This is a genomic window from Luteitalea sp., assembly GCA_009377605.1.
Classification (GTDB): domain Bacteria; phylum Acidobacteriota; class Vicinamibacteria; order Vicinamibacterales; family Vicinamibacteraceae; genus WHTT01.
In genome coordinates, this window is sequence record WHTT01000031.1 from 1 (window position 1) to 57671 (window position 57671).

53 protein-coding genes and 1 tRNA gene (1 of these 54 running past the window's edge) are annotated in these 57671 nt (G+C 64.9%); 27 read left to right on the plus strand and 27 right to left on the minus strand.

Translation table 11 applies throughout. From position 1 onward, the window contains the following. Window positions 1-136 precede the first annotated feature (136 nt). The 5 genes from GEV06_12325 to GEV06_12345 form a co-directional block, all read right to left on the minus strand. Window positions 137-568 carry a hypothetical protein gene (locus tag GEV06_12325; protein ID MPZ18683.1) on the minus strand — a complete coding sequence of 144 codons (432 nt, stop codon included), beginning with the start codon at window positions 566-568 and terminating at the stop codon, window positions 137-139. Between the two features lie 12 nt (window positions 569-580). Continuing rightward, window positions 581-1807, minus strand: coding sequence for a DUF4147 domain-containing protein (locus GEV06_12330; protein ID MPZ18684.1), 1227 nt, complete (start codon window positions 1805-1807; stop codon window positions 581-583). A 560-nt stretch (window positions 1808-2367) separates the two neighbouring features. Next, entirely contained in the window at window positions 2368-4785 is a 2418-nt protein-coding gene (locus tag GEV06_12335; GenBank protein ID MPZ18685.1) for a DUF3108 domain-containing protein, read from the minus strand. Further along, window positions 4782-6269 carry an Asp-tRNA(Asn)/Glu-tRNA(Gln) amidotransferase subunit GatB gene (gatB, locus tag GEV06_12340; protein MPZ18686.1) on the minus strand — a complete coding sequence of 496 codons (1488 nt, stop codon included), beginning with the start codon at window positions 6267-6269 and terminating at the stop codon, window positions 4782-4784. Before gatB ends, GEV06_12335 begins: the two co-directional genes overlap by 4 nt. Window positions 6270-6406: 137 nt before the next feature. Next, a complete protein-coding gene (locus tag GEV06_12345; protein ID MPZ18687.1) occupies window positions 6407-8002 on the minus strand; it encodes a phosphoenolpyruvate carboxykinase in 1596 nt (531 codons plus the stop codon). Here GEV06_12345 and GEV06_12350 point away from each other — a divergent pair. Both GEV06_12350 and GEV06_12355 read left to right on the plus strand, forming a co-directional pair. After that, complete coding sequence (locus GEV06_12350; protein MPZ18688.1) at window positions 8001-9227, plus strand: SpoIID/LytB domain-containing protein; 1227 nt, start codon at window positions 8001-8003, stop codon at window positions 9225-9227. The two genes, GEV06_12345 and GEV06_12350, sit on opposite strands and share 2 nt — an antisense overlap. A gap of 113 nt (window positions 9228-9340) precedes the next feature. Further along, window positions 9341-11494, plus strand: coding sequence for a prolyl oligopeptidase family serine peptidase (locus tag GEV06_12355; GenBank protein MPZ18689.1), 2154 nt, complete (start codon window positions 9341-9343; stop codon window positions 11492-11494). A 193-nt stretch (window positions 11495-11687) separates the two neighbouring features. Here the strand turns inward: GEV06_12355 and GEV06_12360 are convergent, their stop codons facing one another. Next, the gene (locus GEV06_12360; protein ID MPZ18690.1) at window positions 11688-12395 is read right to left on the minus strand and encodes an HAD hydrolase-like protein; all 708 of its coding nucleotides are present in this window, start codon (window positions 12393-12395) and stop codon (window positions 11688-11690) included. 106 nt (window positions 12396-12501) lie between these two features. Here GEV06_12360 and GEV06_12365 point away from each other — a divergent pair, with 106 nt between their 5' ends. The 11 genes from GEV06_12365 to GEV06_12415 all read left to right on the plus strand — a co-directional run bounded on the left by GEV06_12365 (window position 12502) and on the right by GEV06_12415 (window position 25546). After that, window positions 12502-13245, plus strand: coding sequence for a sigma-70 family RNA polymerase sigma factor (locus GEV06_12365; protein MPZ18691.1), 744 nt, complete (start codon window positions 12502-12504; stop codon window positions 13243-13245). A gap of 60 nt (window positions 13246-13305) precedes the next feature. Next, window positions 13306-14001: a hypothetical protein gene (locus tag GEV06_12370; GenBank protein MPZ18692.1), complete on the plus strand. Its 696-nt coding sequence runs from the start codon at window positions 13306-13308 to the stop codon at window positions 13999-14001. 130 nt (window positions 14002-14131) lie between these two features. Continuing rightward, the gene (locus GEV06_12375; GenBank protein ID MPZ18693.1) at window positions 14132-15367 is read left to right on the plus strand and encodes a 4-hydroxy-3-methylbut-2-enyl diphosphate reductase; all 1236 of its coding nucleotides are present in this window, start codon (window positions 14132-14134) and stop codon (window positions 15365-15367) included. Window positions 15368-15442: 75 nt separating this feature from the next. Continuing rightward, a complete protein-coding gene (locus GEV06_12380; GenBank protein MPZ18694.1) occupies window positions 15443-15949 on the plus strand; it encodes a periplasmic heavy metal sensor in 507 nt (168 codons plus the stop codon). Then, entirely contained in the window at window positions 15946-17772 is a 1827-nt protein-coding gene (locus tag GEV06_12385) for a hypothetical protein (GenBank protein MPZ18695.1), read from the plus strand. The genes GEV06_12380 and GEV06_12385 overlap by 4 nt, the downstream gene beginning before the upstream one ends. Continuing rightward, window positions 17769-19034, plus strand: coding sequence for an efflux RND transporter periplasmic adaptor subunit (locus GEV06_12390; GenBank protein ID MPZ18696.1), 1266 nt, complete (start codon window positions 17769-17771; stop codon window positions 19032-19034). Before GEV06_12385 ends, GEV06_12390 begins: the two co-directional genes overlap by 4 nt. Window positions 19035-19078: 44 nt before the next feature. Then, window positions 19079-22264, plus strand: a complete 3186-nt coding sequence (locus GEV06_12395) for an MMPL family transporter (protein ID MPZ18697.1) — start codon at window positions 19079-19081, stop codon at window positions 22262-22264. A 264-nt stretch (window positions 22265-22528) separates the two neighbouring features. Further along, window positions 22529-23590: a hypothetical protein gene (locus tag GEV06_12400; GenBank protein ID MPZ18698.1), complete on the plus strand. Its 1062-nt coding sequence runs from the start codon at window positions 22529-22531 to the stop codon at window positions 23588-23590. Beyond that, on the plus strand, window positions 23587-24717 hold the full coding sequence (locus GEV06_12405; protein ID MPZ18699.1) for a hypothetical protein: 1131 nt from the start codon (window positions 23587-23589) through the stop codon (window positions 24715-24717). Before GEV06_12400 ends, GEV06_12405 begins: the two co-directional genes overlap by 4 nt. Window positions 24718-24887: 170 nt before the next feature. Then, window positions 24888-25166 (plus strand): hypothetical protein, encoded by a 279-nt coding sequence (locus tag GEV06_12410; protein MPZ18700.1) that lies wholly within the window; start codon window positions 24888-24890, stop codon window positions 25164-25166. After that, entirely contained in the window at window positions 25166-25546 is a 381-nt protein-coding gene (locus GEV06_12415) for a PIN domain-containing protein (GenBank protein ID MPZ18701.1), read from the plus strand. Before GEV06_12410 ends, GEV06_12415 begins: the two co-directional genes overlap by 1 nt. Window positions 25547-25604: 58 nt before the next feature. On the opposite strand, the gene folK is transcribed toward GEV06_12415, so the two are convergent. The 6 genes from folK to GEV06_12445 form a co-directional block, all read right to left on the minus strand. Beyond that, a complete protein-coding gene (gene folK, locus GEV06_12420) occupies window positions 25605-26141 on the minus strand; it encodes a 2-amino-4-hydroxy-6-hydroxymethyldihydropteridine diphosphokinase (protein ID MPZ18702.1) in 537 nt (178 codons plus the stop codon). Beyond that, window positions 26142-26633 (minus strand): hypothetical protein, encoded by a 492-nt coding sequence (locus tag GEV06_12425; protein ID MPZ18703.1) that lies wholly within the window; start codon window positions 26631-26633, stop codon window positions 26142-26144. After that, window positions 26630-26965, minus strand: coding sequence for a hypothetical protein (locus GEV06_12430; protein MPZ18704.1), 336 nt, complete (start codon window positions 26963-26965; stop codon window positions 26630-26632). The genes GEV06_12425 and GEV06_12430 overlap by 4 nt, the downstream gene beginning before the upstream one ends. Before the next feature lie 99 nt (window positions 26966-27064). Further along, window positions 27065-29671, minus strand: coding sequence for an FtsX-like permease family protein (locus tag GEV06_12435; GenBank protein MPZ18705.1), 2607 nt, complete (start codon window positions 29669-29671; stop codon window positions 27065-27067). 197 nt (window positions 29672-29868) lie between these two features. Continuing rightward, window positions 29869-30573 carry an ATP-binding cassette domain-containing protein gene (locus tag GEV06_12440; protein ID MPZ18706.1) on the minus strand — a complete coding sequence of 235 codons (705 nt, stop codon included), beginning with the start codon at window positions 30571-30573 and terminating at the stop codon, window positions 29869-29871. Beyond that, window positions 30570-31385 carry an arylesterase gene (locus GEV06_12445; GenBank protein ID MPZ18707.1) on the minus strand — a complete coding sequence of 272 codons (816 nt, stop codon included), beginning with the start codon at window positions 31383-31385 and terminating at the stop codon, window positions 30570-30572. Before GEV06_12445 ends, GEV06_12440 begins: the two co-directional genes overlap by 4 nt. Window positions 31386-31422: 37 nt before the next feature. Here GEV06_12445 and GEV06_12450 point away from each other — a divergent pair, with 37 nt between their 5' ends. Genes GEV06_12450 through GEV06_12460 form a run of 3 tightly spaced genes read left to right on the plus strand, consistent with a single transcriptional unit; the run spans window position 31423 to window position 35044 of the window. Further along, on the plus strand, window positions 31423-32184 hold the full coding sequence (locus tag GEV06_12450; GenBank protein MPZ18708.1) for a DUF1080 domain-containing protein: 762 nt from the start codon (window positions 31423-31425) through the stop codon (window positions 32182-32184). A gap of 42 nt (window positions 32185-32226) precedes the next feature. Then, the gene (locus GEV06_12455) at window positions 32227-33786 is read left to right on the plus strand and encodes a histidine ammonia-lyase (protein MPZ18709.1); all 1560 of its coding nucleotides are present in this window, start codon (window positions 32227-32229) and stop codon (window positions 33784-33786) included. Between the two features lie 22 nt (window positions 33787-33808). Next, entirely contained in the window at window positions 33809-35044 is a 1236-nt protein-coding gene (locus GEV06_12460; GenBank protein ID MPZ18710.1) for an imidazolonepropionase, read from the plus strand. A 36-nt stretch (window positions 35045-35080) separates the two neighbouring features. Here the strand turns inward: GEV06_12460 and GEV06_12465 are convergent, their stop codons facing one another. The 4 genes from GEV06_12465 to GEV06_12480 form a co-directional block, all read right to left on the minus strand. Next, a complete protein-coding gene (locus GEV06_12465; GenBank protein MPZ18711.1) occupies window positions 35081-35488 on the minus strand; it encodes a PIN domain-containing protein in 408 nt (135 codons plus the stop codon). After that, window positions 35481-35732 carry a PhdYeFM domain-containing protein gene (locus tag GEV06_12470; GenBank protein ID MPZ18712.1) on the minus strand — a complete coding sequence of 84 codons (252 nt, stop codon included), beginning with the start codon at window positions 35730-35732 and terminating at the stop codon, window positions 35481-35483. Before GEV06_12470 ends, GEV06_12465 begins: the two co-directional genes overlap by 8 nt. A gap of 73 nt (window positions 35733-35805) precedes the next feature. Beyond that, entirely contained in the window at window positions 35806-36978 is a 1173-nt protein-coding gene (locus tag GEV06_12475) for a kynureninase (protein ID MPZ18713.1), read from the minus strand. Between the two features lie 63 nt (window positions 36979-37041). Continuing rightward, window positions 37042-37857, minus strand: a complete 816-nt coding sequence (locus tag GEV06_12480; GenBank protein ID MPZ18714.1) for a tryptophan 2,3-dioxygenase — start codon at window positions 37855-37857, stop codon at window positions 37042-37044. Window positions 37858-38107: 250 nt separating this feature from the next. Here GEV06_12480 and GEV06_12485 point away from each other — a divergent pair, with 250 nt between their 5' ends. Continuing rightward, window positions 38108-40633: a sulfatase-like hydrolase/transferase gene (locus tag GEV06_12485; protein ID MPZ18715.1), complete on the plus strand. Its 2526-nt coding sequence runs from the start codon at window positions 38108-38110 to the stop codon at window positions 40631-40633. A gap of 46 nt (window positions 40634-40679) precedes the next feature. Here GEV06_12485 and GEV06_12490 read toward each other — a convergent pair whose 3' ends face one another. The 3 genes from GEV06_12490 to ftcD form a co-directional block, all read right to left on the minus strand. Beyond that, entirely contained in the window at window positions 40680-42092 is a 1413-nt protein-coding gene (locus GEV06_12490) for an FAD-binding protein (protein MPZ18716.1), read from the minus strand. Continuing rightward, entirely contained in the window at window positions 42089-42475 is a 387-nt protein-coding gene (locus GEV06_12495; protein MPZ18717.1) for a hypothetical protein, read from the minus strand. Before GEV06_12495 ends, GEV06_12490 begins: the two co-directional genes overlap by 4 nt. A 160-nt stretch (window positions 42476-42635) precedes the next feature. After that, a complete protein-coding gene (gene ftcD, locus GEV06_12500; GenBank protein MPZ18718.1) occupies window positions 42636-44309 on the minus strand; it encodes a glutamate formimidoyltransferase in 1674 nt (557 codons plus the stop codon). A gap of 29 nt (window positions 44310-44338) precedes the next feature. Between ftcD and hutU the strand changes: the two genes are divergently transcribed. Further along, a complete protein-coding gene (gene hutU / locus GEV06_12505) occupies window positions 44339-46042 on the plus strand; it encodes a urocanate hydratase (GenBank protein ID MPZ18719.1) in 1704 nt (567 codons plus the stop codon). A 318-nt stretch (window positions 46043-46360) separates the two neighbouring features. Here the strand turns inward: hutU and GEV06_12510 are convergent, their stop codons facing one another. Further along, entirely contained in the window at window positions 46361-46615 is a 255-nt protein-coding gene (locus tag GEV06_12510) for a hypothetical protein (GenBank protein ID MPZ18720.1), read from the minus strand. Between the two features lie 37 nt (window positions 46616-46652). Further along, entirely contained in the window at window positions 46653-48227 is a 1575-nt protein-coding gene (locus tag GEV06_12515) for a radical SAM protein (GenBank protein MPZ18721.1), read from the minus strand. 149 nt (window positions 48228-48376) lie between these two features. Here GEV06_12515 and GEV06_12520 point away from each other — a divergent pair, with 149 nt between their 5' ends. The 3 genes from GEV06_12520 (at window position 48377) to GEV06_12530 (ending at window position 50279) form a co-directional block, all read left to right on the plus strand. Continuing rightward, entirely contained in the window at window positions 48377-49345 is a 969-nt protein-coding gene (locus GEV06_12520) for a hypothetical protein (GenBank protein MPZ18722.1), read from the plus strand. 182 nt (window positions 49346-49527) lie between these two features. Beyond that, the gene (locus GEV06_12525; protein MPZ18723.1) at window positions 49528-49926 is read left to right on the plus strand and encodes a hypothetical protein; all 399 of its coding nucleotides are present in this window, start codon (window positions 49528-49530) and stop codon (window positions 49924-49926) included. After that, entirely contained in the window at window positions 49926-50279 is a 354-nt protein-coding gene (locus tag GEV06_12530; protein MPZ18724.1) for a hypothetical protein, read from the plus strand. The genes GEV06_12525 and GEV06_12530 overlap by 1 nt, the downstream gene beginning before the upstream one ends. Before the next feature lie 24 nt (window positions 50280-50303). On the opposite strand, the gene fdhD is transcribed toward GEV06_12530, so the two are convergent. Next, window positions 50304-51113 carry a formate dehydrogenase accessory sulfurtransferase FdhD gene (fdhD, locus tag GEV06_12535; GenBank protein MPZ18725.1) on the minus strand — a complete coding sequence of 270 codons (810 nt, stop codon included), beginning with the start codon at window positions 51111-51113 and terminating at the stop codon, window positions 50304-50306. Between the two features lie 136 nt (window positions 51114-51249). Between fdhD and GEV06_12540 the strand changes: the two genes are divergently transcribed. Then, on the plus strand, window positions 51250-51753 hold the full coding sequence (locus tag GEV06_12540) for a hypothetical protein (GenBank protein ID MPZ18726.1): 504 nt from the start codon (window positions 51250-51252) through the stop codon (window positions 51751-51753). A gap of 88 nt (window positions 51754-51841) precedes the next feature. Here the strand turns inward: GEV06_12540 and GEV06_12545 are convergent, their stop codons facing one another. Beyond that, window positions 51842-53401: a sulfatase-like hydrolase/transferase gene (locus GEV06_12545; GenBank protein MPZ18727.1), complete on the minus strand. Its 1560-nt coding sequence runs from the start codon at window positions 53399-53401 to the stop codon at window positions 51842-51844. A 155-nt stretch (window positions 53402-53556) separates the two neighbouring features. On the opposite strand from GEV06_12545, the gene GEV06_12550 reads away from it, so the two are divergent. The 3 genes from GEV06_12550 to GEV06_12560 all read left to right on the plus strand — a co-directional run bounded on the left by GEV06_12550 (window position 53557) and on the right by GEV06_12560 (window position 54972). After that, window positions 53557-53928, plus strand: coding sequence for a VOC family protein (locus tag GEV06_12550; protein ID MPZ18728.1), 372 nt, complete (start codon window positions 53557-53559; stop codon window positions 53926-53928). 6 nt (window positions 53929-53934) lie between these two features. Next, on the plus strand, window positions 53935-54348 hold the full coding sequence (locus GEV06_12555) for a hypothetical protein (GenBank protein MPZ18729.1): 414 nt from the start codon (window positions 53935-53937) through the stop codon (window positions 54346-54348). Window positions 54349-54642: 294 nt separating this feature from the next. Then, window positions 54643-54972, plus strand: a complete 330-nt coding sequence (locus GEV06_12560; protein MPZ18730.1) for a transcriptional regulator — start codon at window positions 54643-54645, stop codon at window positions 54970-54972. A gap of 216 nt (window positions 54973-55188) precedes the next feature. Here GEV06_12560 and GEV06_12565 read toward each other — a convergent pair whose 3' ends face one another. The 4 genes from GEV06_12565 to GEV06_12580 form a co-directional block, all read right to left on the minus strand. Further along, window positions 55189-55560, minus strand: coding sequence for an aspartyl protease (locus GEV06_12565; GenBank protein MPZ18731.1), 372 nt, complete (start codon window positions 55558-55560; stop codon window positions 55189-55191). Between the two features lie 312 nt (window positions 55561-55872). Further along, window positions 55873-56196 carry a hypothetical protein gene (locus GEV06_12570; protein ID MPZ18732.1) on the minus strand — a complete coding sequence of 108 codons (324 nt, stop codon included), beginning with the start codon at window positions 56194-56196 and terminating at the stop codon, window positions 55873-55875. A 119-nt stretch (window positions 56197-56315) separates the two neighbouring features. Then, a tRNA-Leu gene (locus GEV06_12575) sits at window positions 56316-56401 on the minus strand. A gap of 95 nt (window positions 56402-56496) precedes the next feature. Further along, the gene (locus GEV06_12580; protein ID MPZ18733.1) at window positions 56497-56766 is read right to left on the minus strand and encodes a hypothetical protein; all 270 of its coding nucleotides are present in this window, start codon (window positions 56764-56766) and stop codon (window positions 56497-56499) included. Window positions 56767-56885: 119 nt separating this feature from the next. On the opposite strand from GEV06_12580, the gene GEV06_12585 reads away from it, so the two are divergent. Together GEV06_12585 and GEV06_12590 are read left to right on the plus strand one after the other, a co-directional pair. Further along, the gene (locus GEV06_12585) at window positions 56886-57257 is read left to right on the plus strand and encodes a PadR family transcriptional regulator (protein MPZ18734.1); all 372 of its coding nucleotides are present in this window, start codon (window positions 56886-56888) and stop codon (window positions 57255-57257) included. Continuing rightward, window positions 57254-57671, plus strand: the 5' end (the start) of a protein-coding gene (locus GEV06_12590; GenBank protein ID MPZ18735.1) for an FtsX-like permease family protein. It continues 2252 nt past the right edge of the window; 418 of the gene's 2670 nt are visible here — the first part of the coding sequence; the start codon lies at window positions 57254-57256; the stop codon falls past the right edge of the window. Before GEV06_12585 ends, GEV06_12590 begins: the two co-directional genes overlap by 4 nt.

The following is a 57671-nucleotide window of genomic DNA, read 5'->3' on the forward strand; positions in this document are numbered from 1 at the left end:
GCCACGTCGCGAAGGCCTTCAGCCCTCGTCCGCTACGTACGGAGCGGTAGGGCGCGCTCGCCGACTCGTCCGCCGTAGCGCGGAGCGCGAAGGCGTGAGCGCGCCGTAGGGACGCCTCGGCGAGGCGTCCCTACCATCACGACGCCCCCTCGGGCGACGGCGTGGCCTGATACACCTTGCGAAGCCGCTCGACGGCCTGCTCGGCCTGACTGTTCGCGTCCTGATTGAACTCTCGCGTGAGCGCCTGCGCCTGCTCGATCAGCTTTGCTGCCTGATCGAGGTTGGGAATCTGATCACGCGAGCCGCGGCGCTGCAGCAGCGGACGCGCGCCAGCAATATAGTGCTTGGCCTGGTCGAGCTGCTGGCTCGCGTCCCCGAAATTCTTCGTGTAGACGCTGACCCGCGCATCGAGGACCAGCGCGGTCGCCTGAGAGAGATGTAGGCGCAGCAGCGCGCGATCGCGCTGTTGCTCGAACGTGGATGCTCCCCACCAACCGTAGAGATACCCAGCCAGGAGGGCGAGGACCAGCCCGCCCGTGATCCAGAGGGCCCATTTGAGTTTTGCCATGGCAGTGTCCAGTCATAGAACCAGAGCCACCTGCAAGTCGCCGACGTTGGTATCCGTCGGTCCCGTTCGCACGAGATCGTCGAGCCGTTCGAAGAAATGATACGCGTCGTTCGCCTCGAGCGCATGCGACGGCACGAAACCCAGGCGCGCGGCGCGCACGGCCGTGGTGGGATCGACAATGGCGCCCGCGGCATCCGTGGGTCCGTCGATGCCATCCGTGCCCACGCTCGCCAGCCACACCGGACGCGGCGCCGTGGCGACCGCCTCCGCGAGCGCGAGCGCCAGCTCTTGGTTTCGACCGCCCTTGCCCGAGCCGCGCACCTGAACCGTGGTCTCTCCGGACGAGATGATGCAGCATGGCCCGTCTCGCTCCGCACGATACGCCAGCGCCCGCGCCAGGAGATCAGGTGCGACCTCTCTAGCTTCGCCTGTCACCGCCGCCTCCGTCACGTGCACCTGGTAGCCACAGCGCTCAGCCTCACGCTGCGCTCCGTCCATTGCCGAGCGGCGGCTCCCAATGACGAGATAGCCACCGTTTGCCAGCCGCCGATCGCCCGGCTTGGGCGTCTCTTCCACCTCACCGCGCGCGCCTCGCTCGAGCAGCAGGCGCACGATCGGCGGCAGCGCGTCTCCCACACCGAGCTCCGCCACGGCCGCGAGCGCCTGGCGGAACGTGCTCGGGTCGGGCACCGTGGGGCCGGACCCGATGACGCTCGGATCATCCTCGACTGGCCCGACGACATCGGAGATCGCCAACGTGAAGGTCGGCGCCGCGCTCGCCGCCGCCAGACGTCCTCCCTTGATCGCCGACAGATGCTTGCGCACACAATTCAAATCATGGATGGCAGCACCGGCGCGCAGTAACGCGGTCGTCGCCGCCTGCTTGTCGTCGAGCGTGATCGACAGATGCGGCACCGCCAGCAGCGCCGACGCGCCACCCGAGAGCAACACGAGCAGTTGTGCGTCGACCGGGGTCAGGGCCGCGAGCTGCAACGCACGGTGACCACCGCGAACGCTGCCAGGCGTCGGCACCGGATGTCCCGCGTTGACCCAGGCGACCCGATCCGGCAACGGCGTGCGTCCGTGCGCGCTGACCACCACACCGCCCGTACAAGCCGCGCCCGCCCGGTCGAGGTATGACGAAGTCATCGCCGCTGCAGCCTTGCCGGCGGCAATCAACGTTGTCGAGCGCGCGAGGTCGAAGCCTGGAAGTCTCGCGGTCGCGATCGCGCTCTCCACGAGGGGGTGGGCACTCGCAGCCGCAATCGCCGCGTCTACGATAGCGGCGAGATCGCTCCGCGCACGTGGACTCGAGTTAGTCGTCAGTGCAGGTTCGCGTGAGAGGCAAAGGTGGAAAGGCGGGTCACGTGATCGAATTGATGTAGGATGCAGCTCACGACATGATCCGCCTCACCGCTCCTGCATAAGTCTTCCAAGCAGCCATCGAGACGCGTCAGCGCTGCCTCGAGGCAACACATCGCATCCTCCGAATAACACTGCTGGCGAAGGCAACGATGGTGCTTCAAGAGCTCTTCACGATAGAACTCGATGCAGATTGGAGGGAGGCACGAACTCGACGCTCGACGTTTCGAGTTCGGGGTACGATGTTCCAAGTTGGGGGCTCTAAGGTCGCTCGGGCAGTCTGACACGCGTGACTCCATGCAGCAACGGCTGTCCTTGTGACCGTTCCTAACTGTAAACACCCTGTGTTCGGCCTGTCAACCGTGGGAGCGTCGCACAGGGACATGGATCGACGCGCTTCCATCGATCCGTTCGTCCCCGTTCATCGACGCTCCACCTCATCTGTTACTCTCGGTCCGTGCGTAATTGTCCAGCTCCAATCGCAGCGCCCCAAAGCCAGCGCGAACCTCCGCGAGGATTGGCAGCCGCCGCGCGTCTCCAGATAGCCAGACGCGAATCTCCGGCGGCTGGCGCGTTTCCACACGCCGCTGCAGTCCCGCCTCGATCCGAAGTGCCTCGACCTGCTTGCCCTGCACGTTGACCGACTCCACTCTCCTGCCCAACACCTCGAGCACCATCGTCCGGCCCATGTCGGTGATCGGGACGCGCACGCGCTGACCTGACGCCAGCTCCAACGTGCGCACGTAAAAGAAGACCGCCAACGGATCGCGGACGTCTTTCGCCACGCGGAACGACATCTCGCGCTCCACTCCCCCTGCCCTCGGCCGCAGCATCGTTGCCGTCTGTTTCTCTCGCTCGTAGTGGATCAGGAGATCGACGGTGCGGCGTCCCTCGCGCAGATGTCGCTCGTGCAGCAGCGGGAACAAGGCGCCGTCCGTCCAGGTCGCGAACTGGTCGCGCGCCTCGAAGAAGCGAGCGACCCAAGGCGCCGTCGCTGCCGTCACAACGAACCGGTAGTGCGCCCCGCCGGCGAGCGGCTGCACACCGGGTGTCTGGGCAGGTGTGCCGCCGGGCTGTACTTCGAATGTCGCACGGCCAGCCGGGAGCGATGTGCCGGCGCTGACCCACAGCACACGGTACGTCGCACGCTCGCCGACTTCGAAAGGTATAGGGCCAGCGGGCGGCGGCGGTGGAACCGCTGCCGGGCCCAAGCGCGCCTCCAACTCACTGCTCTCTGCGAGCTCATAGATGCGCGTCTCGGGCCCGAGCGTCGGATCTCTCACGCGTGCTCGCTCGACGAGCGGCCACGCCGTTGTGTCCACGGCGCGGTTGGTCACGACAAAGCGTACGTCCAGCTCATCGAGGGTCCAGAGCGCATCGGACGACGGAAAACCCGCCAGGGCGTCCGACAGCGCCGAGTAGAACATGGGCCGCTGACCGCTGTAGCCGTTGACGATTGGCCGTCGGTGCTCCAGCGTCTGAAGCATGAACGGCGTGTTTCCGAGATCCCGCGCGAGCGGGAGATAGACGACGGCGCCAGGCCCTTTGGCGCGCGCCAGCCACGCGCCAGTCTGAGTCGTCAGCGGCGGTGCCGACACGAGTGTCAGCGGTCGATTGAGATACTCGACGCACGCGAGCAGGATGAGGAGGATGGGGAGAAAGGAACCGGAAAAAGGAACCGGGTACCTTTTCCCCAACCCGACGGCAGCCAAAACGGCAACGCCAAACGCGACGAGGATGGCGAAGCGGGCCGGCGCCCGCACGGCGTGGAATCCAAATACCCACCGATGGAGAGCAGCATAGACAGACCGCGCTCCGTCCGGTCCCAATGACAAGAGGCCGCCGACGATGATCAGGGCGAGCATCGCCCAGACCAGTGGCTTGGCATCTCGCCGCCACCCATGCCACACGCCGAACAGGGCCAACACCAGCGCCACGACACCGACGAACAGGCCATCCTCGACCGACCGCGCCTCGGCCAGCGCCCCGGTGACGCCGTAGAGCAGGTTCGTCGGCGGCACACTTGCGTAGCTAGACGGCGTTGCAGCATGACGAGCCGCCTCGATCAGGACACGACCGAAGCCCTCACGTTGTTGGACCTGCCAGTAAGGCCGCAGAATGGGAGCAATCACGACTACGCCGACAGCACCCGCGATGAGAAGGCGCCCTACGAGGGCGCCGCGGCGACGGGCGCCGATGCTGACGAGCAGCGCAAGCGCCGCGACCGCGAGGCCCAAGGCGCCGATCACACCGTAGTAGACAGAAGAAGCCGCGTTGATCCCCGCCGTCACGCCAAGCCCGACGACGTCACGCCACCGGCGGCCCGCCATGAGGCGATGGAGAAACAGGAACGCAAGCGGCAGCACATAGGTGCCCTGCAGCGCCAAGTGAATGAGATGCGAAAAGTGATACGGCCAGAAGCCCCAGACGAGCCCAGCCATGAGCGCCCCCACCGTCGAACCGGTGATGCTTCGCGCAAAGACGTACATCGCGAGCGCGCTGCCCCACAGCGATCCGAGCAGCAGGAGGTTGTAACAGAGCACCAGGTTCTGGCCGCTCACGGCGTAGATCGGCGCAACCAAGAGCGCCTGCGGAAGCAGGTGGTCGCTGTAAGCGAGCGTCTGCGTCGCGGGGTGGAAGATGGGAGCGTCGAAGACACGGCCGTCGAGAAAGGCGATTGGGTCGCTGAAGAGGACGCTCAAATCCCAGCCGAGCACCCACAGATTGAGATACGGATCGCCCGGCCCGATCGGCGCGATGAGATGCGAGGTGAGCGAGACCGCCGCGGGCCATGTAACGACGAGCGTGATGACCAGGTAGAAGCAGGCAGGTCGTAGGACAGAGAGGAGGGTCAAGGTGAGCCGGGTGCTTCGAGCGCACGTTTCAACAGGTCGTTCACGCGCCGAGGGTTGGCCTTGCCGCCCGTCCGGCGCATCACTTGGCCGACCAGAAAGCCGAGCGCCTGCGGCTTGCCGCCGCGATACTGTGCCACGGCTGCCGGGTGCTCGGCGGTGACCTGCCGCACGACCGCGGCAATCGCTTCCTCGTCATCGATTTGCACCAACGCGTCGCGCTCCACGATGACACTCGCGCGATCGCCGGAGAGATACATCTTCTCGAAGACCTCCTTGGCGACCGAGCTGCTGATTCGGCCCCGCTCGACGAGCTGAATGAGCTCTGCAAGGGCGTCTGGCGCCACCGGGAGCTGCGCGATGTCGCGCTCATCGGCATTGAGGCGGCGCAGCACCTCTCCCATCACCCAGTTGCTTGCCGCCTTGGCCGGGGCGCTGACAGCCACGCGCTCGAAGTAGTCGGCCACCGCCATCGACTGTGTCAGCACACGCGCGTCGTACTCCGGGAGGCCGTAGCTCGACACGAATCGCCGGGCACGCTGGTCGGGCAGCTCCGGCAGGCGCGCGCGTACGCGCTCCACCCACGCGTCTGCAATCACGAGCGGCGGCAAGTCCGGCTCTGGGAAGTACCGATAATCGTGGGCTTCCTCTTTCGACCGCATCGGCTGTGTGCGTCCACTCGCCGGATCGAACAAGCGCGTCTCCTGCACGATGCGCCCGCCCGTGGCGAACGCGTCGGTCTGACGCTGCACCTCGTACTCTAGCGCTCTCTGGAGGAACTTGAACGAGTTGAGGTTCTTCACCTCGACCTTCACGCCCAGCTCACGGCTGCCAACAGGCCGCACCGATACGTTGGCGTCGCATCGCAGGCTTCCGGCCTCCATGTTGCCATCGTTCACGCCAATCGCCACCAGGATGGCCCGAAGCCTCGTGAAGAGCTCGGCCGCTGCGGAGGCGGTTGAGAGATCTGGCTCCGTAACGATCTCGATGAGGGGAACGCCTGCGCGGTTGTAGTCGAGGTAGGTGTACCGGGCGGAGTCTGCGAAGCCTTCGTGCAGCGACTTGCCGGCATCCTCCTCCAGGTGGACGCGCCGGATGCGGACCGTCTCCGATGCCTGATCGCCATCGATGGTCAACCCACCCTCAACCGCCAACGGCTCCTCATACTGCGAGATCTGGTAGCCCTTGGGAAGATCCGGGTAGAAGTAGTTCTTGCGTGCGAAGATCGAGACCGGAGACACGCGACAACCCAACGCGAGAGCCGCCTTCATGGCAGCCTCGACGGCGGCCTCGTTCAGCACGGGAAGGGCGCCTGGTAGGCCGAGGCATACCGGACAGACGTGGCTGTTCGGCGGCGCACCAAATGCCGTGCTACAGCCACAGAAGATCTTGGTGGCCGTCCTGAGCTGGGCGTGAATCTCGAGCCCAATGACGGCCTCGAGGAAGGTTCGAGGTCCGAGATTCGAGGGTTGAGGGTCGAGGGTCAAGGTGAGAGGTTAGAGGTTCAAGTGCGAGCTCGGATCGAATGCTCGTCAGAGCAGTTCACCGAACAAGCAGACACGCTCAAAGTTACACCGGGAGGCTCGAAGCTCCAACCCTTGGACCTCGAACCTCCCTCTTGTCGCTAGAGACGGGGTCCGGCGGCAACGACTGCAGGCGATACGGACGAAGCAAACGCCGAGAAGTTCTCGATGAACATACGAGCGAGCTTGATGGCGTGGCTATCGTATGCGGCCTTGTCGGCCCACGTCTCGCGGGGTGACAGGATGTCGGACGGCACGCCTGGGACGGCTGTCGGCACAGCAAGGTTGAAGATTGTATTCGTCTCGTAGGGCACGTCTTCCAGCGCACCCTGGAGCGCGGCGTGCAGCATGGCGCGAGTGTAGGCGATGGGCATGCGCCTGCCGACACCATACGGTCCGCCGCTCCATCCTGTGTTGACCAGCCACACCCGCACGCCGTGTCTGGCGATCCGCTCCCCGAGACCACGTGCGTAGGTGCCGGGACTCAACGGCAGAAACGGCGCCCCGAAGCAGGTACTGAAGGTGGCGGTCGGCTCGGTCACGCCACGCTCGGTGCCCGCAACCTTGGCGGTGTAGCCGGACAAGAACTGATAGAGGGCTGCCTCAGGCGTGAGCCGAGCAATGGGCGGCAGAACGCCAAACGCGTCGGCCGCAAGCATGACAATATTGCTGGGGTGGCTGCCGGTGCCGCTGGGGACGGCGTTGCCGACATAGCTGAGGGGATACGCGCCGCGAGTGTTCTCGGTCGTGGAGTCGTCGTCCAGGTCGATTACCCGCGTGACGGGATCAATGGCGACGTTCTCGAGCACCGTGCCGAAGCGGCGTGTCGCGCGGTAGATCTGGGGCTCTGCTTCCTCCGACAGATGGATCATCTTCGCGTAGCAACCGCCCTCGATGTTGAAGATCCCGTCGTCACTCCAGGCGTGCTCATCGTCTCCGATGAGACCGCGTTCCGGATCGCTCGACAGGGTCGTCTTACCGGTACCTGAGAGCCCGAAGAAGAGCGCGACGTCGCCTCGCTCGCCGATATTGGCCGAACAGTGCATCGGGAGCACGCCCCGCTGCGGCAGCAAGTAGTTCATGACGGTGAAGACGGATTTCTTGATCTCACCGGCATAGTTGGTGCCGCCTATCAGCACCAGCCGCTGCTCGAAGCTCACCAGGATGAACACACCGGAGTTGGTCCCGTGCGATGCCGGATCCGCCTGGAAGCTCGGTGCAGCAACGATGGTGAACTCTGGGACGAATGCTGCAAGCTCCTCCGGGTCGCCTACGGGCAAGAGGAGGTGCCGCGCGAACAGGCTGTGCCAGGCGCGCTCGGTGATGACTCGCACTCGCAGTCGATACTGCGGGTCTGCCCCACCGTAGCAGTCCTGAACGAAGAGCTCCCTGCCTTCGAGCGCGCTCATCAGATCACGCTGGACCGCGGCAAACTGATTCGGCTCGATCGGCCGGTTGACCTCACCCCACCAGATGTCGCCTTCCGAAGAGGCCTCTCGCACGATGAACTTGTCACGGGGAGAGCGGCCCGTGTGGGGCGCCGTGACGCAGACCAACTGACCGGTGTCGGCGACGAGACCTTCGCCGCGGCAGAGGGCATGCTCGAAGAGGGCGGCCGGCGGGAGGTTCCAGTGAGCGCGTGCGTGGCGGATGCCCTGCTGTTCGAGCGTTTGGCCGTGCTGAACGTCGGTGCTCATGAAGGCTCCGGGCCTCGTCTCACATGACGATACGGCATGGGTATCATGCAATGACCTTATGCTACCGGCCATGGCCCGATCCGTCAACTCTGGAAGCATGGTTCGAGCGCGGCGCGTTCGGCGAACGCGCCCTACCATCCGGGGCTCGGCCGAGCGCACCTGCCATGGTGACGTAGGAACGCCCCGCCGAGCCGTCCAGCTCGTCGCGGTATCATGCCGCGTGTCTTGCCGGCGGCTCTTGTTGCCGGCGCTCTTCGTCTTGGGCGCCGTGTCTCCCTCCCTGCTAGCGGGGTGTCGGAGTGGCCACAAGCCGCCCGTGCTGCAACCGGGGGAGCCGGCTGTGCCGCGGGGCCGCACGGCAACACTCCGCGTCCAAACTCGTCACAACGGCGCCGCGCACGTCGTGACGTTCGATCTCGAGGAGTACGTACGGCTGACGGTCGGTGCGGAGATCGTCGTCTCGACCCGCGACGCGGCGTGGGCCCAGCGTATCTACGAGGTCCAAGCCATCGTCGCGCGCACGTATGCGCTCGCCAACATCGGACGGCACGCCGAGGAGGGCTTCGACCTCTGCTCGACCACACATTGCCAGTTGCTTCCGGATCGGGCACACCCCACGCGTTCGGATGACGTGATTGCCGCCGCGGTGGAGACGACGCGTGGCCTCGTCATCGCGCACGACGGGCGGCCCATCCGCGCGCTGTTCCACGCGCACTGCGGTGGCCACACGAGCGACGCCGACCAGATCTGGCCGGGACCGGCCGTGCCATACCTGCGAGGCGTGCGCGACCCCTTCTGCTTGCGAGAACGGCCGGCTCGCTGGACCTTTCGCCTGTCATCGGCCCGGCTCACGCGCGACCTCGACGGCTCACCCCGCACTCGCGTCGACGGCCGCATCGATGGCTTTCAGGTCGTCGAGCGGGATCCGGCAGGCCGGGTCCGTATGGTGGCGCTGACCGGCCGTCGGAACGGGCTCGTGCGGGGTGAAGAGCTGCGCAGCGTCGTCATGCAGGCAGAAGGGCCCACGAGCCTTCGCAGCCCACGCTACACGGTTCGCCGCGACGGCGACACGTTCGTGTTCGATGGCCAGGGCTTCGGCCACGGTGCGGGGCTTTGCCAGACCGGCATGATGGGCCGCATCAAGGCCGGCCACACACCGAACGACGTGCTCACCTACTACTTTCACGGATCCCGAATCGTCAGACTCGATCGGCTGACGTCCTGACGCGTCCCGCTGGCCATGAATCGCCGTGATAATGTTCCTCAGCGGATCCGCTTCGCGGCGTCGCGCGATCGAAGCGTGCGTCGCCCCTCCCCTGACGTGCAGAGGACAGGACCATGAGACACGCGTATTGGACCGCTAGGCTATTCATCCTGACTATTGGCTTCGCCGCTGGCGCTGCGGACGAACGCGGAGCCGCGAGGAGCGAGGACACACCCCCTGTGGCAAAGAGGATTCCCAAGGTTCGTGACTTGCACGGTGATCGGTTCGTGGACGACTACTTCTGGCTGCGGGAGAAGTCCGACCCGGAGGTGCTCAAATACCTCGAAGCCGAGAACGCATACACGGACACGGTGATGAAACCACTCGAGGGAGTACGGGAAACGCTCTATGCGGAGATGGTCGCGCGGATCAAGGAGACCGACTTGTCGGTCCCCTACCGAGAGGGCGACTACTGGTACTACACGCGGACCGAGCAAGGCAAGCAATACCCAATTCTCTGTCGCAAGCAAGGCAGCGTCGACGGAGGCGAAGAGATCTATCTGGATGTCAACGAGCTCGCCGTGGGCGAGAAGTTCATGGCCCTCGGCGCAGTCGCGGTGAGCGATGATGGGAATCTCGTCGCCTATGCAACGGACAACACTGGCTTCCGCGACTACCGGCTGCACGTCAAAGATCTGCGAACCGGCCAGGTGATAGAAAGCCCGGTGGAAAAAATCGTCACGATAGCCTGGGCCGCCGATAACCAGACGCTGTTCTACACCATACCGGACGCCGCCAAGCGACCATACAGGTTGTATCGCCGCACGATTGGCCAACAAGGCGACTCGCTGTTGTACGAGGAAGAGGACGAGCGGTTCCGTGTGCACGTGTCGCGCTCGCGCAGCAAGGACTACCTCTTCCTCGAGGTAGAGAGCCATACGGCGTCGGAGGTGCGCTACCTTCGCACGGACGAGCCCACGGCGGCATGGCAGCTCATCGCAGCACGTGAGGACGACCACGAGTACGACGTCGACCACCGTGGCGACCTGTTCTACATCCGAACCAATCAGGCCGGCCGGAACTTCGGTCTCATGACGGCGCCGCGTGACAGGCCAGACCGCACCAATTGGATCGAGCTCATCCCGCATCGCGCGGACGTCATGCTGGAGAGCGTGATTCTCTTCCGCGATCATCTGGTCCTCGCGGAGCGGGAGCACGGGCTGCCGGTCATCCGCGTTCAGCGATTCGGCAGCACGGCGTGGCAGGGCGTCCCATTCCCGGAACCGGTCTACACGGCGGTCCCGGCGCCCGGCCCGGAGTTCAACGCCACAGAGCTTCGCTACCACTATCAGTCGTTCGTCACGCCGAGCTCCGTCTTCGAGTACGACATGGAGACGCGAGAGACCAGGCTTCTGAAGGAAGACGAGGTGCTCGGCGGCTACGAGCGCACGAAGTATGCCACCGAGCGGATCTACGCAACCGCCGCGGACGGCGCCAAGGTCCCCGTGTCGCTCGTCTATCTGAAGACACTGAAGCGCGACGGGAGCGCGCCTCTCTTCTTGACGGCCTACGGCTCGTACGGCTTCCCCAGCAATGTCCGGTTCTCATCCAATCGTTTCAGTCTCGTCGATCGTGGGGTCGTCTACGCGCTCGCGCACATTCGCGGCGGCGGCGACCTCGGCAAGCCGTGGCACGATGCGGGACGCATGATGAACAAGAAGAACACCTTCACCGACTTCATCGCGTCTGCCGAGCACCTCCTCGCAAAGAAGTATGGCGCCAAGGATCGCCTGGTGATCGAGGGCGGCAGCGCGGGCGGCTTGCTCATGGGCGCGGTCACCAACATGCGACCAGATCTCTTCAAGGCCGTTGTGGCCCATGTCCCGTTCGTCGACGTCATCAATACGATGTCGGACCCGTCGCTCCCCCTCACCGTAGCGGAGTTCGAAGAGTGGGGTAACCCAGCAAAGAAGGCGGAGTACGAGTACATCAGGTCGTACTGCCCATACACGAACCTCGCGCGCAAGGCGTATCCGGCGATGTTGGTCAAGACGTCGCTCGACGACAGTCAAGTGATGTATTGGGAGCCTGCGAAGTACGTGGCGCGGATGCGCGCGCTCAAGACCGACGAGAACCCGCTGATCTTCAAGACGAACATGAGCGCCGGCCACGGCGGCGCGTCGGGGCGCTACGACCGCCTCCGCGAGATTGCCTTCGACTACGCGTTCATGCTCTGGCAAATGAAGGTGTCAGGACTGGGTAGGGCTCGTTCGCCGAACGCGCCGTAAAGATACCTCGGCGAGATGACGGCCGGCTCGGCGAGGCGGCCCTACCTAGAACCCTTGAGAACCCGAAACTTGACGCATTTGGGTCAAGTTTCGGGGCTCACAAGTGAGCGTCGCCCCTCGACTCGCTGTCGCTCGCTCGGGGCGCCCTGAGCGGAGGCGAAGGGCGTGGGGCGCGACCGAAGGCCGCGGCCCGCTAGAAATGTTCCGTCAATTCCTCGAATCGCTCCAGGACGAGCAGGCGCTCGGACGTGTGGTCAGGAAGCTCGGCGAGCTCGAGCGCCCAGGTGTCCGGATGCGGAATGAAGACGGCGCTGAGGCCCGCGGCGAGCGCCGGGATGATGTCGGATCGCGGGCTGTTGCCCACCATCCAGCCAGTGCCTGCCCGGATGCCGTGCCGGCGAGCGGCGTCGACGTACGCTGCCGTGTCCTTCTCGCGCAGCACGTCCACGCGGTGGAAGAGCAGGTGCACGCCGGAGCGGGCCACCTTGGCGAGCTGATCGTCGTGATTCCCTTTCGTCAGCAGGATCAGCCGATGCCGCCCCGCAAGCTGGCGGAGCGTTTCCGTCACACCGGGCAGAAACTCGATGCCGCGCCGCGCGAGGAGCATCACTTGCGCCTCGACGACCCGGAGCGTGTCGGCCAAGTCAGGCGTCGGAACCTGCGCTTCGCAGGCCAGCTCCAGGCAATGGCGGAAGTTGGCGAGGCCGTATCCATGGGTGCGCACACGCGCGCGCTCGAAGGCGAGCAGCGTCTCGCGAAACCGCGCCGGCGAATGGCCCTGCCGCGCCACCGACTGCGCGACCTGTGTAATCGCCCGGTCGAAATAGACGTTGTTCTCCCACAGCGTGTCGTCCGCGTCGATGAACAGTGTCAGGCCAGATAGTCGTGGTTGGACATGCATACCGTGGACGGAAGCGTGCGACCCTGCTAGACTCGAATTTTGCCCACCACGGGCCCTCAGGGGCCCGGCGTGCCGGGACCGTAAACAGCCCGACAGCGAGTAACGTATGCCAATGGTAGTGCGCGGACAGCCCCCGGTTCCACTTGCTCCAGCGCCGGGGTCCGAGTCCGACCTAGCGGTCGTGGTGAAGTCGCTGCTCGCAGAGGGCAACAAGGCGGCGGCGCGCGAGGAGTATGCCGAGGTCGTCCGCCGCCACCAGCGGCGCGCGCTTCGGATCGCCTACTGGTATTTGCGTGACGTCGCCGAGGCCGATGAGGCGGTCCAAGACGCGTTCATCAAGACCTTCACGCACCTCGGCGATTTCGACGCCGCCCGCTCGTTCGACGTGTGGTTCACGCGCATTCTGGTCAACGGCTGCCTCGACCGTTTGAAGGCGCGCACACGGCGTGAGCGGTGGATGGTGCCGATGACCGATAGCGCGGGCGCCGACGTGATGGCTCGCAGCGCCACACGCGAGGCGTCACCCGAAACGGCGCTGCTTCGCCGCGAGCGTGGCGCCCGCTTGCTCGACGCTGTGCGACGGCTGCCGGATCGCCAGCGTACGGTGATCATGTTGAGCCAGATCGAAGGCCATAGCACGCGCGAGGTGAGCGAGGTCACCGGACTGAGCGAAGCGACGATTCGGGTGCATCTCTTCCGCGCGCTCCGGCGCCTCCGTCGGTTGCTGGCCGATGATCCAGCATTTGCAAACGGTCGCCATGAGACGGAGAACGCCGAAGCGCGACGCGCGAAGGCGGAAGGCCACGCGCTCCCTACGGCAGCAAGTAGCGAGGGATCCTCGACCGCGTAAAACGCGCTGGTTACCACAGGCGCCGCAGCTGGTGAAGGCTGTAGCGTCGGGAGCTTGTGAGTGCTCGACAAATTGTGGACCGCCTGGCCCAGGGTACGGCATCTTGGGGAACGGCATCTTGCCGACCACGAGTTGTTGCGTATCACCGCCGCAGGTCAGGACACACTGCCCACTCCAGACGCACAGGATTCGGAGCGTCCTGACGCACGATCGCGAGCGCATCTGGCCGTCTGCGACATCTGCCGCCGACGCGCGGATCAGCAGCAGGCTGCACTTGCCGATCTCGCAGACGCGGCTCGCGGCTCGCTGGACGAGCTCTTCTCCACCAGCCGCTTGGAGCGCCAAGTCACCGCTGTCATGCGTCGCCTCGATGGCGATCAGGAGCGCGGTCGCCTGCTGCTGTTCCCGGGCCGTGCTGCCGTCCGCTTCCGTCCCGCCCTCTCGTCGCGTCGGTGGATCGCGGCCGCGGCGGCCGCCGGTCTGTTCCTTGGCCTCATGACCGGCCAATTCGTCTCGTTGGACCGGGCTGCGGGCCCATCGGTGAGCCGCGCGACCGCAACGGGCGTCCAGGCGCCGGCCCCAGCCGTACCGGCGTCGCGGCCGCTCGCGCCAAGCGTCGACGATGGAGAGGCGCTCCTGTTCGAAGTCGACGCTGCCCTCACCTCCCTGGGTAGCCCGGAGCTCAGGGCACTCGACAACCTCACGCCACGGGTCTCCGCCACGTTCGCGTCGGCGCAATATCAAGGTTCGAGGTAAGAGGTTCGAGGTTCGAGGTTTGTGGGGGTGTTTTGAAGCTCCCGGGCTTCCGGACGCCAGCCTGGGAGCGTCGTACACCCCAACCTTGACCCTCGAACCTTAAACCTCTTACCTCTATAATAGATAGGTTGTGCCGTCGCTGATTTTCCGCAAGGGACTCGATCTCAAGCACGCCGTCGCCGATGCCCTCGCCGACGACTACCACAGTGCCCTGGTCGATCGGATCAAGCAGAACGGCTTCCACCACCAGTCGGGCCGGTTGGTCGTCCACCTCGCGCGTGAGTTTGGTTTCTGCTACGGCGTCGATCGAGCCGTCGACTACGCGTACCAAGCGCGCAAGAAGTTCGAGGACCGCCGCGTGTACCTCACGGGTGAGATCATTCACAATCCCCAGGTCAACGGGCGGCTTCGAGCGGCGGGTATTCGCTTCCTGACCGACCCTGGCGAATCGGCCGAGAGGCTCGGCCGGGACGATGTCGTCATTCTGCCGGCGTTTGGTGTGACCGTCACCGATCTCGAATACCTGCAGAGCCGCGGCTGCACGCTCGTCGACACCACGTGCGGCTCCGTGCTCAACGTCTGGAAGAACGTCACACGCTACGCGCGTGAAGGCTTCACGGCCATCATTCACGGCAAGGTAAAGCACGAAGAGACGCGCGCAACCGCGTCGCAGGCACTGAAGTACCCCAGCGGCCGTTATCTCGTAGTGCTCAACGAGGCTCAGGCAGGCGCGGCGTGCCAGTACATCCGGCACGGAGGGGATCGATCCGGCTTCCTGTCACGGTTCAGTGCCGCAGCGTCACCCGGCTTCGATCCGGATCGCGATCTCGTGCGCGTCGGATTGGCCAACCAAACGACGATGTTGATGTCCGAGTCGTTGGCGATCGCCGAGATGTTCCGCGACGCCATGCGGGACCGATACGGCGAGCCGGCGCTCCCCGACCACTACCGTCACTTCGACACCATCTGCAGCGCCACGCAGGAACGACAGGACGCCATCGTCGAGCTGTTGAGCGAGCATCCGCTCGATCTCATGCTCGTCTTGGGCGGTTATAACAGCAGCAACACCTGCAACCTCGCGCGCCTCTGCGCGGAGCGCGTTCCCACCTTCCACGTTGCCGAGCCGCGGTGCCTGGTCTCGGACGACGAGATCCGCCACCGGCCGGTGCCTCCGTTGGGCCGACCGCCGCAGGCCGCGCGCGAGACGGTGGAGCGAGGGTGGCTGCCGTCAACCGGGCGCGTTCGTGTCGGTTTGACCGCCGGCGCATCGACGCCCAACAGCATCATTGGCGAGACGGTCGAGCGGCTGGCGACGCTCACAGGGCGAGCCGATCGGCCCCCTCACGTTAAGGATGTAAACCGCTAAGCCGCACTGTTATCAAGGTTTGTCGTAAATAGTGTGCCCGCCGTCGTCGTAGTCACAGGTTAGAAAGGCTCGCGCATGCCGCGCCGTTGGATCATCTCATTTCTGCTCATCGTTGCGTTCGTTGTTGGCGCCCCACGTCTGGCGGTGGAGCTGAAGGCGGGCTGTGCCCTGCCTGAGCATCCCGCTGCGGGAGCGCTCGAGGAAAAGCAGGCACGCAAGTGGTGGCGATGGGACCTCTGTCAGGCAGAAATCGGTCTCACCGACAAGCAATCTGACAAGCTCGAAGGGATTTTTCAGAGCCTCTTGCCGGATCTGCACCGCCTGAAGGAGGACCTCGATCAACGCGAGACCCATCTCTCGACCTTACTCGTCGAGGGAACGAAAGAGGCCAAGGTACGCGAGGCGATCGATCACGTCGAGGAATCGAGGAGCGAGCTGGGTCGCACCCGCGCGCTGATGCTCTATCGGATGTACAAGGTCCTCAGCCCCGACCAACGCCGAAAGCTCAAGGCGTTCTGGGAACGCCGCGAGAAGGAACAAGAGAGCTCCCAGGATCCCCCCAGCGCTCGGAGGCAGCTGTGAGGTTCCGATACCTCGTGTGCGCCGCTGCGCTCACCGGGGTTGTCGGGCTCGAGACCGCCGGCAACGCCACAGCGCAAACGACTCAGCCCGGCGCGCTCGGCGAACGCGCCCTGCCAGCATCGGACGCCCGTGTCGAGGAGCTGTTGGCGGAAGTGCGCGCACGGCAGTTGGCCCCGAGCCAACCAGAACTGGGCCAACCGGCAACGCCTGACACACCGGTCGTCGACCTTCGGCTGGACGAAGCGGTCAGCCTTGCGCTCGAGAACAACCCGACGATCGCCGCCGAACGGCTGAACCCGCGGCTCGAAGAGCTCAGCCTGGCCGGCCTGCGCAGCAACTACCGGCCGGTCCTCCAGACGACGATCACCCAGAACAACACGGTGCAACTGCCGCGGAATCAGCTCACGGGCGGCGAACGTGTCACGGATGACACGCAGACCTACACGTTTGGTGCGGACCAGGCACTACCCTGGGGCGGTGGTGGCTTCCAACTCTCGTGGCTGAACCGCCGACAAGAGTCCTCGAGCGAGTTCAATACATTCAATCCGCAGTACAACTCGTCGCTCGAGGCCGTGCTGACGCAGCCCTTGCTTCGCAACTTCCGGACCGATACCACGCGGACCGAGATTGAGCTCACGCAGATCAACCGGGACGTCGCAAATGTGCAGTTGCGAGCCACGTTGACGAACACCGCCGCCGACGTTCGCAACGCGTACTGGGATCTGGTCTACGGCATTCAGGCCGTAGAGGTGGCGAAGCAATCGCTCGCGCTCGCGCAGAAACTGGTCGAGGACAACCAGGCACGCGTCGAGGTCGGCGCCATGGCGCCGCTCGACGTGGTCCAGGCAGAAGCGGAAGCGGCGGCTCGTCGCCAGACGCTGGCGCAGGCGAGGGCCACACACCGGATCGCCGAGCTGTCGCTCAAGCGCTTGATCGTCACGGGAACGAGTGATCCGCGTTGGCACGCCCGACTCAATCCTGTCGACCAACCGAGCGTCAGCAAGCAGGACGTGGATGTCACCGTCGCGCTGAAGAATGCGCTCGGAAGCCGTACGGATCTTGCAGAGGCACGCCGCGGTCTGGAGGCCACGGATCTCACCACGCGTCTCTATAAGAACCAGTCGTTGCCGGCGGTGGACTTGGTGGCATCGTATGGGCTCCAAGGTATTGGCGGGACGCAAATCCTTCGCGACGGTGGCCTCGGCGGCGACGTGTCCGAAACGATCCCTGGCGACTTTGGGGACGCGCTTCGACGGATGACCGGCCGCGACTTCCCCACCTGGAACATCGAGCTCCAACTGAGCTATCCGATCGGGCCGAATCCTGCGGCCGCGAGCCACCAGCGCGCCCGTCTCCAGCGACAACAAGCTGAGATGGAACTGAAGGCGCTCGAGCTACAGGTCGCGACCGAGGTTACGAATGCGGCGCTGCAGGTGGAAAGCGCACTCGAGCAGGTGGACGCGGCAGAGGCCGCGCGGGAGCTGGCTCAACAGCGGCTCGATGCCGAGCAAACCCGGTTCGATGTGGGGCTCTCGACGGCGTTTTTCGTCGTGCAGGCGCAGCGCGATCTCGCCGATGCGGCCAATGTCGAGTTGCGCGGGGTGCTCGACTATCGCAGGGCGCTGGTGGAGCTCGAGCGCGTTCAGCTCGCGCCCGGCGGCAGTCTGTCGTTTGGCCCCTCGGGCGCCGGTGGCTTCGCCGCTGGCGGCGGTGGAGGCGCCGCAGGAACGGCGGGGCTCGGCGGTGGTAGTGGGGCGGCCGGAGGCGGTACCGGGGGTGCCGGAGGCGGCGGCGCGGCGGGCAATGGCCCTTCGCCTCAATGAGGGCCAAGAAGGCCGGTATAAGACATAGAACCGTCATGCGGAAGTTTCTCATCGCCTTCGCGCTCTTCGTCGCGGTGGCAGCAGGCGTCTTCTTCTATAGCCGCTCTGGCGCTCCTGCATCGGAGCGCCAACCGACGGGGGGGCGCGGCGGGAGGATGGGCGGCGAGCGTCCCACCCCGACCGTCGAGCTGGGAGCCGTCACGCGTGGCGAGATCAGCGCCAACTTGACCGTCGTCGGCAACCTGGTTGGCGCGCAGACCGTCGACGTCGGGCCGAAGGTAAGCGGCCGCCTAGAGGCTGTGGACGTCCGTATCGGCGATTCTGTGCGGCGCGGTCAGCGCTTGGCGCTCGTCGAGGACCGCGAGCTGCAAGAGCAGGTGCGACAGCAGGAGTCGGCCTACGAGGTGGCCCAGGCCACGATTCGGCAACGCGAGGCGGACCTGGGCGTCGCGGAATCGAACGCGCGGCGGTCGCGCAGTTTGTTCGAGCGCAAGATTCTCGCCCAACAGGCGCTCGAGGATGCCGAAGCTGCGGCACAGTCGGCGCGGGCGCAGCTCGACCTCGCGCGAGCGCAGTACTCTCAGGCGGGCTCTCGGCTCGAAGAGCTGCGGATTACCCTCGCCAACACCCGTGTGGTCTCGCCGGTCCATGGATTCGTCGGGAAGCGTTACCTCGATCCGGGTGTCCAGGTTTCCCCCGCGGGCCCCATTGTCTCCGTCGTGGACATCAGCCTCGTACGTCTCGTCGTGAATCTCGTGGAACGGGACCTCCGGCGGGTGCAACCTGGCGTGCCCGCGGTGGTCCAGGTGGACGCGTATCCCGGAGAAGCCTTCAAGGGTCGCGTGGCACGCCTCGCGCCCGTGCTGGATCCGGCAACGCGCACCGCGCAGATGGAGGTCGAGGTCCCGAATTCGGACTCGCGGCTGAAGCCTGGGATGTACGCCCGGGTCAGTCTGCAGACCGCGCATAGTCAAGATGCTCTCGTGGTGCCCAGAAACGCGGTGGTCGACCAGGAGGGCCGACGCGGCGTGTTCCTGGTGAACGAGCGGACGGCGCGCTTCACCGAGATTCGCACGGGCATCGAGGAACCCCAGCGAGTCGAGGTGGTGAGCGGCCTGAGCGAAGGCCAGCAGGTCGTCACAACCGGCGCGGCGGGCCTCCGGCACGGTGACGCGGTGCAGGTGGCCGACCAGCGAAGCGGCAACGGAACGTCTCGAGCTGAAAACAGGCCGACAGCACGGAAGCCACGCAGTGAAGACTGAGGGCCGCCTCGAGCCTTGACAAGGAACCAGCACTAGGAGCTCCCATGAGCATCCCACGCCTCGCCATCCACCGTCCTGTCACCGTCTTCATGCTCTGTAGCGTCGTCCTGCTGCTCGGCTCGGTGGCCCTTCTTCGCTTGCCCGTTGATCTGATGCCGGATCTCGAGATGCCGAGCCTGACGATCCGGGTCAACTACGAGGGCGTCGGGCCGCGCGAAATCGAGGAATCGATCACTCGGCCGATCGAGCGATCCGTCGCGGCCGTGGCTGGCCTCGATCAGATCAATTCGAGCTCGAACGAGGGCAGCAGCCAGGTGCGCCTCAACTTCACGTGGGGCACCGACATCGACGTCGCCGCCGACGATGTGCGTGCCCGGCTCGATCGCGTGCGGGGCCAGCTTCCAGAGGATGCCGACGCGCCCACGCTCTACAAGTTCGACTCGTCGCAGTTCCCAATTGTCTTCATTGCGGTCGCTGGCGACTTCGATCCGGTGACGCTGCGCGAGCTCACGGAGAACGATCTCATGCCGCGCTTCGAGCGCATCTCGGGTGTCGCGGCGGTTGAGGTGCGGGGCGGCCTCGCCCGACAGATTCTCGTCGAGCTCTCGCGCGAAAAGACGACGGCGCTCGGACTCCCGGTCGATCAGGTGGTCCAGCTCCTCCAGAGCGAGAATCAGAACGTCCCGATCGGCGAAATCGACGAAGGCGACCTCACGTATCTCCTTCGCAGCCCAGGCCAGTTCACGGATCTGGACGACATTCGCAATATTGCCGTGATGACGCGCGGTGGCGTCTCGTCAGCGACGCCGCAGACGGCGTCGTCTGGTTTCGGCGTCCCGGTCTACCTGCGCGATGTGGCCGAGGTGCGCGACGGGACCGAGGATCGGCGCTCCTACGTGACGCTCGATGGAAAACCTGGCATCCGCCTGACCATCACGAAGCAGTCTGGCGAGAACACGGTCGCCGTGGCCGAGAGGATCAGCGCGGAGGTCGAGCGCATCAACCGCGAGATGCCAAGCGTCAATTTGCGGATCACGCGCGATATGTCGATCTTCATCCAGCAGTCGATTGCCGCGGTGCGCGAGGCGGTGCTGCTCGGCTCCGTGCTGGTCGTCCTGATCATCTTCATCTTCCTGCGAAGCTTTCGCTCGACGCTGATCATCTGCGTGTCGATCCCGATCTCGATCATCGGCACGTTTGCGTTGCTCTATTTCGGTGGCTACACGCTGAACACGATGACCTTCGGGGGGCTCGCGCTCGGGGTGGGCATGATCGTCGACGCCTCGATCGTGGTGCTCGAGAACGCCCAGCGGCACATGGAACTGGGCAAGGATCGCGTGCAGGCGGCCATCGATGGCAGCGAGGAAATGTGGTCGGCAATCGTGGCCTCCACGCTGACCCACATCGCCGTCTTCGTGCCGCTCTTCTTCCTCGCCGGCTTCTCGAGCATCCTCTTCAGGCAGCTCTCGGTCGTGGTGATCTTCTCGCTCATGATGTCGCTGTTCGTGGCGGTGACGCTCGTGCCGGTGCTCTGCGCGCTGCTGCTGAAGGCGCCCGTCAAGGGCGAGGCGCGTCGCGGGTGGTCCGGCCGCATGTTCGAGACGAGCGAGCGGTGGCTCCAGCGCGTCGATGACGGCTACCGAGGCTTCCTGCATCGTGCGCTCGCTCACCGGCCGACGGTGCTCGCCACCGGAACAGGCCTGTTCGTCCTTGCCCTCTTCATCCTGCCGCTGCTCTCCTTCGAGCTGATGCCGCAGACCGATGAGGGTGAGGTCGATGTCGACATCGAGCTGCCCGTGGGCACGCGCATCGAGCGGACCGAACAGGTCCTGATCCAGATGGAACAGATGGTTCGAGAGGCGGTCCCGGAGGCGATAAGCCTTTTCACGGAAGGCGGCGGTGGCGGATGGCGGGGCGGCTCGACGCACGAGGGTGAGATCGAAATCCAGCTGACCCGCAAGGAGGAGCGATCGCGCTCCAGCGAGGAGATCGCACAGGCGCTGCGGCGAGAGCTGTCGGGCCTCCCCGGCGTGGAGGTGCGTGCCCGCGCTTCGGGCGGCAATTTTGCGCTGAACCGTATCCTGGGCGACCAGGCCGAATCCCGTCTCTCGCTCGAGATTCGCGGGTACGATCTCGAGGACGCCAGGCGCCTATCCTTGGCGGCCCGGGACGCCATGCAGACCCTTCCAGGCATTACCGACGTCCGTATCGACCGCGAGGAGGGGCGTCCCGAGATGGCGATTCGGGTCGACCGTGACAAGGCAGCCACACTCGGCATGGGGGTGGGGCAGGTTGCCGACACGCTGCAGACCAACATCGCTGGTAGACAGGCGGCCTTCTATCGCGAGCGCGGCGAGGAGTACCCGATTATCGTGCGTCTTCGCGAAGAGGACCGGCGGCGCGTGACCGACGTGGGCGACGTGCTCGTCACGACCCCGTCCGGGAGCATCGTCCAAGCAAAGAACCTCCTGAACCTGCAGCCCGACGCTGGTCCTACCGAGATCGACCGGAAGAATCAGCAGCGGATCACCACCGTGAACGCGGAGATCGAGGTGCCGCTCAGCGAAGCCGTTTCCCGCGTCCGGGAGATCCTGCCTCGGCTCGATATTCCGCACGACTTCACGGTGGGATTTGGTGCGGAGCTCGAGGAGCAGCAGAAGACGTTCCGGCAGCTCCAGTTGTTGCTCGTGCTCGCGATTCTCCTGGTCTATGCGGTGATGGCATCGCAGTACGAGTCGCTCCGCGATCCGTTCATCATCATGTTCTCCGTCCCGCTCGCGGCGATTGGCGTTGTCGGCATCCTGTGGCTCACCAACACAGCGTTCAGCTTGCAAGCGTTCATTGGGGCCATCATGCTGGCGGGCATCGTGGTGAACAACGCCATTCTGCTCGTGGACTACACCATCACGCTCCGGCGCAGAGACAAGGTGCCGCTGCGTGAAGCCGTGGAGCTCGCTGGCCGCACACGACTCCGGCCCATCTTGATCACCACCCTCACGACCGTCCTCGGTCTCGTGCCCATGTCGCTCGGCTATGGTGAGGGCGCCGAGCTACAGGCCCCCCTCGCGCGCGTGGTGATTGGCGGGCTCATCACGTCCACGCTCATCACGCTGGTGTTCGTGCCAACGCTGTACACCATCTTCGAGGAAGGCTTCAGGGGCTTGCGCCGAGCGCCTGGCCGGGAGCCTGCAGCGCAAGCGCCCGAGGTGGCGGTCGGCAGGCGCGCGTAACCACAGAGGACACGAAGGGTACGAAGGACACAAAGATTTCACCACGAAGGACACGAAGAGCACGAAGAAACCAATTGGATTTTCTTCTTCGTGAACTTCGTGTCCTTCGTGGTTGATCCTTCGTGTCCTCAGTGGTGAACTTTCGTGGTCTTCGCGGTTCGCCGGCACCACGCCCTTCCCCTTGCTGCTACAATCTTTCCCCATTGCCCACCCCGTGCACGATGAAGCGTGTACGGCCAATCCAATCGTGTCATAAGGAGAACCATGCGAAGGGTGTGGACTCGCCTTCTGCTGTGTGGGTGTTCGCTTGCCTGGCCGCTTGCGGCTCAAGCTCAACTGACAACGGGGACGATTGCTGGTGCGGTAACCGACGATTCCGGCGCTATCCTGCCGGGCGTGAGTGTCACGGTGGAGAGCGATCGGCTCATCGGCGGTTCGCGAAGCACGATCACGGATGATCGCGGCGAGTACCGTTTCGACAATCTCGTCCCAGGGACGTACGCGCTGCGCTTCGAGCTCACCAGCTTCAAGGCCGTGGAGCGCGAGGAGATTCGCATTGCGGCAGGCTTCGTGGCCACCGTCGACATGGTGCTCGAGCTCGGTGATTTGGAGGAGACCGTCACGGTCAGTGGCGCGGCACCGGTCATCGACACGAGGTCGAACGTGCAGCAGACGATCATGAATCAAGAGCTGCTCGAGGAGATCCCAACCGGGCGCGACGTCTGGTCGGTGGGTAAGCTCATTCCGGGCGTCACGGTGGCGACCTATGATGTGGGCGGCACACAGGGCATGCAGCAAAGCGCCGTGTCTGCGCACGGCTCGCGCTCCGACGACAAGACCTTCGCGATCGACGGTCTCGCGGTGAACTGGCCCGGCGGCGGGGGTGGCTCCACGATGGTCTATTACGACCAGGGCATGTTCGAGGAGGTGAACTATCAGACGTCGGCCATTCCCGCCGAGATTGCCATCGGCGGCATCCACATGAACATGGTCACCAAGTCCGGGGGAAACACGTGGCGCGGGGATGCACGTTACTACTGGGCCGATGACAGCCTCCAGGCGGAGAACTTCGACCAGGTCAGCGAACAGTTCGACTTCCCCGGTGGCAACCCCATCACGGAGCAGTACGACCTCAACGCGACGCTCGCAGGCCCCGTCGTGCGCGACCGTATTTGGTTCTTCGGGTCGTACCGGCGATGGAAGGTCGATAAAGAGCTGCTCGCCGTCTTCAATTCGGATGGGACGAACGCCATCGACGATAACCTGATCTGGAACGGCTCTGGCAAGCTCACGATTCAGCCACGGGCTGGATCCCGCAGCAAGTGAGCCCGGCCGGGACGTGGGTTCCCGAGCGGCAGCTCGAGCGCCGAGACGTCTACGAGCAGTGGATGCCGGTTTGGCGCGCTGGCGTTGTCTACGACCTCTTTGGCGACGGGCGCACTGCAATCAAGGGTAACTATAGTCGGTACGGCTTCCAGGTCGGGATCGACCATGTCACGCAGATACATCCCTTCACGCTCACGCTCGCCAACATCCCCTGGTCCGACCTCAACGGCGACGACTTTCCGCAGACCGGCGAGCTTGGCACGTTCGAGGGCTTTGCGGGGGCGGCGACCACACGGTATGCAGATGCCGACGGGCCCGACTGGGGCTACTCGGACGAAATCACCGCCGGCATCGAACATCAGCTCCTGGGCGACATTCGTGTCGGCGCCATGTACCACCATCGGACGAATCGCAAGAATATCGGCTTCCGGAACGCGGCGGTGCCTCCCGACGCCTATGTACCCACCGAGATCGCTGATCCCCTCGGCGGGGGGACGCTAACGTTCTACAACCTCGATCCCGAGTTTCTCGGCCTGCAAGACAATGTCCGGGAGAACATCCCGCTCTTGGACACCGACTACGACGGTATCGAGGTAACCGCAGCGAAGCGATTCGCAGATCGGTGGCAGCTGTTGTTCGGCTATACCTTCGGCACCAACGAGGGAGGCATCGACCTCGGAGACTTCAACGATCCCAACAACCTGATCAACCAGCAAGGCAAGGTCGCCAACGACTCCACGCACAGTTTCAAGGTGGCCGGAACCTGGGTGATCCCGCGGGCGGAGATCTCGCTCAGCAGCAGCCTCGTGCGCAACACGGGATATCCGAGGCAACCGACCTATCAGATCAATCGCGAGATCTACCCAGACCTCACGCGGTCCACGCAGAACCTGCGGCTCCTCCCGCGAGGTGAGCTACGGGTGCCCGATGTGACAATGATCGATCTCCGAATCTCGCGACCGTTCCGCTTCGGCACGACGACACTCGAGCCGCAGCTCGATATCTTCAACGCCACCAATGCCGACACGATCGTGGGCGTGGTCGACCAGATCGGCTCGCGCTACGGCTTCCCAACGGAGATTCTGGCGCCCCGCCTCGTGCGCGTTGGTCTTGTCATTCGATTCTAAGGGCGAGAAGCTGTCTTAAAGCCGGCTCCTGAAGTTCGACGTCGACTCGTGGCGAGTGATGGAAGGAAAGCTCACGCCGCGAGCACGAAAGGCGCTCGACACACTTCGGGAGGAGGGAGCACCGTTCACGAGTGGCATCCAGCAGCCTGTATATATGGTAATATGTCGATATGGTCAAAGCGACCTTCACGCTCGATGACGAGACGATGCAGACGATCCGGGCCATCGCGGAACGCAAGAAGAAGGCGCAGAGTCTCGTCGTTCGTGAGGCGATCGCTGTCTACGCTAGCCGAGAGGAGAAGCTCAGTGACGAGGAGCGTGCGCGGAAGCTGCGCGTGATCGACAATCTGATGTCGCGAGCTCCCACGCGCCCGCAGGCCGAGGTGGACGAGGAGTTGCGCGAGATCCGCCGCGGCCGACGGCTCGGGTGGCGGCGGCCGGCAGAGTGATGTTGGTTCATCTGGATACATCGCTGCTGGTCGATGCCTTTACTGGGACTGGACGTTCCCTGGAAGCCCTCCGCACGGCGACAGCAGACGGTGACGTCATCACCTTCTCGACCATCGTGTTGTACGAGTGGCTTCGTGGACCGAGGGCAGAAGGCGAGAAGGAAGCGGTCGACCAGTTCTTCGCGTCTGACATGCTCGCGGTCTTTGGTGCGCGTGAGGCAGAGCGCGCTGCGGCGCTGTACCGACAGGTGAAGCGAGCGCGGCAGCGCCAGGCCGACCTCGCGATCGCCGCATGCGCCCTCGAGCATAGTGCCTGCCTCTGGACACTCAATCGCGCGGACTTCGACGACATCTCGGAGCTCACACTCTATGAACGGTAGAGATGGGATCCGCGTGGCCGGAGTGAAGAGAAAGACAGTTATTCTCCTCATATTATGATTAGAATGCGCTTCTAATCTGGCCCCTCGCCTTCCCGTGAGCGTGGAGGCGAGCGCGCAGCTCGGCCACCGTCATGCCGGTAATCGGATCGAGCCAGTCGGAGGCGATCTCACTCAGGGGATCGAGCACGAACAGGCGCTCGCGAAAGCGCGCGTGTGGCACGTGTAGCCCTGGCTCCTCGACGATATAGCTGCCAAAGAGAATGAGATCGAGATCGAGAGTGCGTGGCGCGTAAGAGTGCGGCGCAGCTCCGGCCATCGCCTGCGGTGTCGTCTTGTCGGGGCGCGACCGACCGCGTTCTTGCTCGACTTGGAGCAGGAAACCCAGGAGCTCTCGAGGGCCAAGCGCGGTTACGCCGACGACGGCGCTGTTGAGGAAGTCTGGTTGCGGCTCGTCTCCTACCGCCTTCGTCTCATGAACCGAGGAGGCGGTGAGGTGCGACAGATGCTCGGGCAAGCGCGCCCGCGCGTATTCGAGATGGGCACGACGGTCACCGAGGTTGCTCCCCAGCGCAATGGCGACGCGGGACAACCGCATCTACTCCATCCATCGAACCGGTAATACTCCGCCGCCAGTCGTTGCACCCCCTCGCCGACGACCGAGCAGGTCATCGCGGCCTGCGAGCGCCTGCTCGAAGAAGCGGCGATGCTCGACCACCTCGCCGAGGATGACCTTCAACATGTTGCGGTGTCGGGCATGCGAAAGATCTTCGACGCGCGGGGCCCAGCGCTCGACGAATGCCGTCTGCTGTTGCAGATCTCCCTCGATCACCGCGCGCTGGCGTGCCTCAGCCTTGCCCACCTGCGGCACGGCAAGCGGCTCGAATGTGCTGGGCACCTCGCCGCCGAGATCCCGCAAGGCGGTCTGCAGCCACGTCAAGTGGGTCTCCTCCCGGGCGACGATGTACTGGTAGGTGTTGTTGATCTCGTAGTCGCCTACCGCCTGCGCGCCCTTGACGTGTCGATCGAACAGCGCCAGTCGCTCGCGGTAGAAGTCCTGAAGCAATGAAAGGAGCTCGGTCGGCTTCACGCGTTTTGCTTTTCCTTGCAGGTAATGCAGACGCGTGTCCAGGGAATGGCCTGCAACCGCGCAGCAGAAATGGCCTGACCACAGTCTCGGCAGACGCCGTACGTCCCCTTCTCGATGCGCGCAAGCGCTTCTTCGATGGCTTGCAGGATCTTGGCGTCGGTCTGCTTGAGCCTGAGCTGGATGTGCACCTCGTTGTTGCCGGTGGCTTGATCCGCGAGGTCGCCCTGCCGCGAGTTCACGTCCATCGATGCGTGCAGCACCCGAAGCCCGCCGGCCGAAAGCAGCTCGCTCCGCTTCTTGAGGAGCATCTCCTGGAGATCCACAACTTCCATCGACGTTCGGTACCTCAGACCGCGCCCATCTCGCGCGCGTTAACCGCAGATCATAGCACGGCCGCGCAATCAGGGATCCACCGAAGCCCAGGGCGAGCGCTACTCGGCACGTAACACACCGAGCGGCCGGCCGCGCAGCACGTTGATGCTCGCAACGATGCCGACCGCGCCCACACCGCACGCCACCAAGAGGATCGTCCCCAAGACGTGGGCCGGGAGGAAGCGCCACGGCAAGTCGAACACCTGCTCGGTGACGAACCAACTCAGGATACAGGCGCCCAGGGCGCCAACCGTCCCCGCGAGCGCCCCAAGCGTCACGTACTCCACGGCGAGCATCGCGGCGACCGTGCGTCCGCTCGCGCCAAGGGTCTTGAGGATCGCCGCCTCGTAGAGGCGCTGGAACTTGGTCATGGCAACGGCACCGATGAGAATCAGCAGCCCCGACGCCAACGCGAGGCCACCGACCACGGAGACGGCCAGCGTGATGTTCGACACGATCTGCCGCAGTGTGTGCAGCACCTCACGAACGTCCACGGCGGACACGTTGGGAAACGCCGTGATGAGATCGCGCTGGAACCTCGCGCGGGCAAGCGCGTCCCCGGGAGCCCGCAGCACGCCCAGATACCAGTGCGGCGCGCCTTCCAGGGCGCCAGGGCGGAAGACGAACATGAATCCGCCGTTGCGTGCATCGCTCCAATCGACCTCCCGCACGCTGGTGACGCGTGCGGCAACGACACGGCCCACCACGTCGAAGCGGACGACATCTCCGAGCTCGAGACCGTCCTCCCGCACGTTCTCTTCGATAGACACTTCCGGCAAAGCGCCCCGCTGCACTGGCCAGAACTCCCCTGCGACGACGCGTTCGTTCGACGCGAGGCGATCACGATACGTCACCGTGTACTCACGCGACGGGCCGCCGCGCTCCCGTACCTCCTCCGGGCTCTCGGCCTCTATCCGGCGGCCGCGGATGCCGACGACACGCGCGCGCAACACCGGGAGGAGCTGGATCTCGCCATCGAGCCGCCAGCGCCGCACGAACGCCTCCACCCCAGGGACCTGATCCTCCTGCACATCGATCAGGAACATGTCCGGCGCGTCGCTGCGCAGCTCCAGCGCCAGCTCGCGCAGCAGGTTCACCTCGACCAGGCGCACGCCGAGAATAAAGAACGTCCCGACCCCGACAGCGAGCAGGATCACGCGTGTTTGGTTGCCCGGACGGCTGACGGCGAGGACGGCGTGCCGCAGTGGAAACCAGGTGCTCGACGCCAACGGCTGCACCACGCGGACGAGCAGGCTGCCAGCCGCCCCCAACGCCAGCGTCACGCCCACGAATCCGAGCGAGACGGCTGCACCCACGCGCAGCGATCCAGCTTGCCATGCGGCAAGCCCTACCAAGCCGGCAACGACGACAGCAGCAACCGCGGCCTGCGTAACGTCGACGCCCGCCAGGCGCGCACGCCAGGCCTTCGCCACACCAGCCGGCGTCAGCCGCGTGTCCGCGCTCCGCGCCGTCTGGGACGCCAGCGACAGCCGGGCCGCCTCATCGCGCAGGAGTAGCAGCGGTTTCACACGGCGCACCTCCAGCAGCGGCACGAGCGCGAACAGCAGCGAGACCAGGACGCCCACGCCGCCAGCTTGCAACGCGGCCCCCCACGTCAGGCCGAAGCTAATGGACTGCAGGTCGGGAACAACGCTACGAGGCACGAACGGTACGGCAAGAGCGGCCATGCCCACGCCGCACGCGCTTCCGATCACCGCCAGCAATGCCACCTGGGTGACATACACGGCCAGCACTTGAGCGCTCCCCGCGCCAAGGCACTTCAGCACGGCGATGCTTTTGAGCTTCTGGCGCACGAACACACGCGTGACACTCCACACGCCAACGCCCCCGAGCACCACCATGACGAACCCCACGAGGCTCAGGTAGTTCTCGCTGGTCTCCAGTCGATCGCCGATCCGATCCTCAGTGCCGCGATATGAACGGACCGACGCGAGCGCCGGCCTGAGCAGGTCGCGAAGCGCGCTCTCCAGTGACGCCAACGACTCATCTGGAACGCGCAGGCGCGTGAGGTAACGTGCGCGACTGCCACGCCCCAGCAGATCGATCGTGAGGAAGTCCGCGCGGTCGATCAGCACGCGCGGCCCCAACGTGAAGCCGCCAAGACGGCGGCCCGGCTCTGAGCGCAGCACGCCGCGGATCTCGAATGTTCCACGGCCAATCACGATCTGCTCGCCGACCTCGACCCCGAGCTGCACGAGCAGCTCCGGCCGCACGAGGGCGCCGTGATCGGCCACGAGCGCGTGCGTGTAGCGCCTGCCGTCGGCAAGAGCTACTGTGCCGTAAAGCGGAAACGCCGCATCGACACCCGCGAGCTCGATCATGCGGGCGATGGCCTTCGCCTCCTCGGCGGGACGCACCATCGTGGCGGTCTCAATGGACTCCGACCGCCCGCCGACCGCCGCCTCATCGAGCAAGCGATCCATGCGATCGCCGAGCGCCGGCCGGAGAGGTTGGTTCGACTGCACGACCAAGTCGCCAGCGGTCAGCGTGCGCGCCTCGCGCGCGATTGCGCCCCGCACGTTTTGAATCACGGATCGCAGTGCGGCAATGGCACCCACGCCAATCGCAACGCAGAGAAAGAAGAACAGCAGTCGGTGCCAGGAGGCCCGCAGCTCACGAACGGTCATCCGGAAGACGAAAAGCATTGGTATTTCAGTGCCGCGGCCGACTATAGGGTGACAAGGTGACGCGGGTGATTGGGTGATTGGGTGATCAGCGTGTTCGAACGGAGTCGGCGCCGTCTTTGGCCTTTGGCCGTGTCCAAGATGGCAACGTCGCTGACCTTCAACCCGATCACCGAGTTACCCTGTCACCCTGTCACCCCCTCACCATGTCACCCCCTTCACCCTGTCCGTCCCGTGACCGCCACCGGCCGCTCCGTCTCCGGCTGTTCCGCTATCCGACCGTCGCGCAAGTTCAATCGGACATCGGCACGCGCGGCGAGCTCGACATCGTGCGTCACGAGCACGAGCGTCGTATCGCGCCGTGCGTGGACGAGGAACAAGAGATCGATGACGTGTCGGCCGTTCTCGGTATCGAGGTTCCCGGTCGGCTCATCAGCCAACAGAATGGGCGGGTCGTTCGCGAGGGCACGTGCGAGCGCCACGCGCTGCTGTTCGCCTCCCGACAGCTGTGACGGATAGTGGTGGCCGCGGTCATCGAGACCAACCTCGCTCAACAGCGCCCGCGCGCGTTCGGCCGCGTCCCGACGGCCCCTGAGCTCAATTGGGACCATGACGTTCTCCACGGCGGTGAGCGACGGCATCAAGTGAAAGAACTGGAACACGAAGCCGATCTTTTCGCCGCGCACGCGCGCCAGCGCATCTTCCGACAAGGCGGTGATCCGCGTGCCGTCCACCCACACATCTCCGGTCGTCGGCTGGTCGAGGCCGGCCATCAAACCGAGCAAGGTCGACTTGCCACTACCGGATGGCCCGACGATCGCCATCGTTTGCCCTGCAGGCACGACGAGATCCAGGGGATGGAGGATCACCAGCGGCCGGCCGCCGCTCGTGACCGTCTTCGAAACGTTGTGCAGCTCAATCATGATGGGGGTGACTTCGCAAGCAGCGGCTCCAGCACCTTCCAGACGTTCCCAGCCACGCGTCTGGCTCCCTCGGCGTTGGGGTGGATGCCGTCTGCCTGATTCAGCGCTGGCACGCCGGCCACGTCCTCGAGCACGAACGGCAGCAAGCGCACACCCGGTGTGCGCGCGAGATCCTGAAATGCGCGGCGGAACTCGGCGGTATAGGAAACGCCGAAGTTGGGCGGCGCCTCCATCCCACACAGCAGCACGTCGATGTCCCGCGCCTGGGCCCGCTCGATGATCGCGCCGAGATTCTGCTTCATCTGCGCCACGGTCAGGCCGCGCAAGCCGTCGTTGCCGCCAAGCTCGAGAACGAGAACGCGCACGTCGCCCTCCAGCACCCAGTCCAGGCGCCGCAAGCCACCAGCCGACGTATCACCGGACACGCCGGCCGCCACCACCTCGAAGTCGTATCCCGCCTCATCGAGCTGTTGCTGCACTACCGCAGGAAACGCTTCGTGCGCCCCAAGGCCCAAGCCTGCCGCGATGCTGTCGCCGAGCACGACAATGCGCGGGCGCCCATCCTGTGGCGGCGCCGTGTCCCGTGCATCTGACGTGGCCGGCTCGGAAGTGAGGGCTGAATCGGTATTGGTGGGATCGGACCGCCCGCGCGTACAGGCGGTCAAGACGAGCAGCAGCGCGGCGGCGGTGAGCAGCGTGCGTGGAGTCTGTCGAGAGCTAATCCGCATCGTCTCGCGTACATTGTGACCCAGCTTGGAAGACGTAGAAACACGAGTGCAGGTTCCCAATGGGTCCAGGTGATCTGCTAGCATAGTCGGCGTTTCTCCAACGGAGCAGAGAGAGGATCCGATGAATCGATGGCTCAACGTCTCGTCAGCGTCTTGCCTCGTCCTGGTGGCCGCAGCAGGTGTCCTCGGCGCGGCCCAGCAAGGTTATGAGCCAACGCCGGGCGAGATTCCGCCACCGGCCGAGGCGGCGCCGGTTGTCACGCCAGGCGAAGGCACGGCAGCGCCCTCCGATGCCATCGTGTTGTTCGACGGCAACGATCTGTCGAGTTGGGCAAGCGAAAAGGGAGAAGGGGCGCCAGGCTGGAAGGTCGAGAGCGGCTACATGGAGGTGGTCAAAGGCGCCGGCGGCATCGCCACCAAACAAGGTTTCGGCGACTGCCAACTCCACATCGAATGGGCGACGCCCGCTGAAGTCGAAGGCGAGAGCCAGGGGCGCGGGAACAGCGGCGTGTTCCTGCAGGGGCGCTACGAGGTGCAAGTCCTCGACGCCTATCAGAACGAGACGTACTTCCATGGCACGGCGGGATCGGTCTACAAACAACACGCACCGCTCGTGAACATGGCGCGAAAGCCGGGTGAATGGCAGACCTACGACATCATCTTTCGCGCGCCCGAGTTTGACAGCAGCGGTGCGGTCACGACGCCCGCCTACGTCACCGTGCTGTGGAACGGTGTGCTCGTGCAGGACCACGTAGAAGTCAAAGGCGGCACAACTCACGAGGGGGCACCGACATACGAGGCACACGACGCGGAGCTGCCCTTGCTACTGCAGGACCATGGGAACCCTGTGCGCTTCCGTAACATCTGGGTCCGCAAGCTTTAGGTAGGGCCGCCTCGCCGAGGCGGCCGATCCGTACACAAGCCGGTGACGAGCTCACCACCCACGTCCCACGACGTCGTGACGCTCGATGGCGGCCGATTGACCATCGACGAGATCGAGCGTGTCGCGCGCCGTGGTGCTTCTGTCCGTCTGGGCGGGACGGCAGCGTCGCGCGTGCGCACCTCACGCCAGCGTGTCGAGGCCGTCCTTCCATCGGAGCGGGTCCTTTACGGAATCAATACCGGCTTTGGTTCCCTCTCACGTGAGCGGATCCCGCACCGCGAGCTGCGCGCGCTGCAGCACAATCTCGTACGGTCGCACGCTGCGGGTGTCGGGCGGGCGCTTCCGGAATCGCTTGTGCGCGCCACGATGCTGATCCTGGCGGCTTCGCTCTGCCGTGGGTATTCTGGCGTTCGCTTCGAGCTAGTCGAGCGCCTTGTCACGCTCCTCAATGGACGCGTGACCCCCATCGTCCCGAGCATCGGCTCGGTTGGTGCCTCTGGAGATCTCGCGCCGCTGGCGCACATCGCGCTGGTGCTCATTGGCGAGGGTCGAGCCACACGCGACGGCAAGGCTGCGGACGCGACGCAGGTGCACGCAGAGCTGAGCATCACGCCCCTCCAGCTCGAAGCCAAAGAGGGTCTCGCGCTCGTCAATGGCACGCATCTGATGGCGGCCGACGCGGCGCTGCTCTGTGCCGACGCCGAGCGGCTGTTCGATGCCGCGCTGATTGCCAATGCGATGTCGAACGACGCAGCAAAGGCCACCGATGCGTTCCTGGATCCGCGTGTCTACGAGGTGCGCGCCCAGGCCGGACCCAGCGCCATTGCGGCCTCGCTCAGATCTTGTCTCGAAGGCTCGACGATCGTCGAATCGCACCGGACCAACGACCCGCGCGTTCAGGATCCATACTCGTTCAGATGTTCCCCGCTGGTGCTCGGGGCGGCCCTGGACGCGTTTCTCTACGTGCGCAGTCGTGTTCGCGACGAGCTCGCCGCCGTGACGGACAATCCGCTCGTCTTTCCGGATGATGGCGTCGTCTCGGCCGGAAGCTTCCACGGCATGCCAGTGGCGCTGCCCCTCGATGTCATGGGCCTGCTGCTCACTCATGTTGCTGGCATCGCCCAACAGCGCGTCTTCGCGCTGCTGGCGGCCCGCGACCCGGAGAGCGGGCTCGTGCCACATCTCAGCCCGAAGCCCGGCCTCTGCTCTGGCCTGATGCTGGCGCAATACACGGCCGCCGCCTGCTGCAACGAGCTCGTCGGCCTGGCGGCGCCAGCCACCGTCGCGAACCTCCAGACGAGCGCCGGCATCGAGGACTACAACTCCTTTGGGCCGCGTGCGGGCGCGAAGGCGCGTCGCGCCCTGGAGCTCACTCGCTGGGTCGTCGCCATCGAGCTCCTCTGTGCCGCCCAGGCGCTGGAGCTCCATCGGCCGCTGCGCTCGGGAGAGGCCGTGGAGCGCGCGTGGCAGGCCGTCCGGACGGTCGTGTCGCCGCTGACAACTGATCGCCCCCTGGGAACAGATATCGAAGCCCTGGCACGACTGGTCGAGGAGGACGTCTTCGCGCTCGGAGAGGCATCACCGTTACGATCAGGGACTTAGGGGTCAAGCCCCCTTGACCCCTATGCCCATACTCGTCAACATCGCGACACTCGCTACCTGCCAAGCGCGGGGCGGTCAGGATTCTATTGGCGCTATCGACAATGCCGCGCTGGTGTGGGCCAGCGAGAGGATTCGTTGGGTCGGACGTGCGGCGGATCTGCCGCCTGAGTTCGCCGGTGAGACACGCGTCGACGCGAAGGGTCGGCTCGTGATACCGGGTCTCGTGGACTGCCACACGCACCTGGCGTTCGCCGGCTCGAGAGCGCGAGAGATTGCGGCGCGGCTGGCTGGCGCCTCCTACATAGATATTGCCCGCGCGGGCGGTGGCATCCAAAGGACGGTGGACGACACACGGGCCGCATCGGGCGCCGACCTCGCCGCGCATGCTCGTGCGCACCTCTGGGCCATGGCGGCACTCGGCGTGACCACCGTCGAGTGCAAGAGCGGGTACGGCTTGGACGTCGACACCGAGCTCCGGCTGCTCGACGTCTACCGCCAATTAAGCGCCGAGGGGCCACTGCGGCTGGTGCCGACATGTCTGGCGGCGCACGTCGTGCCCCGCGAGTCTCGCCACGACCGTCCGGCCTACGTGCGCCTCATCACCGACAGGCTCCTCCCCGTGGTTGCCGAGCGCGGCCTCGCCCAGTTCTGCGACGCCTTCGTCGAAGACTCCGCCTTTACCGTTGATGAAGCGCGCACGGTTCTGACATGTGCCCGCACGCTCGGTCTCGGCGCGAAGCTGCACGCAGATCAGCTCTCGGACGGTGGCGGCGCCGTACTGGCCGCGGAGATCGGAGCGGTCTCGGCCGATCACCTCGAGCACGTCTCGGCGGAAGGCATCGCGAAGCTGGCGGTGGCGGGCGTGACGGCCGTCAGTCTTCCACTGGCTGCACTCTACCTCCGGCAGCATCCCGCGCCAGCACGGCAGCTGATCGAAGCTGGCGTACCCGTTGCGGTTGCGACCGACTTCAATCCCGGAACGGCACCGACCCATCATCTACCTCTTGCTCTGCTGCTGGCCTGCACCATGCAGCACATGACGGCTGACGAAGCGCTGAAGGGCGCAACGCTCTTCGCGGCACGGGCGATAGGCCTGGAACAGGAGATCGGATCTCTCGAAGAGGGCAAGTCCGCGGATTTCGCGATCATCGACGCGCCCGACCACCTCGAGTGGCTCTATCATTTCCGGCCGAATGCTTGTCTCGCGACCTATGTCCGCGGCCGGTGCGTGTTCGGTGGAACGTCGCCCCTGGGCTGATGCCGTGCGCGCGTTGCCCGTCGCTCGAACAACAGCTCAGACGAGCACGACCGTAAGGGCGGACTCGAGCCCTTCGAAATCATCCGAATTGCGGGTGAACAACGGCAGGCCATTGACTGACGCCGTGGCGGCAATCATGAGATCGATGCGGCGCGGTTTCGCACTGCGGCCGGCCGCCAGGGTCAGCGCCACCAGCCTGCCGTAACGGCGCGCGGCATCCGCATCGAAGGATAGCGGAGATGGGTGTGCCGCCTCCATACTCTGGAGTCGCTCTGCTCGTGTCGCGCGTTCCCGCGGATCGTGTGTTAGATGGACGCCTTGTGACAGCTCTGCAAGCGTGATGGCACTGATTGTCGCGCTAACCGGCAGCTTCTCGTCCGGGATGTCGACCAGATCAATGACTACCGACGTGTCGAGCACGCCTCGTGGATGACGCTCAGCCATCGAGTCGATCGTCGTCTCGGAAGAACGCATCTGCCTCAGCCCTCATCTTGAGATAGCTCCCAGTTGGCAGCCCGGCGAGCGCGCGCTTGAGCTGAGTGACGAGCGTGAAGACCTCGGCCGGCAATGGACGAAGCTCAGCGACCTCAACGCCATTACGTGTAACGCGGAAGGTCTCGCCCGCCTCAACGGCATCCATGACGGCTGCGCTGCCGTTGCGTAGCTCTCGCTGACTAATCGTCCTCATACCCTCGATTGTAGCACCGCGTGTACCGCTGGGCTACATGTCGGGCTGAGAGGAACCAAACTTGCGCGGGCATCTATAGAGAAAGCACTTCACCCAGGCGGGCGATCGCTTCGCGGAGTTGATCGTCAGAGAGATACGGCGCCGGGCCCAGCCGCAAGAGGTCGCCGCGCGCGTCTGTGAGCACCCCTCGTGCACGCAGCGCTTCGGCCAGACGGCGAGCCTGAGGTGAACGCAGCGCGAGAAAGCCGGCTCGGCGCTCAGCGGGGATCGGTTCGACGTGGGCGATGCCGGGATCGACATCTAGCCCTTCGAATGCGGTCTGCAGCAGGCCGACCTGATGCAGGCTGATCTCGCGCAGGAGCGCCGGTGTCAGCCTCATCTCAGCGTGGAAGTCGAAGACCGCCGCGGCCCGATACTGTGAGGTCGGATCGTAGGTCGCGCCCGCAAACGTTGCCGCGCCTGCTCCATATCGAACCCAGCCCAACACCGCGCGCTCATCCCGATCTCCGAACTCGCTGAACCAACCGGTGAGCACGGGTCGCAGGCGGCAGTGAGGTGGGATGCGGAGGAACGCGTTGCCTTCCCCGAGCTGGCAGTACTTGTAACCGCCACCGGTGACGAACGCCTCGTCGAGGCGCATCTCACCGATATCGAAGGGAACGGCGTTCAAATGATGGTACGCGTCGACGAACAGGACCGCGCCGTGGCACGTGCACGCCGTCGCAACCGCGTCCAGGTGCGGCACGATTTCGGCGGTCTCGTAGAACACCGACGAGACCAGCGCGCAGGCCGTGCGATCGTCGACTGCAGCGGCCATCCGCTCGGCGACCGTTTCGGCTGGTCGAGCCGGGATCCGCAGGATCTCAAGGCCCGCCTCCTCCAATCGATCGAGCTGCCTCCGTATGCTGTGAAACTCACCATCGGTGGTCACAAGACGCGGCCGTTCCCCAAGCGGGAGCGCAGAGAGCAGCCGCGTGACGAGCTCATGGGTGTTCTGACCGAGCGCGAGCTCGCCGTTGCTATCACCAAGCAGGCGCCTGAAACCTTCTCTGACACGCGAGGCTTGCTCCTCTGCCCTTGGCCACTTCTCGTCCACGAGGTCGGCGGCGTCGAGCCAGGCACGTTGCTGAGCCTCGAAGCCCACGTCCGGCCAGGCTTGATGAGAATGGCCTGTGAGCAGCAGCCGCTCGCTGACACGGAAGCGCGAATAGTGGCGCGCCAGTCGGTTGTCGGACCTGTAGGTCATCGTCGGCTCGATGCCAGCCCGGCGCTCATAGAGACAGAGTCGTCGTCTGGGGACGCGCCCGGCTCAGAGTTGACTGCGGATGGCCCAGAGATCGGGGAACAGCGGTCGTCCGACTGTCTCGCGCAGATACGTCGCGCCTCCAGACCCGCCAGTCCCGCGTTTGCCCCCGATCGTGCGCTCGACCATCTTCACGTGTCGATACCGCCACTCCTGAATGCCCTCATCGAGATCGACGAGTCGCTCACACAGCTCGGCGTTCTTCGGGTCGCCTCGGTAGACATCAACCAGCAGGTGTTGAATCTCGCTCGAGGGCTCGATGCCAGTTGTGACGTCGCGGTGCACTTGGTCCGCAGGTACCGGGTATCCCTCTCGCGCGAGATACCGAAGGAAGGCGTCCCACAGTGTAGTCTGATGATAGCGACGCTCGAGAGCGATCCGGCCGCGACTGCCTTCCGGAAATCGCCGCACGATCTCCGCCGACTTCAGACCCAGCGCGAACTCGAGCTGGCGAAATTGATCGGATTGGAAGCCGCTCGCGGCCTCCAGGCGCGCGCGGAATGACAAGAACTCGAGCGGCGTCATTGTCTCGAGAATGTCGAGTTGCACGACGAGCACTTTGAGGATCGTCAGGATCCGCTTCAGCGTGTGCTGTGCCCGAGACGACTCGCCCTTCTCGAGCAGACGCTCCACGTAATCGAGCTCGTGTAACAGCTCCTTGAACCATAGCTCGTAGACCTGGTGAATGACGATGAACAGCAACTCGTCATGCTCGGGTCCTGCAGATCGCGGTTGCTGGAGCGAGAGCAGCTCGTCAACGCGCAGATAGCTGGAATACGTGACAGCCTTCGGTTGGCTCGCGTCTGGAGGCTCGTTCGTCATGTGTGGCCTTGCTGACGATCATATAAGGAGAACGAGGGGGTGCGTGGGCGTCCCTGACGCTCGTGAGCGGCTCGCCGTCGACGGCCAGCTCAACCTGCACCGGCTCGACACCGCCGCGAAGCCGAACGATGATGGCAGCAGGAGCCCCGGACGAGGGCTGTCACGTCGGGCAGAGACGTTCAACGACGGCTGAAGCGCCAGCTGCGGCGTCTTTACCACTCGAAAGCGCGTACGCTCGTAGTCGTAATGAATGTGCGTCGCGAGGAGTAACGAACACAACACGGCGAGCAGAATGCCTCGACTATCGAAGCTTTCACGTGAGATCCTCCATGTTCTCGCGCTCTCCGCCTTCGCCATTGCGCAGCCGCTGTTCGATGTGCTCGGTCGTGACGCGACCTTCTTCGTGGCGCAAGGGTCGAGTGTCACGCACGTGCTCCTCTTTTCGACCGTGGCCCTGCTCGGCCCACCCCTCGTCATCGTTGCGTGCACACGACTCGCCGGCATCCTCTGGTCTCCTGCACGTCGGATGCTACACCGCGCCGCGATTGGCGGGCTGGCGGGACTGACGGTTGCACCGCCCGTCACGAGTCTCCTACAGATCGGCACGATCGGGTGGCTGGCAATCTTCGCGGGCGTCGGTGTCCTTGTGATCCTCGCTTACAGTCGCTGGCCCCGGTTCCAGGAGATGCTCACGTGGGCCGGGGCGGCACCGGCGGTCTTCTTGGCGGTGTTTTTCTTCGGCGGTCCCGTGCGACACCTTCTACTCCCAGCCCGAGTCCAAGCCGAGGTCGAGAGTGTGGGCGCCGCTGCAAAGGCCGCTGTGCCGGTTGTCATGCTCGTGTTCGACGAGCTGCCTCTCGGCAGCTTGTTGCAGCCGGACGGGACGATTGACTCTAGCCGCTATCCCAACTTCGCACGCCTTGCGGCGTCGTCCACCTGGTACCGTAACACGACGACGAACGCCGAACAGACGTCCCGCGTCATCCCTGCCCTTTTGACGGGCACAGTGCCGGAGGCGAACAAGATTCCGGCGGCCAACGCCTACCCGCAGAATCTCTTCACGCTTCTCGGCGGCACGTACCGAATTCACGCGACCGAGTTCATCACGCGGATGTGCCCTCCCGGCACCTGCATTGGGCCGCCAGACCGCGCCAGCTTCGGCTCGCTCCTCACGGATGCCGGAATCGTTTACCTGCACGGCGCCCTGCCGGCGGACCTGGCTGAAGCCCGTCTGCCACCGCTGGCCGACCGCTGGACCGGCTTCGGCGCTCCGGTCGCGCCAAATGCGGAAGCGTTCGCCGAGTGGAGGCAGGCGGATGCGAGCCATGACCAGATCGACCGATTCGCGAGCATCATCGACCGCATCAGCCGGGCCGAGTCGCCCGCACTCTGGTACGTGCACATCGGCATACCTCACGAACCCTGGCGCTTTCTCCCTACGATGCAGGTCTACGCTGGTCATTCGAGACCCGGGCTCATGGCCCACGGCCAATGGGGATCGAGCCAGACAGCCGTGGACCACTCGCTGCAGCGCTATCTACTCCAGCTTCAATTCGCGGATCGCTTGCTGGCGAGGTTGCTGGACCGGGTCCAGAACGCCGGTCTCCGCGATGAAGCCCTCCTTCTGGTGCTCGCCGATCATGGGGCCACGTTCCGTCCCGGCAGCAACCGGCGGTCGCTGGACGGAGAGAACACGGCGGAGATTCTTCCGGTGCCGCTCTTCGTCAAATATCCCGGCCAGCAGCAGGAACGCGTGGATACGCGCAACGCCGAGCTGATCGATGTGCTGCCCACGATTAGCGACGTGCTCGGCATTCAGGTGCCCTGGACGATGGATGGCACGTCCCTGCGACTTGATGGTCCCGAACGGCGCGAGAAGCGAGTCTTCCTCTCCAGGCAAGAAAAGGTTGAACGCTTCGGCCGCTCGATTGATGGCGTCAACGGCGTGTCCCAGCGGATTCGAGCGCTGTTTGGACCAGGAGGTGGCGATGATGATCTCTATCGGTTCGGGCCGCATCGAGATCTCGTGGGCCGACCCGTCAGTGCGCTCGACCTGCTCCGCACCGATCACCGCAGCGCGCAAGTTCGCCTGGACGATGTCGCTGCATATCTCGACGTCGAGCCGAAAGGTCCCTTCGTTCCGGCGCTGCTCGCGGGCACGGTGACCGGCCTCGAGAAATCCACGCCCGTCGCGGTTGCCGTGAACGGCACGATTGCCGGCACGGGATGGACGTACCAGGACAAAGCGGACCTCAAGATTGGCATCATGTTGTCCCCGCGCTACTTTTCTCCTGGGAAGAACCACATCGAGGTCTATCGCGTCGCATCCGCTGGACAGTTGACACCTCTCCCGCGTGCCAGCCAATTGATATACCGGGCGATCTCAGATCGCGAAGAGAACATCGTGGGGATCGAAGCCAGTAATGGCCGAACCCTCTCGCTGAAGGAGAAAGGCTTTGGCGGCATGGTGGATCACGTCACGTGGACTGCCCGAGTCGTGTCGATCAATGGATGGGCGGCCGATCTCGCGCGCGAGCAGGCCCCAAAGACCTTTCTCATTGTCTATCGAGGGCGAGTCGTCCAGATCGTGGATACGACGCGGCGCCGAGACGTGGCCAAACATTTCAAGAGCGAGGCGCTGACCGACTCTGGGATCGTCGCGCACCTTGCCCCGACTCTCGTACCGGACGAGCGCGCGATAGAGGTCTACGCAGTCTTCGACGACGCCGCGTTCCTGGTGCCCCGTAACGAGAACGCCACGGCCGGGCGGCCCTAAGAACAAAGGGCCGCCCTACTGAGTTGTCCGGATGGTAGGGCGGGGCTCACACCCTACCGAAAGCACCTTCCCGAATGCCGTGAATCAGATGGTCGGCCAAGCGGTACGCCAGCGCCACGATGGTAAAGGTCGGGTTTACCAATCCCGCACTCGGAAACACCGAGCTACCGGCGAGAAACAGGTTGGCCAGCGTGTGGACCCGGCAGTGAGCATCGACCACCCCAACGCGCGGATGCGGATTCATGCGTGTGGTGCCGATGTGGTGGTTGCCAAGGCCAACCTGGCTCGGAATCGCGGCAGGACGAAGCCTTCCCCATCCTCGCTCTCCGACGATTCGGGCCGCCAGTCGCTGCGTTTCCTGCAGGTTACGCCGGTCGATCCCCGACAGGACGAAGTGGAGCTCGCACTTGTTCTGACCCAGCTCGTCGCGCTCGGCCATCAACGTGACACGGTTGTTCCGGTCCGGGAGGGCTTCACCGTATATCACCGCTCCGAGCAGCGCTGGATCGTCGGCGGGAAGATCCAACGCGCCAGTCACCTGGAGCAACGCACGACTGAGCTCGTTCGGCTTCTCCGTGAGCTTGCGCAGGCTGAGCCCGACGTCCAGGAGCTCGTGTCGAGCCTGCAGCCCCGGTGAGAGCGCGGCGAACATGGGCCACTTCTCGGACATGCGAACCGCTCGGCCGGTGAGCAAGAAGACGTGCTCCATGAAATAGCGTCCGACGAGGTCGTGCTCGTTCCCTATGCCCCGTGGGTTCATCTCGGTTGGCTGAAGGAGCAATCGGGCATTCTCGATGGCTCCGGTCGCCAGCACGAACACACGCGCCCTCACAGAGAAGCGGTTGCCGCCGAGTGTGGCGACTTTGACGGAGTGGAGCCGTCTGCCACCGCGTTCCGTCTCGAGCTCGATCACGTTGCCAAACAAGAGAACACGCACCGACGCGGACCGCTCCAGTCGGTCGCGATACGTCTGGCCGAGTCTCAGGTTCTGAATCGCATAACTGTTGACCTTGACCAACGGTGCATCGTTTGGCGGTGGCGGGTCGGGTCGGTACGGCCTCTTCGCGTCGAGGAACAGCGCCGCTCGCTCGTAGTACGGGTCGAGCTCGCGCCGGGAGAATGGCCACTCTCCAGTCGGGACGCCAGGGCGTCGGCCGAATACGTGGGCACTGATCGGGAGCGTGTGGCCACCCCAGTGATTGGTCGTACCGCCGAATTGCCGCAGGCGCGACGTCACCAGATAGTTGTGCGGCAAGCGATCGCCGCTGACCTGACCGCGATAGAGGCTCTGTGTCCCGACATCGAACTGCATCCCACCAGCCTCGATGACGCAGGTGTCGATGCCGTGCTCGGCGAACGTGGTGGCCAACGTGAGTCCCGCAGCCCCCGCACCGACCACGCACACATCGGTAGCCAGGGCGGTGCCACTCTCCACCGACCGCGAATCCTCGAACTTCACAATCGTGACCCGGTGGAAGGCTGGTCCATCGCGTGGAGCACGGCGAATAGCCGTGCCTCTGTCTGGGCCAGCTCCCAGCCGCCAACGAAGAGCGTACGCCCCATGGCGTAGTCCCGTCGCATCTCTTCGCGGAGAAGCTCGAGCGCGCCATCGGCATCGCGCCCCCGAAACCGGTCAGGCTCGCGAAAGAGACGTCTGGCCAGCTCTCCTGGCCTCTGCTCGTCGACGGCTTCGAGCGCCGCTGCTCCCAGAACGTCCAGCGCACCGGCGAGCGCCAGACGACGACGGAGCCGTTCGAGTGTCTGACGCTCCCAGCTGTGGAGCTCTTCGCGACCGCGCCGGAGAAAGATAAGCCCCGCGCTTCCTGCTGTTACTGCGCTCAACAGCGCGAGTAGCGCCCTGCGGGATACACCGACGTCAGGCTCGGGGCTGCGGCTTGCTCGTGTTCCTGGTGCAGGCTGGCTCGACAAATCTCTGAGACGTTATCAGAAGCCAGATTTCGTACGCAAGGGTGGAAAAGTGACAGGCATCTTTTCCACTGCCCTACATAACGCCCCGACGCTCGAGCGCCCGCGTCAGCGCCTCGACGAGCCGTGCGGCCTCTGCTCGGACGTGTGCGATTTCGTCTCGGCACTCGCGCGTGAATGTCTCGTCCTGGATGGATGCCAGGTTGATCAACACATTGAGTGTGGCACCTTCGACGCCGGCACGCGCCATGAGGCCGGCAACACCCGCGTCGGAAGCGGCATGTGGATTTCCGCGCTCGACGATCGAGCCGGCGAGGCGCAGCACTTCCAGGCTGAGTTGCATGGTCTCGCGCGGCACCTGCGCCGCACGCTGGAGCGCCGCCTCGATTGCGCCCGCGCGTGCCGACTCGTCGGTCGCCGTGCCCTTGGGCAACCGGCGCGCAGCGACCACATCCATGAAGGCGCGCGTGTCCTCGTCGACGAGCGTGGCGAGGCGAGCCTTGAGCTCCTGCGCACGCTCGGCGTCTGCGCACAGCGCCGCTGACGCTGCTTCGAAGCCAGATCGGCCCACGGTCACGTTCGCCACCAGCGCGGCCAGCGCCGCGCCCAGGCTGCCCGCGAGCGCAGCGACCGAGCCGCCGCCAGGCGCTGGCGCCTCCGAGGCGACTTCGTCGACAAACCGCGCCACGGCCATGCTCAGCAACGGCGCCTCCGGCTCGAAGTAGGCTTCGATGATCTTCTTGTTCACATCGAACGGCGCGATCTGATCCAAGCCGAGCGAGCGGATCGCGATCTCCACCAATTCGGCCAGGGCAACACCGGTCGACTTGCCCTGTCGGCGCAGATAGTAACGGCCCGCTTCGACAATCGGCTCGCGCGGCGTCATGCCGACCAGCTCCGACCCGGAGACGCGCAGGCCAAGCTTGGCCGCCTCCTCGCACACGACCTCGAACACCGTGTGCAGTGCCGTCGTCTTGTAGTCGAGCAAGTTGATGGAAACCTGCGCTTGGCGATATTCCTCGATGTACCAGCCGATCGCCCGCACGCGACGCAGGCGGCCGGCCACGCGCTTCGGTTGGCCGTCGGTGCCACGAACGATCTGCCCGCTCGCGTCGCGCTGGGCTCGCCCCGCCTCGCGAATCGTCAGGGCGATCTCGTGCGCCAAGCGCCGGTCGCGCGTATTGAGGTTGACGTTGTAGGCGAGCAGGAAGTCACGCGCGCCCACGACAGTGGCGCCATAGCGCGCCTCGAAGCGGACAGGTCCACAATCCGGCTGCCAGGCGGGATCTCGAAGCTTTTGCGCCAACCCTTCGTACTCGCCAGCGCGGATGGTTGCGAGGCTGCGGCGCGCGTCAGAGGACGCCGCATGCTCATAGAAGTAGACCGGCACCCGCAGGTCCTCCGCGATGCGGCGTCCGACGGCGTGCGCCATGTCCACGCACTCCGCCATCGTGACCCCGGCGACAGGCACGAACGGGCACACGTCCATCGCGCCAATCCGCGGGTGCGCGCCCTGGTGCACGCGCATGTCAATGTGCTCGGCCGCCGCGTGCGCCGCCTTGACCGCCGCCTCTTGCACGGCGTCCGGCTCCCCGACGAACGTGTACACCGTTCGATTGGTATCAGCGCCCGGATCGACGTCCAACAGCTTGACGCCCGAGACACTCGAGATGGCCTGGGCGATGGCGTCGATCACATGCTGGTTGCGGCCATCCGAACAGTTCGGTACGCACTCGACGAGCCTAGTCATGCCTCACCCACCGGCGGTAGGATACCAGCATGAGCACGCAGGCTCCCAGTGAGCGGCGCATCATTCGCTCACCGCGCGGCACGGCGATCTCCTGCAAGGGCTGGCCGCAGGAGGCTGCGCTGCGCATGCTCATGAACAACCTCGATCCGGACGTCGCCGAGCGTCCAGAAGAGCTCGTCGTTTACGGCGGCGCCGGGAAGGCCGCACGCGACTGGGCCGCCTTCGCGGCGATTGTGGACACGCTCCGCCGGCTGGGCGACGAGGAGACGCTGATCGTGCAGAGCGGCAAGCCGGTCGGCGTCTTCAGGACGCATGCCGATGCACCGCGGGTGTTACTGGCCAACGCCAATCTGGTGCCGCGTTGGGCGACCTGGGACGAGTTCCGCCGCTTGGAAGCGCTTGGCTTGACAATGTTCGGCCAGATGACGGCGGGGTCCTGGATTTACATTGGTACGCAGGGGATTCTGCAAGGCACCTACGAAACCTTTGCCGAATGTGCGGCGCAGCATTTCGACGGCTCCCTGGCAGGCCGGCTCGTCGTGACGGCAGGCTTGGGCGGCATGGGCGGCGCACAGCCGCTCGCCGTCACGATGAATGGTGGTGTCTGCTTGGCCGTAGAGGTCGATGCAGCTCGCGCGGCACGGCGCGTCGAGACGGGCTACTGCGATGCCTGCGAGACCGACCTCGATCGCGCCCTCGAACGCTGCGAGCGAGCCCAGCGTGCCAAGCAGCCGTTGTCGATAGGTCTCGTTGGCAACGTCGCGGACGTCCTGCCGGAGCTGGTACGACGCGGCCGCGTACCGGACGTCCTCACCGACCAGACCGCTGCGCACGACCTCCGCGTGGGCTACATTCCGGTCGGCGTGACGCCGAGGCAGGCGGCCCACTGGCGCGAGGCGGGCCCCGCCGAGTACGAGGCGGCGGTGCTCGATTCGATGGTGGTGCACGTCAACGCGATGCTCACGCTCAAGAAGCGCGGCGCCGTGACGTTCGACTATGGAAACAATCTGCGCGGCCAGGTGGCAGACCGTCGGGGTCTCAACGAGGCCTTTACGATTCCCGGCTTCGTGCCGGCGTTCATCCGCCCGCTCTTCTGCCGGGGGGCTGGCCCGTTCCGTTGGGTGGCGCTCTCGGGAGATCCAGAGGACATTCGGGTCACCGATGAGGCGCTCTTGGAGCTGTTCCCACGGAAGCCAGGTTTGGCCCGCTGGCTCCGGATGGCGCGCGAGCACGTCAAGCTCCAGGGGCTTCCAGCCAGGATCTGTTGGCTCGAGTACGGCGAGCGCGCCGAGGCCGGCCTCAAGTTCAACTGGTTGGTGGCCCACGGTAAGGTGAAAGCGCCGATTGTCATCGGTCGCGATCACCTCGATGCCGGCTCGGTCGCATCACCCAACCGCGAGACCGAAGGAATGCGCGACGGCTCCGACGCCATCGCCGACTGGCCATTGCTCAACGCTCTCCTCAACACGGCGTGCGGTGCGACCTGGGTCTCGATTCACCATGGCGGGGGCGTCGGGATTGGGTACTCGGTCCATGCCGGCATGGTCATCGTGGCAGATGGCACCGACGCGGCAGCGCGGAGACTCCAGCGAGTGCTCACAGCGGATCCGGGGACTGGCGTCATGCGTCACGCCGACGCCGGCTACGAGCTGGCCATTCAAACGGCGCGCGAGCGCGGAGTCGACTTACCGATGGTTATCCGAGCTGCGACGTGCAGTGCGGGCAACGAGTAGCCGCGATGGGAACGTCCGTTGCGCAGAACGTGCAGGGCTTCGTGGTCGGCTCGGCTGCGGCCTCTTCTCGGCGCAATCGGTTCATCGCGCGCACCACCAGGAAGACCGCGAACGCCACGAAGATGAACGTGACCAGCGCATTTGCGTCTCCTCGTCGGGCGGCCGCGTCTTGTAGCTCTCGAGCACCTCGACCTTGAGCTGGACGAGCGCACCGTCCGCGCAGCCGCGGGAGCGCGCCCGAGGAGGATCGAGTGGGGCTGGTAGATGCATGCGCCGCTTGTCACGCGCGCCCGCCTCCCCGGGGCCCGCGCCGACCGCTTACCTGAACTCTCTCGCGAACTTCTCCAGTCGTTGGGCGATCTGTTGCGCCTCCAGCCGACGCTGCGTCGCCTCGGTCAGGGGCACCCCCTCGTAGGTGCGACCGTTCACGGCGGCCACCGCTTCGAGCAATCCGGCGCGGACCGCATCGCGAATCGCGCCAGCCACGTCGGAAACGACGGCGTCATTCAGTGGATAAGAGGGCGGCACACGGGTGAGCGCACGTCGCGCCCGCTCCAACGAATCGATAGTCATGGTCAGTGGCGTCAAGATCTCGGGCCGGCGATGCCGATTAACCCGATGCGTCCGATAATCGTCCGCTCTCGGTTCCAAGAGCCGGACCCGCGCCCCTATTGTATGCAGAATTGCTGTCACGCAAGTAGTCGCGCTCGCGGGCCCGGATCGCCTGGTAGCGGCGGAAGACCGTGCGGGCGTCTTCGAGGCCGACGAGGGAGCGCCACGTGGATCCGCGAAAGGTGTGGGCAAACATCCCACGCCAGTGGCGAAGCGCGAACCACGGATAGTGAGCCATGGCGCGCGGCAGGTGCCGCACCTTCATCCACCGCTCCGCGCGCCACCGCAGGAACTCCACCTCCTCCGCGGCCACGTGGGCGGTTCTGACGACGGCCGTCGTCCCATCCCACTCCTCGAGCCGCTCATTGACGATGAGGCCCCGCTCGCGGAAGTCCATGGACATGGGTGTTCTCGGATACGGTGTCGGGTGCTGAATGTACGGCCAGTCGACATACCGTCGCGCGAACTCCAGATTGGTGAGAATCGATGACACAGTGTCATCGGGATTGCCGACGATCAGGCCGCCGACGACGTACATGCCGTTGCGATGGAGATGATCGATGGCCGCGAGCGTGGCATTACCGACAACCTTTCCCTGATCTCTCGCCGCGTTCTTCGCACGTGCCTTCAGGAATCCCAGGTCCTCATCGAGGATGTTCTCGATCCCGAGGAATACGTATCGGAATCCGGCGCGCTTCATCAGAGGGGCGAGTCGCGCGCCGTGCTGTGCGATGGCCGACGTCATGGCCTGCACGATGAGCTCGCCGTCGTTCAAGCCAGCGTCGATGATTGCCTCGCAGAGCGCCGTGAACCGATGGACGTCGAGCGTGATGTTGTCATCGACAAGAAATAGGACCTCGCCTCCGTGTGCTCGCGCATCTCGAACGTCCTCCAGCACGCGTGCGATGGGGAGCTTGTGGAAGTTGCGGCCGCGCATCTCGATGATGGCGCAGAAGCTGCAGTCGTACGTACAGCCGCGCGAGGTCTCGATGACGTCGATGCCCCGTCCCATGAACGTGTAGCCAGACAGCACCCGTGCCGCGCGCTTCGCCGGCTTGATGGCCTCGGCCTCCAGGCGTGACACGTGCCGGTCGGGATTGTGCCGGAACGTCTGGCCGTCACGCCATGAAAGCCCCGCAATGTCGTCGAATCGATCGTGCCCCTCCAGCGCACGAACGAGGGCGCAGAACGTCAGCTCCCCCTCTCCGCGGACGACGAAGTCGATGCCGAGCGCTGGGTCCTCGTACGCCTCCCAGGCGAGGCTGGGATCGTAGCCGCCGACCACGATGCGAGCGTCCGGCACGAGCCTCCGAACGAGCCGAGCGATCTGCAGGGCCGTGCGGCGCTGAAACGTCATCACCGAAAGGCCGATGAGCTCCGGCTGGTGCTCCAGCACCAACCGCGTGACCGTCTCGCGCACGCGACCGTGGGCGAGGATCAGGTCTGCAATCGCCACGTCGTGGTGCGGGTCCACGTTCCCGGCGAGCGACGCCAGCGCGCCGTTCGGGATGCGAACCGCGACGACCGGCGTGTGCTCGAACGAGTCTGGCATCGACAGGAGCAGGATGCGCATGCTGACCTCGGTGACCTGGCCTGTGCGAGGAGGACATGATGAGCATAGCGTCTGCCAGACGTACCAGCAAGCGCAGACAGTGGAGCTCGGAAAGCGGATGTCTTGGTGAGAGGCGACAATGGCCGGCGGGCTTCACGTATAATCCCGCTATGCGCCGACGCCTGGCGTCGTTCGCTCTCATGCTGGGGCTGGTCGTCACGGCTGTCCCTGTCTTTGTTCAGTCCTCCGCTTTCACCTTGGCGGTCGTGCGGCGTGACGGAGTCCTCGTGCCGTTCGTCACGTTCACGGGGACGAAGTTCGAGCGACATTGGCCAACCCCGGAACGGCACACGGATGTCCCGGCTGCGCTCGACGCCGTGCCATCGGGCTGGTGGCCGGACAAGCGTCCACAGATCGAGTGGCGCTTTCAACCGCTCGAGGGCGAGACTCACTCCCTCGAAGTCAAGAGTCCGATTTGGGTGCCGGTCCAATGCCAGCAGCAAACGGCGCTCCTCACGGACTATCAGACGGCGGAACCGCCGCCGCCGCCAGACGTGCAGCCCTACCCCAAGGATGGCCTCGCGTGGACGGGCACTGCGACCATCGAGCCCATTGACATCCTCACGAGCGAACACCCGGTGTGGCAGCGCCTTGGCCGAGAGCTCGCGAGCACCATCACCAAGCACGAGCAGGAAGCGATCGAGCGCGCGGAGAGGTCCGGCTGGCGTCATCCCCTGGCGAAAGAGGCGCGTGAACGAACATCGGCTACGCTGGAGGCCGTCTACGGCGCACTTACTGGCAGTACGCAGGGTGGCCGCGCGTACTACGTCGAAGCGACGAAGCGATACAAGCGCAAACCGGGTGATAGAGATGCGGATTGCGATATCGTGTCGTTCGTCCATGGCTGGGTTCGCGTCGACAAGGGCGGTAAGGTCCTCGCTGCTCGCATGGGAGGCAATGTCACGGCCTGCGACTATCACTCGGTGGCCATCATGCACCCGCTGGCAGTGCTACGGCTGAACGCCAAACCGCTCTGGGTGGTGCAATGGTCCACGTGGGGGAAGGAACAGTACGAGATCATCGATCCAACTGCAGGGAAGCTTCTCTTCGAAACGACCGCAGGCCAGTGCTCAGGGTAATCCCTCATCGTCTGGCCGTAGCAGCTGCGCTGTCGATTCTGTGTGCGGCGTGTCAACTGGGGTCGCTTCCAGAGAGCGCGAGCCCTTCAGGTGCTGCCAACGCTCGCGCTGCCGCGGCGCACGACGCTCCTATCCGACAGGCTGCTTCTTCCCGCCCAGACACTCGCTCGCAAGAAGAACCCGTGGCTGGCACGCCGCGCCGCGACCTCGCCTGGGACGAGGCACACGGCGGCCACACGCTCGCACGTCATGTCGGTCTCGGCGACCGAGACCTGCGTGCAAGACTTGCGGCTGAGGACATCTCAGCTGCCTCGACGTTCATGGACCGCGAGACTGCAGAGCGTGTGGTCGCCGACGCCCTGGAAACGTCGCGCGCACAGATCCAGCGCTGGTCGCGGAGAAGCGGACGACGTCCGAACCTTGTCGTTCACTTTCGTGGCAATCGAGACGAGCCGATTGGCCGCTCGCTCCGGCGTGGCTCGCGCCGCCCGAAGACTTGCTGGGCCGCCAGAATCGTCCTGAGATGGGATGAGCAGCTGGACCAATTCTTCGTGTTAACCGCCTATCCCGAGGTGCCGTGATGAGGTCGCGCAAAGCTCGCACACAGGGTAAGCGGCGGCGTGCCAAGCCGGTCCTCGTTGCGGTGTTTCCAGAGCTCACCCAGGTGTTGCAGGGCTATCTGCACGAAGACTTCGGCATCGAGCACGGCTCGGCCCATGAAGCGATTGCCGCTTACAGGGCCGATGCCTCCGACGAGGAGCGCGCGCGATTCAATCGCGAGGTCGGGCGGTTCCTCAGAATGGTCCATGGCGCGAGGATCTCTGCAATTCGCAGAATTCTTGCGCGCGATTTTCGGTCGGCGTGGGCGCCGCGCAGCGTGGCGGAGCTTCGCAGTGTGCTGTTCGACAGGGAGGACGAGAGCAAGTCGCTCTGAGCACGCCTGTGTCGTAGGCAGGCGCTACGGCTCCGCGAGCCCGAGCCGCTGAGCCCCCGCGTAGACGAGGAACCGTCGGCCACGAAGAAACCCGATGAGCGTGACGTTCAGCTCGCGGGCCAGCGCAACCGCCAGACTCGACGGCGCTGACACGGACGCCACGATAGGCACCCCGGCCGCGCACGCCTTCTGCACGATTTCGAAGCCGCCTCTTCCACTCACCAACAGGACGGCGCTCGTCAGCGGCACGCGGCCCTCCACGACGGCCCAGCCCACGACCTTGTCGACCGCATTGTGACGACCGACGTCCTCACGAATGACCTGGAGCGTGCCATTGGCGTCGAAGAGCGCCGCAGCGTGGAGACCGCCGGTTCGCGCGAAGATCGTTTGCGCACCGCGCAGCACGTCTGGCAGCCTGCACAACACATTTGGCTCGATCCGAAGCGCGGAGGTCGCCGGCAGGAGCCCCGGCACCCGGACCGCCCCGCGCTCCGCCACGCCGCATAGACCGCAGCTCGACGTCGCGATGACGCGGCGGACCCTCGCTTGCGGATCGAACGCCACGCCTTCACGCAAGGTCACCTCGACCACGTCATCCGAGGCCTCCGGTGCGGCGGCAATGTGCGCCAACGCGCCTCGCTCCTCGATGAGGCCCTCGGTGAGCAACCATCCCACAGCCAGCTCCGCATCGTGCCCCGGCGTACGCATCGTCACCACCATTGGCGTTCCGTTGACGCGCACCTCCAGCGGGGCTTCCACGACCAGTGCATCAGCGAGCCGGCGCGGCTCACCGTCGTTCCATTCCGTGACGTGGGTCCCAGCAATTTGCGGCATGCTGCTCCAGTCCGCCTGCGCTATGCTCCCTCGTGCGACCGATAGCGCCAGCTATTCTGGCACGCTTCAGGTTGTGTCGGTTGGAATGGGCCCACCGCACAGCTGGGATGGCGAATACTGCTGAGAAAGGGGCGGAATGGCTACGCTCTATCGCGATTGGTGGCCGCCGACGGATCTGCCGACGTTTGTCCTGCTGCTCGTCACCTGTGTCGTGGTGATGGTTTTCGCATGGCGAGCGTGGCGCCTCTGGGATGCAGCCGAGACGCCCGTCGTCGTCGGCCACGTGGCTCAAGATCACCTCATCTTGGCGAACTGTGGAAAGGGTGTTGCGCTCAATGTCGTCGCCACCGGGAAGGGGTTCCCGAACGAGCTCGAGCAGATCAGCGGCATCGCGGCGGGCGCGCAGGCACGGTTCCTCTTGACGAGCGCCCTTACCGTTGGGGCAACGATTCACATCCACTATCGAAACGCGTCGGGACGCTGGCACCGTTCCGAGCTCGTTGCCACCAGACAGACCAGCGCAGGTGGTCCCATGAGCATCAGCTTCTCGCGGCGCGTGCAGCGGTGGCGCGTTCCCAAGAAGGTTCGGCGGGCGCTGTCGAGAGTCGTCGCGCGTGAGTTCGTCACGCGCGATCAGTGAGACGGCCGGCTGGGCGAGTCCGACGTTCAGGTACGTGGCAGCTCGAACACACGAGCCTATCGAGGGTCGCGGAGCGCGTGGCGTCGTCTTACTCTTGCGGCTTCTTTGGGCTGCCTTTCTGCGCATCGCCGGACGGCGCATTCGGACCGTAGCTCGATTGATCACTGAGCAGGCGCGGCTCATTGAAGACAGTGCGGCGGTCGCCTTGCTGCTGCATCCACTGCTCTAGCTCGGCGCGCATCTTCTTGCGCTGGGTGGCATGCTGCGGATCACCAGCGAGGTTTTGCTGCTCGTGGGGATCGGCCCGCAGGTCGTAGAGCTCCTCCTCGGGGCGAGCATGATATCGCTTCACAATCGCCGCCGCCCCTTCATCGGTCTTCGCTGCCGTTTCCCACGTCGACCAATAGGGGCGTTGTCCGAGCTCTCCCGGAAGATCAATGTGCGTCGTGAAGGCGAACTCCGGATGGAGATTCCAGAGATACTTCCAGTCCGCTGTCCGAATACTGCGAATCGGGTAGACATTCCAACGACCATCGCCGCTGTGTGTCGCGAAGATGCGGTCACGGTGCGTCATGCGCTCGCCACGCAACACCGAAAGGAAAGAACGACCATCGATCTCTTGGGGGGCCTTGCCGCCGGCTGCCTCCAACAACGTGGGCAGAAAATCCAGCCAGCTCACCATGGCATCCGTGCGTGTGCCCGGCTTCACCACACCCGGCCACGAGATCATCAAAGGAACACGAATGCCAGCGTCGTAGCAATTCCACTTGGCAAACGGCCACTGCGCTCCGTGATCGCTGCTGAAGAGAAAGAGCGTTCGCTCACCGAGATGCTCCCGGACGGCGGCGAGGATCAACCCAAGCTGGTTGTCGGCGTTCGTCACAGCAGCCGCGTAACGAGCACGCCACTTGCGTGTCGCGGGCGTATCGACGGAACCGGCAGGAAGTGTCAGCGTGTCGGCGTCGTCGCCTTGTGGATCTTCCGGCCATGGCACGTGTGGCCAGTTGCTCCCGACGAAGAGACACAGCGGCTTGGCGTTGTTCCGATCTCGCTTCTTCAGGAACTCGATCGCTGCCGGAATGGCCTCGTGATCGTGAAACGTATCGTGCGCGAAATAATCGAAGCCGTAATCAGCAGTGTGCTTGTAGTGAGAGACCTTTCCAAACGCGACAACCTCGTAGCCGAGCTCCTGAAAATATGAGGGCCACTTCCTCAATTCCGCACGCGGCTTCGCGTGGTTCGGCTCGGCCCCATTACGCGCCGGCATCAGCCCTGTGAGTAGGGCCGCACGGCTCGGAGCGCAACTCGGCGACGCCACGAACGCGCGCGTGAACATCAATCCGGCGTCGGCCACGCGCTGCATGTTCGGCGTACGAAACTCCTTCGAGCCGTACGGTGTGGCGTCCAGCTGGCTGTGATCGTCGGTCAGGAAGATGACAATGTCGGGTGGTCGCTCGTCGCTCTGGGCCGAGCTCCCGCCGGGAAGGCTCCAGAGGCACACTGTCAGGAATGTGAGGAGAATTCTCATGGAAGATGATGTTCGGCTTCTCGCACCGTTGTCCATGGCAGGGCGTGGCGTTGGTCTCGACGGCCAGCAACGCGAAGCAAGCGCCGGAAGAAGTCCGCGCAGAGTGGTGTAGTCTAGCATCACCGTGAACCGTGGATCTTAGCACTCCTCGAACGGAGGGCGTCATGCTCGAGGCATCGTCAACGCACGAGTCGCGCCCGTCACGATGAGCACGAGGAGGCCACCGGAGGCGCGGGTCGTGACCGTGCACTTCATTGCTGACGAAGGAGGGAATCATGTTCGAGAACACCAAGGCATTCAGTGGCTTCGCCGTCGACGACCTCCAGAAAGCGCGGGACTTCTATGCGAAGACACTCGGTCTGCGTGTGTCCGAGGAGCATGGCCTGCTCACGCTGCACATCGCTGGCAGCCGGGACACGCTGGTCTACCCCAAGCCGGACTTCACACCGGCGACCTACACCATCCTGAACTTCCCCGTTGACGACGTCGACAGGGCGGTTGACGAGCTGGCCGCGCGGGGCGTGCGCTTCGAGAGGTACGATGGGTTCGACCAGGACGCGAAGGGCATTGCGCGCCGTGGGACGCCGTACATCGCCTGGTTCAAGGATCCCTCTGGCAACATCCTGTCTGTGCTCCAGGTGAAATAGAGACGTATGCGCAAGAAGGTAGCGATCGTCGCTTGCTTACTCCTGTCTGCGTGCAGCGACCGGACGTCGGACACCCCGCCACCACAGGCAGAGGTCGCTTTTGAACAGGAGCAACCGCCGTTCGTGGGAAAGGTCTGGATGTCGACGGACGCGGCAGCGGCGCCGGGAGCGCTTCGCATCTTTCTTCCCAACGGTACTCTCCTGATGGATTCGTGCTGGGAGACCTATCGCCTCGCCGAGTGGCGGTCAGTCGATGAGCGCCGAATCGAATGGCAGGAAGATACGGCGGCGATCCAAGCCGAGGTCGCTGAGATCACCGACAAACGGTTGGTATTGCGACTGCAGCTGGTCGGAGAAACCAAGGAGGAAACCTATAGCGCGGCACGGGTCCCGTTTGTCTGTCCAGACATGCCGCGATGACCGAGGCCTCCCGACGAGATGGCTCACGACCAACGGCATCGAGGGTTACCTGGAAATCGCTGGCGGGTACGATTGCCAGAATGTGGGATCAGCCGCGATCCATGCAAGGGGCTGGCGGTTCGGGGAAACCGTTCGCTGTGAGCGCTCAACAAAGGCTTGGTCAATGGTAACGCATATGGCACCATCGGTGATCCTCGTCGGTGGTGGCACGAAGAAGCAGCAGGCCCGGGATATTGCAGCAGCGCAGAAGCGATAGCAAGACTACAAACGGCGTAAGACCAGGGAGCGATGACGATGCCTCTCACACGAGCCTTTAAAGACACCGTCCAAGCACGGATGCAACGGGATCCAGCCTACCGGCGCGAGCTGCTCCGCGAAGGTATTGAGTGCCTCGTCACGGGGGATCTCGAGACCGGGAAGACGATCCTACGCGACTACATCAACGCCACGGTTGGCTTCGAGGACCTGAGTGCGACGCTGCACAAGTCGCCGAAGAGCCTGATGCGGATGCTGGGCCCGCAGGGAAATCCTCGAGCACGGAATCTGTTTGACGTAATCGTCTGTTTGCAACGCGTCGAACGCGTGCACCTCGGCATCACCACGCGTCCGCGCTCGGCAGCGTGAGCGGCACTGACGCCGACTTGCAACCCAGTGCGACCGTCCCGCCACAACGCTCCTTGAGCGTCTCGGCAGCCGGCTCGAGACGCTGATCCGCATCGCCGAGCATCGGATCCGAAGCGGCAGCCCTGGCCCGGGTGCACGCGTCGCTTGTCATTGGAGTCTGGCTTGTCTCCCGCTCGTGCACGACCGATCAACGCAAGGCGCACGAGACGTCCACCATCAGGGGTGGCGGGTCCCCACAGATCCGGCGACCACCATGGGTAACGGGAGCAAGTCGCGGCGGACGGCATCGAGCACGAATCCCAGCGACTCGAGCGTGACAGCTCCGAGAAGCGTTGCGTCGTCGGACTCAGCGAAGATGACCGGCGCTGCGCCGCGCTGTCCCTTGTAGAAGAACAGCGCGTCCCCGCGATCCCGCTCGATACCTGAACCGTCGGCGAGCCGAAAGCGCTGTCGACCGTGAGCGACGATGCCGAGTCGATCGAGCACCGCGCGCGGCACGAACGAATACACAGCCCCTGAATCGACCAGAAACTCGACGGATTCACGTGTCGCTGGATCGGCAGGGTTGGCCACGTCAAGGGCTAGCACGGTGAGACCCATAGTCCTCGATCAGCATAGCAGTCTGGGGATTATGTCGACGAAAAATCCTTGACGCTGGACCGGCTGGCGACTCGTGATGGCACATCGGCTCTGCGTCCTCGGGTTGCCGGCCGCGTTCCGCTCCCTACGGTCCTGATAGCCGGCACCACTCATCTGACGAGCCTGCATGGATCCATGAGCCTGGCGGCTGATTCTCTTCATGCTTCACTTATCGGCGTAAGTGATTGATTCTAAAGTGCCTGGAGTGGCGCTGATGGTCGATCGCGTCCTCGCCCAGGATGGCGACGACGGGATACGTTTTCACGCTGCCGCCGAGCCGACCGAGGAGGAGATGTGTACGCGCTCGTGGCGCCGGCCTCGCGGTCCGCTACTACCTGGATCGGCATCCGCTGGAGGCCTGGCAGGAGTACGTCCGCCAGGAGATCGAGTGGAGCCGGCAGCATGCCGGCCGGTGATCTGCCGCTCGCCGCGATCGCGGACGCTGGTCCCCTCATCCATCTCGACGAGCTCGACGTTCTCGACATTCTTGCGGGATTCACCGCCGTCTTGGTGCCCTCGATCGTAGCGGCCGAGACTTCGCGTCGCCGCCACGGATGGCGCGAGCGTGCGCCGGCGTGCCTCCACGCTGAGGACCCCGATCCCGCGGCTGTTCAGCGGCTGCTCGCCCGGTCATCCGGTGCCAAGCTCGATCCAGGCGAAGTCGCTGCCCTCGCACTCTGGGAGGATCATCCCTTATTATTCAGTGCCGGGAGTGGGTCTCGAACCCACACGGGCCGTGAAGCCCAAGGGATTTTAAGTCCCCAGCGTCTGCCAATTCCGCCATCCCGGCCCTTCGCAGCGATCTCGGCCCCGCACAGGGTATTCTACGGTGGGAAACCCAGCCACGAGGCACGCGCCCCAGATCGGACTCTCCCTGTCCCCTGCTCACTGACCGGGCGCGGCTTGCGGCCGTTCCAACGCTTTGAGCGCCTCGCTCAGCGCCTCGGCCTCCCGCTTCACCTCGTCGAGCTCGGCGGCGATCTCGTGCTCTTGCTGCTGAAGCGCCGCCTCCGGGCCAATGGTTGGACGGGGTGAGGTCTGCTGAGCGGCAACCGGAAAGCTCCACGCGACGCTCAAGAGTAGCGCCAGCAGTAGTGTCGCGCGCGCCGGCGGGACGACGTACACGACCGAGGCAATGGCTGGTGCGACCGTCATCGTTCCTCCTCGCCAGGGCTCATCTTAGCGCGGGGCGGCGAGTCGCTGCCACTCGTGAGCACCCCCTCTAGACATTTGCTCTTGCTCGGTATTATATCAATCAGTATAATTTCGCTTACATGCGCAGACGTCACGATGGGCAGCAGTCGCACGTGCGGTTGAAGACCCGCCACTATTACATCCTGCTGTCGCTCGCCGAGGGCGATCGTCATGGTTTGGCCATCGCTCGCGAGGTTCGAGCGCTGAGCGATGATCGCGTCCGGCTGTGGCCGGCGACCCTCTACGGCTCGCTCGAGGAGCTGCGGGCGCGCGGCTGGATCGAGGAGCTGGACAATCCGAGACACCGCCCGGCAGACGAGAGCGAGCGGAAGCGCATCTATCGCATCACAAAGCGCGGGCGCGCGCTGCTGGCAGCGGAGACGGAGCTGCTCGAGGGCTTGGTGCGCATGGCGCGCTCGCGTCTGAAGCCACGGCCAGGAGCCGCGTCATGAGTGCACGTACCAACGTCGACCGTGCACGCCGCGCTTATCGGCGGCTCCTGCGATTGACGCCTCGTCTCCTCCGGCAGAGGCACAGCCCCGAGATGGAGGAGCTCTTCGCCGAGATGCTGGTCGAAGCGCGTGGGCGGGGGGGACGCTCCGCAGCGCTCGCGGTGTGGCTATGCGCCGTCGTGGACGTCTTGCGCACGCGGACGCCCGGACCCTCCCGGGCCCACTCAACGCTCGTCCAACCTCGGATGAGCGGACGAGGGATGATGCTGAGCACGAACCTCCGCTACGCACTGCGATCGTTCACGCGTCAGAAGCTGTCGACGTCCCTGGTCATCGCCATGCTGTCGCTGGGCATCGGCGCCAACGTGGTCGTCTTCAGCCTGATCAACGGTTTGTTCCTCCGACCGTTCCCCT

Bases quoted from the DNA above. Each gene is read 5' to 3' on its own strand.
- GEV06_12475 (MPZ18713.1), bottom strand. From the start codon at position 36,978: ATGACCTACAGGTCCGACAACCGACTGGCGCGCCACTATTCGCGCTTC.
- GEV06_12415 (MPZ18701.1), top strand. From the start codon at position 25,166: ATGTTGGTTCATCTGGATACATCGCTGCTGGTCGATGCCTTTACTGGG.
- GEV06_12395 (MPZ18697.1), top strand. From the start codon at position 19,079: ATGAGCATCCCACGCCTCGCCATCCACCGTCCTGTCACCGTCTTCATG.
- GEV06_12465 (MPZ18711.1), bottom strand. From the start codon at position 35,488: ATGGCTGAGCGTCATCCACGAGGCGTGCTCGACACGTCGGTAGTCATT.
- hutU (MPZ18719.1), top strand. From the start codon at position 44,339: ATGAGCACGCAGGCTCCCAGTGAGCGGCGCATCATTCGCTCACCGCGC.
- GEV06_12585 (MPZ18734.1), top strand. From the start codon at position 56,886: ATGCGCAGACGTCACGATGGGCAGCAGTCGCACGTGCGGTTGAAGACC.
- GEV06_12360 (MPZ18690.1), bottom strand. From the start codon at position 12,395: ATGCATGTCCAACCACGACTATCTGGCCTGACACTGTTCATCGACGCG.
- GEV06_12440 (MPZ18706.1), bottom strand. From the start codon at position 30,573: ATGATTGAGCTGCACAACGTTTCGAAGACGGTCACGAGCGGCGGCCGG.
- GEV06_12540 (MPZ18726.1), top strand. From the start codon at position 51,250: ATGGCTACGCTCTATCGCGATTGGTGGCCGCCGACGGATCTGCCGACG.
- GEV06_12470 (MPZ18712.1), bottom strand. From the start codon at position 35,732: ATGAGGACGATTAGTCAGCGAGAGCTACGCAACGGCAGCGCAGCCGTC.
- GEV06_12520 (MPZ18722.1), top strand. From the start codon at position 48,377: ATGCGCCGACGCCTGGCGTCGTTCGCTCTCATGCTGGGGCTGGTCGTC.
- GEV06_12530 (MPZ18724.1), top strand. From the start codon at position 49,926: ATGAGGTCGCGCAAAGCTCGCACACAGGGTAAGCGGCGGCGTGCCAAG.
- GEV06_12510 (MPZ18720.1), bottom strand. From the start codon at position 46,615: ATGACTATCGATTCGTTGGAGCGGGCGCGACGTGCGCTCACCCGTGTG.
- GEV06_12545 (MPZ18727.1), bottom strand. From the start codon at position 53,401: ATGCTAGACTACACCACTCTGCGCGGACTTCTTCCGGCGCTTGCTTCG.
- GEV06_12325 (MPZ18683.1), bottom strand. From the start codon at position 568: ATGGCAAAACTCAAATGGGCCCTCTGGATCACGGGCGGGCTGGTCCTC.
- GEV06_12365 (MPZ18691.1), top strand. From the start codon at position 12,502: ATGCCAATGGTAGTGCGCGGACAGCCCCCGGTTCCACTTGCTCCAGCG.
- GEV06_12555 (MPZ18729.1), top strand. From the start codon at position 53,935: ATGCGCAAGAAGGTAGCGATCGTCGCTTGCTTACTCCTGTCTGCGTGC.
- GEV06_12350 (MPZ18688.1), top strand. From the start codon at position 8,001: ATGAAGGCTCCGGGCCTCGTCTCACATGACGATACGGCATGGGTATCA.
- GEV06_12580 (MPZ18733.1), bottom strand. From the start codon at position 56,766: ATGACGGTCGCACCAGCCATTGCCTCGGTCGTGTACGTCGTCCCGCCG.
- GEV06_12445 (MPZ18707.1), bottom strand. From the start codon at position 31,385: ATGCTAGCAGATCACCTGGACCCATTGGGAACCTGCACTCGTGTTTCT.
- fdhD (MPZ18725.1), bottom strand. From the start codon at position 51,113: ATGCCGCAAATTGCTGGGACCCACGTCACGGAATGGAACGACGGTGAG.
- GEV06_12560 (MPZ18730.1), top strand. From the start codon at position 54,643: ATGCCTCTCACACGAGCCTTTAAAGACACCGTCCAAGCACGGATGCAA.
- GEV06_12480 (MPZ18714.1), bottom strand. From the start codon at position 37,857: ATGACGAACGAGCCTCCAGACGCGAGCCAACCGAAGGCTGTCACGTAT.
- GEV06_12485 (MPZ18715.1), top strand. From the start codon at position 38,108: ATGTGCGTCGCGAGGAGTAACGAACACAACACGGCGAGCAGAATGCCT.
- GEV06_12380 (MPZ18694.1), top strand. From the start codon at position 15,443: ATGCCGCGCCGTTGGATCATCTCATTTCTGCTCATCGTTGCGTTCGTT.
- GEV06_12410 (MPZ18700.1), top strand. From the start codon at position 24,888: ATGGTCAAAGCGACCTTCACGCTCGATGACGAGACGATGCAGACGATC.
- GEV06_12460 (MPZ18710.1), top strand. From the start codon at position 33,809: ATGCCCATACTCGTCAACATCGCGACACTCGCTACCTGCCAAGCGCGG.
- GEV06_12400 (MPZ18698.1), top strand. From the start codon at position 22,529: ATGCGAAGGGTGTGGACTCGCCTTCTGCTGTGTGGGTGTTCGCTTGCC.
- GEV06_12450 (MPZ18708.1), top strand. From the start codon at position 31,423: ATGAATCGATGGCTCAACGTCTCGTCAGCGTCTTGCCTCGTCCTGGTG.
- GEV06_12550 (MPZ18728.1), top strand. From the start codon at position 53,557: ATGTTCGAGAACACCAAGGCATTCAGTGGCTTCGCCGTCGACGACCTC.
- GEV06_12435 (MPZ18705.1), bottom strand. From the start codon at position 29,671: ATGCTTTTCGTCTTCCGGATGACCGTTCGTGAGCTGCGGGCCTCCTGG.
- GEV06_12390 (MPZ18696.1), top strand. From the start codon at position 17,769: ATGAGGGCCAAGAAGGCCGGTATAAGACATAGAACCGTCATGCGGAAG.
- GEV06_12430 (MPZ18704.1), bottom strand. From the start codon at position 26,965: ATGGAAGTTGTGGATCTCCAGGAGATGCTCCTCAAGAAGCGGAGCGAG.
- GEV06_12355 (MPZ18689.1), top strand. From the start codon at position 9,341: ATGAGACACGCGTATTGGACCGCTAGGCTATTCATCCTGACTATTGGC.
- GEV06_12515 (MPZ18721.1), bottom strand. From the start codon at position 48,227: ATGCGCATCCTGCTCCTGTCGATGCCAGACTCGTTCGAGCACACGCCG.
- folK (MPZ18702.1), bottom strand. From the start codon at position 26,141: ATGCGGTTGTCCCGCGTCGCCATTGCGCTGGGGAGCAACCTCGGTGAC.
- ftcD (MPZ18718.1), bottom strand. From the start codon at position 44,309: ATGACTAGGCTCGTCGAGTGCGTACCGAACTGTTCGGATGGCCGCAAC.
- GEV06_12345 (MPZ18687.1), bottom strand. From the start codon at position 8,002: ATGAGCACCGACGTTCAGCACGGCCAAACGCTCGAACAGCAGGGCATC.